The following is a 57,671-nucleotide window of genomic DNA, read 5'->3' as shown; positions in this document are numbered from 1 at the left end:
GACAGCCAAGAAATTCAATTACTAGCAGTCAGTAAAACCAAACCAATTGCACAAATCTTAGCGGCTTACGCTGCAGGACAAAGAAGCTTTGGCGAAAACTATGTGCAAGAAGGTCAAGAAAAGATCCAAGCACTGCAGCAATCATGCCCAGATATTCAATGGCACTTTATCGGCCCCTTACAGTCCAATAAAACACGCATTGTTGCCGAGCATTTTGACTGGATGCACACCGTAAGCCGCTTAAAAATTGCCCAACGGCTAGACGCCCAGCGACCTAATTCCAAAGCTCCCCTCAATGTGTGTATTCAGGTCAATATTAGTCAAGAAGACAGTAAGTCGGGTTGTTCGGCCACAGAAGCCATTACACTTGCCGACGAAATTCAGAAAATGCCCAACCTCAAACTTAGAGGCTTGATGGCCATACCTACGGCAACAGATGACATTCACGTTCAAAACCTCGAGTTTGCAGAATTACAAAAGCTTTATCAGGTTATCGCGGCAACATCGAATGATATTGATACCCTATCAATGGGGATGAGTAACGACTTAGAGCAGGCCATTGCACATGGTTCTACCCTAGTTCGAATCGGGAGCGCAATTTTTGGGGCTAGAGGTTAGTCCCACTTTGAGACTCTAGGGTTGTTTTTAATGGCATTGACCCAAATAATAAGCTCTATAGAACAATCCCTACACGTGATCGAATAAGGATCCAAATGGCTGTACAAACTCTTTGCTTTATCGGCGCTGGAAATATGACTCGCTCTATCGTCAGCGGTCTTGTCAAAAGTGGCTATCCTGCACAATCGATTGTGGCCACAAATCCAAGCGCACCGAAACTTGAAGCGATGAAAAAAGATTTCGCCATTCAAGTCAGTCATGACAACCTTGCAGCCGCACAAACCGCAGATGTGATTATTCTAAGTGTTAAACCACAACTGATGGAGCAAGTGTGCCAAGGGTTGCGCACTATCGATTTAAGTCAAAAGCTAATCATTACCATTGCTGCAGGCATTGAAGCTGGTCGTTATCAAGACTATTTTGCCCAGCCAATTACCTTAATCCGCACCATGCCAAATACCCCTACACAATTAGGCGTTGGTATGACAGGTATGTATGCAGGAGCTGATGTCAATCCTGCGCAACGCCAACTCTGCGAGCAATTAATGGCTACGGGTGGCGAAACCCTTTGGGTTGACCAAGAAAATGATCTCAATCAAGTGATCGCCCTTGCCGGTAGCTCTCCAGCTTATTTTTTCCTCTTCATGGAGTCGATGCTGCAATCTGCACAAGCCATGGGAATGGACGAAGACAAAGCAAGAGCGTTAGTTCAACAGGCCGCCATCGGGGCTGCACAAATGGTGAAGCAAAATCCGCACCTGTCATTAAGCGAGCTAAGACAAAATGTGACCTCCAAAGGCGGAACCACAGCGCAAGCAGTCGAGACATTTGAACACGGCGATCTGCGCGGGTTAGTCAATCAGGCGATGGAAAACTGCATTAAACGTGCAGAAGAAATGGCCAAACAGTTTTAGTAATGATTCCGAAAACAAACGGTGAGCACTCAAACTCACCACGAATAAAGGTAAGAATTTCCAATGAATGCACTGAGCTTCTTAGTTAGTACGATATTCGATCTCTATTTGATGGTCGTCATTTTAAGAATATGGCTGCAACTCGCACGTGCGGATTTTTATAATCCGTTTAGCCAATTCATCGTCAAAGCAACCCACCCGATTGTAAAACCGTTGCGTCGAATTTTCCCTGCAATGGGAGGTCTAGACACCGCATCACTGCTGCTGGCTTTTGTGGTCGTAATTTTGAAAGTTGTTATTTTAAGCCTAATGGCCGGTGCCGCGATTGACGTTGTTACAGTGTTACTTTTCTCTGTGGTTTCCGTCTTCAAAGAAGCTGGGATTTTGCTCTTCTGGATGTTGATCCTCAGAGCAATTCTAAGCTGGGTGAGCCAAGGACATAACCCGATTGAACTGGTGATCACTCAATTGACTGAACCCTTTTTGGCACCGATTCGTCGCTTTATCCCTGCCATGGGCGGCTTAGACTTATCATTTATTGTGTTGATGATTCTGCTTAATTTTATCAATATCCTACTCGCGCAATACGTGCCATTTTGGGCCATGATATAGATGCTTGCGATTCAAGAGCAGCAAGGAAACTTGCTGCTTAAGCTCTATATACAGCCGAAAGCGAGCCGCGATCAATTTATTGGTCTCCATGGTGATGAGCTCAAAGTGGCCATCACTGCGCCTCCGGTTGATGGCAAAGCTAATGCCTACCTCACCAAGTTTCTTGCAAAGCAATTTAAAGTCCCCAAAAGTCAGGTCCAGATTGTGAAAGGGCAACAAAGCCGCCATAAGCAAGTCCATATTGAAGCACCACAAGTGATCCCTAAGTCGCTACAACCAATGCTTAACATTGATACTTAACCGGCCAAAGTTTAAGCATCAAGTACATCCTTTAATTTTTGCTCAAGCGAATACTCGTCTATCGCCCCCTCTTTTCTCTTCCGTCATATAGTGGGATGATAGGTAGACTGCAATATAACAATGAAGAAATTCAACGCGCCCAACACCACTTTTCCACCGTATCGTGAGCAAGCGAGGAGTAAACCCATGATCCAGCGACTATTCTTGACCCTATTATGTGGCGCCATGCTATTGATGCCTTGGGGCAGTCAAGCCGAACAAAAGCAATCGGTCGGCAATTACGATATTCACTATATGGCGCTCGGAAGCACCTTTTTAACGCCAAATATTGCGCGTTCCTATGGTATTGAAAGAAGCCGATATACCGGTATTGTGAACGTGGTCGTGCTCGATGTTAGCCAAACAGGAAGCCCCGCGGTACCCGTTGAAATTAGTGGTATTGCCAATAATCTATTAGATGCAAGAATTAACCTGAACTTCAGAGAAATCCGCGAAGGCAAATCAATTTACTATATTGCAGAAGTCCCATACCGAGACGACCAAGAGATAAACTTTCACCTTGCAATCCGTCACTCAAACAAATTGAATACAAGCCTAAAATTCAAGCAAAAATTCTACGTTGATTAATACCACAACGAGGAACGACGAAGCCACTTAATTGCCATCGAATTCGATACAAAATCACTGCAATTGAGTGGCGACCATTGGTATTCAAGTCAAGCTTGGGTATGATTGCCGCCATTCTTGTTTCGTCAATCACAAAGGTTATCCCATGCAACAATTCGTACTCGCTTCTGGCAACAAAGGTAAGCTCAAAGAGTTCTCAGAGCTGTTCGCGACTCATCAAGTTGAAATGCTGCCACAAAGCCATTTTAACGTTATTGAAGTACCGGAAACAGGCACCACCTTTGTTGAAAACGCCATTATAAAAGCAAGACACGCTGCTAAAGTTACTGGACTACCGGCCATTGCCGATGACTCAGGCTTAGAAGTCGACTTTCTCAACGGTGCACCGGGTATATATTCAGCTCGCTACGCCGGCGAAAACGCCAAAGATACAGACAACTATGAAAAAGTACTCAGTGCACTCGCCAATGAATCCACACAGCGCAGCGCAAGATTCCAATGTGTACTCGTATTTATGCGTCATGCTGACGACCCAACCCCTATTATTTGCCAAGCCGCATGGGAAGGCACATTGGCGACGGAGCCTTCTGGCACCAATGGCCATGGTTATGACCCGATCTTTATTCCAGCAGAGCACACCTGCAGTGCAGCAGACTTATCCAGTGAAGAGAAAAATCGCCTCAGTCACCGCGGCAAAGCACTCCAGTTACTAACCGAAGCAATGAAGCAGCAAGGCGTTTTTAAAGCGCAAGGGTCGCGATAACATGCTAACCCTGCCACCACTTAGCCTGTACATCCATATACCATGGTGTGTACAAAAATGCCCTTATTGCGATTTTAACTCCCATGGTGTCCATGGCGAGATCCCGCAACAAGCATATATTGAAGCCTTACTTAAGGACTTAAACCAAGACTTGGTTTATGTGCAAAATCGTTCGCTTCACAGCATTTTTATCGGTGGTGGCACACCGTCTCTATTTTCCGCAGCAAATATCAAAAAATTACTCGATGGTGTACAAGAAAAAGTGCCATTTTCGGCAGATATTGAAATCACCATGGAAGCCAACCCCGGCACACTAGAGCACGATGATTTTGTTGCCTATCAGCAAGCTGGGATCACGCGCCTTTCGATTGGTGTGCAAAGTTTTGCTGCAGATAAACTCAACTTACTAGGTCGCATTCACAATCAACACGAAGCGAAAGTTGCAGCATCAAAAGCACTTACATCAGGCTACGATAGTTTTAACCTCGATCTCATGCATGGCTTACCCAACCAAAGCTTTGAAGAGGCTATGGCGGATATAGACCAAGCAGCAGAACTGGCGCCGCCACATTTATCTTGGTACCAGCTCACCATTGAGCCCAATACCCTTTTCCACTCTAAGCCTCCACAACTCCCCGATGATGAAGATTTATGGCAAATCTATCGCCAAGGGCAGCAAAAATTGGCACAACTGGGTTACCAACAATACGAAATCTCGGCCTATGCAAAGCCTGGCTACCAATGCAAACATAACCTCAATTACTGGCAGTTTGGAGATTACCTCGGCATTGGTTGCGGCGCCCACGGCAAGATCACTCAGACAGAAAGTGGCCGCATTGTCCGCACCATAAAAATAAAGCACCCCAAAGGCTATTTGGCAGCGCAAAACTATACGTTCGAAACTACAGAAGTGAGCGTTGAAGAGCGTCCCTTAGAATACTTGATGAACCGCTTACGCTTAATGCGCCCCATTGAAAAATCAGAATATGAACAGCGTACAGGGTTACACCGCGACACGCTGTCAGAGGGCATGGCCAAAGCAGAGCAAAAAGGATTAGTCACCACTTCAAGCGAACATTGGCAACTCACCGAGCGTGGCCATATGTTCGTCAACGAACTTCTCTCGCAATTCTGCTGATCTAAAGCGCTTTTAGAATGGTACGTTTGGAGCGCAGTAAGCACATCCCTGAATGCTTGGCACTGACAACCCCTGCCACCAGCACCCACTAGATATGGATACAGGATAACCTTGCCGCTTTGATTCAACATTAAAGCTCGGGCACGGGCGAAGTGCCACGACGTAAATAGAAGTGGGTGAAAAACCACGACTTTATTCAGGTTGAGAGAAACATCGCAGCAACATGACTTAATCGACTCAGTGTTGGCTGAGAAGCCACTCTCTCATTTTTAAAACAATCGGGAGGAAATAGGAAACGGAACCCAGCAAAGAGATAATTCAGTAATGCGACTGAGTCAAATTTTAGGCAAAAAATTACCCCGACAAAAAGACGGGGTAAACCAATATAGGATGATGGTTTCAAAGCCGGTGTTGTTTTAGTTCGTAAACGCGACCAGCGATGACTCAATTGCAACTATGCCTGATTTGAATGTACCAACCAAGAGGGGTCATTCTTGGCAACACCTAACTTCAAATCTTGAATCAACTGACTTCCATTGTATTCATATCAGAACAGAGTGCAAGTAGTGAACTTGAAAACTTCTCAAAAACTCAATTCCCCTCACGAACCATTGGCAAATAAACACATAGTAAACCAATGAATAAAAAGCAATAAAAATGCACACCCCCGAAAGGATGCGCATTATACAACTCACAAAACAATGTTTTTGAATTACATTCTTTCTTTGTATAGTTCTTGGTAAGGGCGATCCCAATATGGTGGCGTTTCAATATGGTTCTTAATGAACTCGATAAACGCACTCACTTTAGGCGCCAAATGCTTACGACGCGGGTAAACCGCTTGTAATGGCAAGTGGTTCGTGAGCTGCCAATCGCGCATCAAGGGTACCAAAGTACCTTTCTGAACTTCATCCTCGAACAAGTAGCTCGCCAGATAACCAATACCTAGCCCACTAATTGCCGCTGATTTCAGTGCTGGTGCATTATCGACTCTAAAGTTGCCGGAAACACCGATTTCACAGTAATCATCGCCCTTTTTAAATTGCCACATACTGTGTTCATGCCACTCACCTTTATACACAAGACAGTTATGTTCAACCAACTGTTCCGGTGTTTTGGGTTCTCCGTGACGTGCAATATACTCAGGCGATGCAACTAACATGAAGTTACAGGTCATCAGAGGTCGTGCAACCATCCCTAAGGGAAGCTGTTCAGACATCGTCAGTAGCAAATCTAAACCTTCACTGACAACATCAACTTTATGATCAAGCAAGCTGACCTGAAGCTCTAGTTCTGGGTGTTTAGCCATAAAGTCTGGCAGTGCCGGAATGATGTGCATAGTACCAAAGGACTCAGAGATACCCACCTTCAGTACACCGCGAGTGGCATCATTCAAGTTGTGGACACTCGCCACAGCTTGCTCTGCCCCACGCAGCAGCTCTTCACCCTGTACGTACAGCAAATGACCGGCTTCGGTCATACTCAAACTGCGTGTAGTACGCTGAATTAACTGGACACCCAACTTATGCTCTAAATCAGCCACCTGTGTGCTCACTTTAGACTTAGAGATCCCCAGCTTTCTTGCGGCAGCGCTGAAACTTCCAGCCCTCGCTACATGAGTAAAAATTGCAATTGGTTCTAACAGTTCTAACATGAAAGTCGCCTTAAGCTGTTTACGACACTGAATAAGATACTTTGTGGGTGTTGTATTGATTAAGCTATAAAAAACATCTTTTGTTTTTCAAAACAATCAATTACCCCATAAAGCTCACTTTAGTAGAGTGTATCTAACTCGGCAATTTACCAAGTTTTTTGTTATTTTTTAGAAGTATACCAAATATTTTACGATGAACTCCATTATTCATCAGTAAGTTTATTGAACCTTGAAATTAGAACAATCGACGGCGCTAACCTTGCCAGCAAGGTTGAGGGAGACACTAGGATTAGTTTTGTAAGTCAGATGACTACGAAAACTGAAATAGTAATCGCTTTTTTAGCAGTGTATGGAAGGGAGACCCGGTATAAAAAAGCCCCTGCACCAAGGGAAGTACAGGGGAAGGAACGTCCAGGGATTTCGAACCTAATAGAACTGGAACTGGGTAGAGAACTTACATCAATGATGAATAGCTATCTGAATCAGCCAGTGGAAATTTGTTTAACTCTGGAATTTCATCCCGCATTTGCGCTTCAATCACAAGCAAACGTTCAAAGTTCTCACATAGTTTGTCTGCTTTGTACTCAAGGTTTTGGCCTTGCAATTCAAACTGTTTTTCAATGTCGTCACCAATTGACTCCATTTTCTCACCAAATGCTTCCATTTTTTGCTCAAAGCTGTCGCCATCACTCGACAGCATTTGACCACCAAGCGCCATCATCATGCTGCCTAAAGAATTCTGAACTAGAGACTCAATTTCTTTTTCAAACTCTTCGTTAAACGCCTCTTCTACAGAATCTTCAGTCGCACCGAGATAGAACTTGTCTCCGTGTTGATAGGCAACACCTTCAATGCGTTCGCTAATGCCTTCCATTAAGCCTTCGAATTTTGCGCTGGTTTGTTCACCAAAGAGTGGGGTGAACGCCATAGTCACGGCTTCTGTTGCCAGAGAAACGGCTTCGTTTACCACTTCAATCACTTCCGGAACTTGCGTAGAAACTTCGTCAACATAGGTGTTGAGGATTTTTCGTTGTTTTGCATTGAGTTCAACTTGCTCACCATTCACAAATAATTTGCCATGGTCAACGCGATAGGCTTCTGTGTCACCTTGGTTTAATACTAGTTTTTGGGGCTCTATCACAACATCATAATTGAGCGAAACATCACAACCCTCATCATGGGACGAATGCGCAATAGCAGGTGCTATCACGGCACCAAAAATAAAGACTGAAGTCGCAATACCCGTTACTAGCTTATTCATGTTCATCGTTTAGATCCTTTCTTCTATTGATAACCTAGACATTGCACAAACGATGCCAACACTGCCAAATAAAATATAATCAATAACTTAGGTAAATTTATTATTTAAAAAAACAAGATGTCTGAGACAGTGAATAGTAAAAAGCACGATAAATTAGCCAGAATCACAGTTGAAAGTGGCACTTTCGACACGCACGTCAACAACCAGAGATAGCCCTATTGAAACTCTAGTTAAGCCCATACAGGCTAAAAGCATCGTTAGGAAGTTTTCTAGCACATTCTGGGAATCAAAAAGATTAAATGGGTAAGACAGTCGCAAGCACTCAAGCGATTATTGAACAGGCGAATTCGCAAAATTGATTCGTGTGCCCCTATTAAAAAGGCTTATCGCAATAAATCGCGATAAGCCTTTCATCTGCTTTAGCTACTTAATGGAGCCTTAACTGACTAACTCCACCAAATATCGTAAAGCTCTGTAACTTCCACGTTTGAAGCAGGTTGTTTGGCAAAGAAGTCTTGAACCGCTTTGCGGTCTTCTTCGGTACACTTGCCAATAGCTTGTGTGGCAATGATGCCTTCCCACTCTTTATGGCCACCACCATGGAAGCCCAGTGAACGCGGCTCAATCACTTGTGCAATAAATTGATCAACAATAGTGTCTATCGCATCTTCACTCACGTCATCATTAAACTTCCAGTTGACATCAAAGCCAAACTCTTGAAACTCATCGACGCGAAGCTTCTTGCGTAAACGGCGACTACGATTTGCTGCCATAGTTACATTCCTTAGATATGGGTAATTAATTAAATCTTTTCAAACATCAGATCCCAAACACCATGACCTAAGCGCTGCCCGCGGGCTTCAAACTTAGTTAATGGACGATGCTCAGGACGCTCAACAAAATCATTAGTTTTAGACTGGTTACGATACCCGTCTACAGCAGACATCACTTCAAGCATATGCTCGCTGTAATTTTCCCAGTCGGTTGCGAGATGGAAAACACCACCGACCTTGAGTTTGCGAAGAATAAGTTCGGCGAACTCGGTTTGTACAATTCGGCGTTTATGATGGCGCTTTTTATGCCAAGGATCAGGAAAGAATAATTGCACCCGAGCGAGGCTATTGTCTGCAATTGTATGCTCTAAAACCTCAACGGCATCATGATGAAAGACTTTTAAATTGGTCACTTCAGCGGCAGCTGCATCAGCTAAGCAAGCGCCAACACCCGGTTTATGCACTTCAATGCCAATGAAATTTTCTGATGGTGCAGCTTTAGCCATTTCAACCAACGAAGCACCCATACCAAAACCAATCTCAAGTACGGTATCTGCATCGCGACCAAAGACTTCATTCAGATCAATCGCTTGATCAGAATAATCAATTCCCATAACAGGCCATTGTTGCTCCATCGCTTGCGCCTGACCTTTGGTCAAACGACCTTCACGTAAAACAAAGCTTCTCACCTTACGCAGATATTTGCCGTCTTCATTAAATTCAGCTGTGGTAACTTCGCTCATCTGGCTCCTCGCCTAATTAATCTATCTAGAGTTCATCCATCCCCAAAGCTGGGTTTACATCAGTGGCTGTCACTCATAAAAAAGCACACTATTTTCTGGATTTTTGGGCTTTCAACGCGATTGAACTCAAGCAAACTGGCACTCACCAAATTCACCATTGCAGTCGAAAAGTAGGGCATTATCCAAAGTTAAGCCGTGAACGCAAGCCCTATAAGGCCGAAAGTATATCAAGGTTAGTCTGTTGTGCGAATCTTTGCTGAATGAAACTCAAATCTCACGCATTGGATTTATCAATCCACGACGCAAACAAATGGCTTTCACGGCATCAACCTTGTGCCTATATAGGCATACCGATACACTGCAACTGACATTGCGAGTCATCATCAATCACTGCATGTCAAAAGAGTTCACGCTTCTCATTCATTTCGCCGCAGCCATCTTTGTAAAAGGTTTATGTTCAAATGCCGCAGTCCACGCTATCACCGATACAATTTCAACAATTACTTCTGGATTGGCAAAAACAACAAGGCCGTCACGATCTCCCTTGGCAGGTCAACCCAACACCTTATCGCGTGCTTGTATCTGAGATTATGCTGCAACAAACTCAGGTTACTACGGTAATCCCCTATTTCTTGCGCTGGATGGAGCGCTTTCCCCATATTGAATCATTAGCTGTCGCAGCTGAAGACGAAGTGATGAGTCATTGGCAAGGGCTAGGTTATTACTCTCGTGCTCGAAATTTGAAAAAAGCCGCTCAATATATATTGAACGAATGCGCTGGCGAATTTCCAACCACTTTATCAGAGTTGATTAAAATTCCCGGTGTCGGCCGTTATACCGCAGGGGCTATTGCTTCATTTGCCTATGACAGTTATGGTCCGATTGTCGATGGCAATGTAAAACGCCTATTTTGTCGTTTTTTCGGTATCGAAGGCATTCCTGGCACCAGTAAGGTCGATAAAGCTCTTTGGCAAAAGGCCGAGCTGTATACTCCAAACCAAAATAACCGCCAATTCGCACAAGGGTTGCTGGATATGGGCGCGACCATTTGCCGCCCAAAGACCCCGAAGTGCGACGTTTGCCACTTCCAACCCCACTGCCTTGCTTATACAGAGCAGAGAGTTCTTCAGCTTCCAACGCCTAAACCGAAAAAAACAATTCCGCTTAAAACTGGCCACTTTCTTTGGCTACAGCAGGATGGCAAATTATTGCTAGAAAAACGCAATGAGTCTGGGATCTGGGGAGCCTTATGGTGCTTACCCCAGCTAAACAGTGAACCATTGCAAATTCAAGAGCGCACCACAAAGCAAAGCGTGTTGGAAAAAGGTCAATTTAAACATACTTTTACCCACTACAAATTAGAGGCAAAAGTATGGACACTTGATGCGGTTGATTCGACTCCTAACCCGCAACAATGGTTTACTGCTGAACAACTCACTGAGCTAGGGCTGCCTACCCCAATAAAAAAGTTCATTTTAAAGCACCTTTGAACGCCTCAAAGCAACGCCTAGTCATGGCACCGATTGAGAGTCTCTGGTATAAATAAGCCCATCCTTCAACAGTTGGGTTGCCCCAACTTTGAATTCGACCCCAATAAGGAGTAAACATGGCCCGCACCGTAAACTGCGTTTACCTAAAAAAAGAAGCAGATGGACTCGACTTCCAACTTTACCCTGGCGATCTCGGCAAGCGCATTTTCGACAGTATCAGTAAAGAAGCTTGGGCACTGTGGCAATCAAAACAGACCATGTTGATCAATGAGAAAAAGCTCAACATGATGAATGTTGATGATCGCAAATTACTAGAAGAGCAAATGACAAACTTTTTGTTTGAAGGTAAAGATGTTGAAATTGAAGGTTATGTGCCGCAAAAGGATGATTAAGTCCTGATATATGAGTTACTTTTACTTGTAACTGTTAAAAACACAATAAAAAAGAGCGCCTAATTCAGCGCTCTTTTTTGTTGGAGTCAAATGCCAGATTGAAGCTAGATTCATTTCAATGACACGAACGTCAGCTATTCACCAGTATTGCAACTAACTCTGCTTGCGACGCCAAGCGATTAGGATAGATGCAAACAAAAGCCCAAGTATCGATATTGAACCGCCACTGTGGGTCTCTTCAATAATTATCACTTCTTCGGTCACGGGTTCATAGGGTGTGTCATATTCAGTACTTTCAAGGGGCAAGGCATATAAGCCGTCGGTTTCATCTGAGCTGATGGTCGCGACGATATCGCTATAGCCCACTTCATACAGATCAATCAATACATCATAATGATCTGACCGGTAGCCAGCGTTAAGCGTAGTAACAACTTCATAGTTGTCGGTTTCCGAATCGCCCTGAATGGTAAACACATCTGTAGTGTAATAGTGCTCCCAAGGCCCACCATCTTGGCTCAAATATAAGTCGGCGTATACCAATGCAGTATCGTCTCCAATTGGGGCGTATACATCTGCATCAAAAATCACCCCAAACGTTTGGTAAAAGCCATCATAATCGTCATCTTGAAATAACCGACTACTCGCATCATAGATAGAAAACTCGTGGTATATGGCGTCTGAGTAATTCGGAGACTCAGCTTTTGTCGTCAAGCTACTTTGACGAGACTGGATCACTTGCTCGCGGGTCAGTGTACCGCCGGTTTCAGCGAGCACCACTGATTTTGATGGTGACGTCTGCTGAGGCGCCAAATGCTTATTGGGATGATTAAGCGCCATCGTCCCATCGAGCAGCGCTTTCTTCAAATTATCTTTATCTTCAAGGCTCAACTCAACACCTTGAACTGCAACCTGACGTTCAATTGAACTTTGCACGCGCTTGCCATCATTTTGGCTGGTGGCTGCGACGGCGCTATGCTTCATCAACAGTCCCGTAACCGTGGTAATTAACAGTGCCATTGCTAGCACGGAGACTAACGATGTCATGACTTTCATAACATCGTGCCCCATCGATACGCGTGTTGCATAAACATGGGAAATTGGTTGTGTTGGCTTTTGCATCTTAAACACTCCACTCACTTCAACAGTTGCAGCTATTAAAGTTCATCGCAGGTGAATGCAAGATGAATAAACACGCTCATAAAATCCAACAAATACCTTTATAGACATAAACTTAATGTGATTAACAAAGGTTTTCATTGTTAAGCTTGCGTTCATCGAAAGTCGCTATAGTGATTGCAGTATCAAATGCTCTGTTTGAAAAACAAACGTCACGATCTTTCGTGGTCCTTTGACAAAAGCTCTATATTATCGCAGTGATATGGTTTCGCGAGTTTCATTGAGTGCAGAGCGTAGTGCATATAAAAGTGCAGATAAATCAATAGGGGTGGGCAATTAAGAAAGGATATCTTACACTGGGCTCACTCATTGGCGCACTAGCGCTAGATCTTAGTTTATATGGTGTAAATATGAAGATTGCCAAAGCGATTTTACTTGGTTGTGTTTTATGTCTTATTGCTCCAGTTCAGGCGGCAATCTCCTATGGCAATCAATCTTTCATCGCCGTCACCATCGCCGGTGCGAGCATAAAAAATGAAGGAAAGAACAGCCGCTTGCGTGTGAAATCAGGCAAGCAAGCAGTGCAAATGGTCAAACAGCGTTATGCCGGAAAAGTGCTCAAGGTGTCTTCTGCCAATGTTGGCGGCAGCCCTGGCTACCGAGTCAAATTGTTGAGCAATGATGGACAAGTCTTTTATGTCGGCGTGAATGCGCAAACAGGCGCGATGTCTCGCTAACCGAGCACAGATGAACCACTCGAAAACGCCTCCCAAGCACGCAGGCTCAGGCAACTTTTAACCCAATAAGGAAATACTCATGCGACTCTTGTTAGTAGAAGATGATCTTGAGCTTCAAAGCAATTTAAAACAGCAGCTTTTGAACTCAAAATATAGTGTTGATGTCGCATCAGATGGAGAGGAAGGCCTATTCCAGGCGAATGAATACGATTATGACGCGGCAATTATTGATGTAGGCCTGCCCAAACTCGATGGCATTTCGCTAATTAAATCAGTCCGTAAACAGGACATTGGCTTTCCTATTTTGATTCTCACTGCTCGCGATAGCTGGCAAGATAAGGTTGAAGGACTCGATGCTGGCGCAGATGACTATCTAACTAAGCCATTTCACCCAGAAGAGCTGGTTGCCAGGATCAAAGCACTCATCCGCCGCTCTGCGGGAAAAGCGAGCCCAGTGATAGAAAATGGCCACATCAGTTTAAACACCAGTAGCCATGAAGTTTTTAAAGGTGAAGAGCTAGTGAAGCTAAGCGGTTCAGAATACAAACTGCTCGCTTTTTTCATGCTACATCTTGGCGAAGTGAAATCTAAAACTGAGTTGATTGAACACATTTATGATCAAGATTTTGATTTAGACTCGAATGTTATTGAAGTCTTTATTCGACGTTTACGTATCAAACTCGATCCTGATAACCAGTTTAATCTGATTGAAACCCTCCGTGGTCAAGGCTATCGACTCAACAATATTCAGTAAATATGGTGAAGAATACGCATTAATCATCATGAGTTATCAAGGCCGTTGAGATGACATCCCCATCAGCGAAAACAAAACCGCTCAACTCCCTGCGCTCTCGTTTATTCGTGAGCGCGGTGCTCATTATTGTTCTCATTCTTCCAATGATAGGCATCACATTGAGCGATGCGGTAGAACGCCAGGTGATGAGCGCGGTAAAAAACGAATTAAACGCCTATTTTTACTCTGTTCTTGCTGTTGCCGAAGTTGAAGAACAAACGCTAGTCATGCCAGAAGCTTTACTGGAAAACCAATTCAACCTCGTTCAATCCGGTCTCTATACTGTTATTACGCGCCCAAACCCAAGCTCAAACAAATTGAGTAAACCTAAGCTGCCTCATATTGCTTGGCAGTCGGCTTCCGTCATCGGCATAGAACTGCCACAAAACTGGCCGACCCCTTCGGTAGGTAAGAGCGCTTTTCAAGAAATTTGGTTCAATGGCGCAATGCATCACCTGTATAGTTTTAGTGTGAATTTTACCAGTGCCACAACTCAGGTCCCGCTCACCATCCATATTGTGCAGGATCAAATTACGTCCACCGAGCAAATTGACGCTTTTAGTAATAAGCTTTGGTTATGGTTAAGTTTTTTAATGGTTTTTCTCAGCATCATTCAGTTTAGCTGGCTTGCTTGGACTCTAAAACCATTAAAGAAATTTAAGCAGGAACTCGCTTGGGTAGAAACCGGTGAAGCCGAGCAGCTCAGTCAAGATTACCCGACGGAGTTACAAGACGTTGCGCGCCAATTAAACACTTTACTCACCACGGAACAAAACCAGCGCAAACGCTACCGAAATGCGCTCTCCGATCTGGCCCATAGTCTGAAAACACCACTAGCCGTTATCCAAAGTCAAGCCGATCTCAATCAGTCATCAATGGAACAAGTGGATAATATTAATCATATTATTGGACACCAGCTCAAGCGAGCTCAAACCGCTGCAGGTTCGGCATGGCATTTAGGCATTGGCGTTGAAAATATTGCTCAAAAACTGGCTCGCACCTTAGCCAAAATTTATCGAGAGCCTGCTATCCACATCGCCTTAGATGTTGAAAATGGAGCCGTTTTTAAAGGAGATGAAGCAGACTTAACCGAAATTCTCGGCAATCTGCTCGATAATGCCTGCAAGGCAGCAAAGGCGACGGTCAACCTAAAAGTCTACCAAGAGCAATCACTGCTTGTGTTTGAAATTGGAGATGACGGTCAAGGGGTGAGTCCTGAGCAACAAGACAAGATCATCCAACGCGGGATCCGAGCTGACAGTTATCAAAATGGTCATGGTATAGGCTTGGCTATCGTGAGTGATTTGGTCGACAGCTATCAAGGTCAACTCACGATTTCCCGCTCAACAGATCTAGGCGGTGCGCTGTTTCGCTGCCAGTTTCCACGCTAACGAACCATCTTAAACCTCCCTCGCCCCTCTTCTTCCCTCAGGCTAGCACTGGCAGTGCTTTCAAAAATGCCAGTAAAGCGCAAGGTTCTGTGAGTTCCTAAACAAATGAAACCCAATAAATCGCAGGAATAGACCTTAAGCTCTTGTTCATCTGTATTTGATTAATATCTCACTAAGCTCATCAAAAACCCTTGGAGATGATATGAAATCAGGACTCAATTGGCGCAATTTAACAATAGGCATTGCCCTTAGTGCAGTATCATTGTCATCAACCATGGCCGTCGCAGCTAGCGACAATAATGACCAAGCTCGGGCAACAAGTTATGGCGATGGTGGACAATATAGCGACAGCTATGACCAGCAAATATTTAACCGCGCACAACTCGAACAAATGCTTGCGCCTATCGCTTTATACCCAGATAGCTTGCTCACCCATATTCTTATTGCAGCAACCTATCCGCTCGAAATTGTGCAGGCCTATCGCTGGCAACAAGAATATCAATACCTCAATACTAAGCGCTTAATGCGTAAAGCCGAAAAGCAGAATTGGGATCCCAGCGTCAAAGCTCTGGTTGCGTTTCCAAGTGTCCTCAAACAACTAAATGAAGATTTAGACTGGACTCAAAATCTGGGTGATGCGTTTTTACAAAATGAAGCCAGAGTACTCGATAGCATTCAATCCCTGCGTCAACAAGCATACCAAGCCGACAACTTAGACAATATGGGGAACCTAGCGGTTCGGCATGTAGGCCAAAAAATCATTATTGAGCCCACTAGAACAGAAGTTATTTATGTGCCCTATTACGACACAAGAGTCGTATATGGTCACTGGAGATGGCACAAATACCCACCGGTTTATTGGCATATGCAGCCAAGCTATGTTGGAGTTAATATCGGCTATGGTCGCCACGCAAACTATAGACACAGCCACTTTTATTGGAACACGGGTGTGCAAATTAGTTTTAACTATTTTTTTAGCTCATTCCATTGGCATAAGCGTCATGTGGTTGTAACAAGCCATAGAAATAGCCACTATTACCGCCCACGCCAACGTATCGTGACGAGCCATGGCGCGAAACGCTGGCAACATAAGCCGGAGCATCGTCGTGGTGTTCATTATCGAAGTCAATCGGTTGAAAAGCGCTTTAGTAAATCTCGTCATACAAAACATCAGCTGACAAAAAGTGATAAACGTTCGAGCCATAATGTGAAGTCCACAGCACATAAAAGTCGTGAGCAACATAAAGCGGTACAACAGCGTTTAAATCAAACTCGAGTAAAGTCTTCGCATCAAACAAAACATGCACAAAAGACTTATTCAAAGCCACGCCTCAATAATGAAGCTCGGCATAAGCAACCCCGAGTCAAGGCGCAATACAACACACGTAACAGCAATACGCAATATAAGGACTCTTCCCGCAAGGCGTCTAAAACTCGTACCGAGCAACATCAATCTGTAAATAAGGTGCCGCAACGTAAACAAGCACAAGCAAGCCGCATAAGGAGCCAACAAAGCTCGCAAAAATCAAGGTCTTCGAACCAAAGTCGAAGCAAAAGTCACAAATCAAATAGCCATGCGCGAACAAAGTCTAGAGAAAAGTAGCCATGCAGCCCAAATGTAGACACAACATTTGGGCTTTTTCTTACCTCGAAAAACGACCCTCCAAATCCAAACGAATATCAGATGAACAAGCTTTAACTCGTTTTTCAGCACTGAGCCCTTACCATGTTGTTGTCACTTTTGGTTTCAGCCAGCACCAAAGTTTCAGTTACGTAGTCTCACCCAACTACCGCTGAAGGTGCTGGCTCCCCAGTGAACCATGGAAAAGGAGTCTCCAATGAATAACCAAAAATTTTTTATAATCTCTTGTTTCTTTCCTTTACTAGGATTAAGCCTTTACGTTCAAGCTGAGACAGAAACTCAACCCAAAGATATCGATGCTACGGGTCCAATCCCTTTTAGCCAATTTGATGCTAATCAAGATGGTTTTATTTCTGCAAAAGAATATAAACAAACGAGAACGGAGCGTTTACAAAAACAGCAAAAAGACGGTAAACCCAATCTTGGAGCTAAAACGTCGCCAAGTTTCGAGGAAATAGATAGTAATCACGATCAGAAAATTAGCCGGCAAGAGCTCGCAACCGTGCAACGAGAGCGGCAAATGGAAACCATGCTTCCTTTGGTACAACAAACTAAAAAGCCAATGATGAGAAGAAATAAACGGCCCGACTTTTCTGAATTCGATTTAAATCACGATGGCCAGCTAACTCAGCAAGAGTTAACCGAGGCACGACAATTGCGTCGACAAGCCAACCAGAAAAATGGCCAAGGTAGAAATCAAAAACAACCAAGAACTCGATTTGCAGAAATTGATATCGATAAAAATGGCACCGTGAGCCCAGAGGAATTTAAACAACACCAAATGAACACCAAGCGAAACTACGACTAGCAATTTTTTATGAAGATGATTGTAGGCATCGGTTAGTTTGCGGCACATTCGCCACAATACACGTTAACGCCTTCAGGGTTTCTCTCTTCAGCCTCGATGAGTATCTTTGCACTCGCAATGATGCGACAATTCGAGGCTTTTTTGTTCACATCGCCCCCGCTTACATGCTTCGTGCGGCTCTACAGCAGCACAGAATTGCTCTGTAAAACTTCATGTACAACAAAAAAACACCAGTTTGTGCATTAACTAGCCGAACGTGAATTTAAATTGAAAAAACCACTTGCAGGAAAAATTAGAGCGCTATATTATACGCGCACTCCAAACGAGACAGGTCATCGACCACGAGTTTGAAGTAGAAAACTAACGCTTAGTTTAGTTGCCCGAATAGCTCAGTTGGTAGAGCAGAGGATTGAAAATCCTCGTGTCCCTGGTTCGATTCCGGGTTCGGGCACCACAATTCGCCGGCATAGCTCAGTTGGTAGAGCAACTGACTTGTAATCAGTAGGTCCCGAGTTCGACTCTTGGTGCCGGCACCATATAAACAAAAAAGCCACTCAACTGAGTGGCTTTTTTGTTATCTATACCCTTTGGAAGTAACATAAAACCCAATAGCTGAACTTGTAATCTTCATCAAGAACAGTTCTCCTCTCCGAGTATGCTAGGGTGTACTAACCAACAACTCCGCACAATCAGGACACTATGAAGAAAGTCGCCATATTTGTTGATGTACAGAATGTATATTACACCTGCAGGCAAGCTTATCAGCGCCAATTCAATTATCGCAAACTATGGCAACAGTTAGATGAGCAATACGACATCGTCACAGCCAATGCTTACGCAATCGCAAGTCAGCAAGATGGTCAAATCAAGTTTCAAGACGCCCTGCGGCACATGGGTTTTGAAGTAAAATTGAAACCATTTATTCAACGTAGTGATGGTTCAGCTAAAGGTGATTGGGATGTTGGGATTACCATCGATATCTTAGAATCTGCAGCGATAGTGGACGAGATTATTTTGCTTTCTGGTGATGGGGATTTTGAAATTCTATTGCGTCACATCCAGACAAAACACGGTACACCCAGCCAAGTTTTTGGGGTACCAAGCCTCACAGCAAATGCCCTTATCCAAGCTGCCAACCAGTATCATGCTATTGATGAAGGGCTGCTCAAGTAATTACGCGAGCATCATCGTTCGAGGTGAGTAGAATCAATAATGGGACTCGCAAGCGATAAGGTACCCATGCCCTAGCCTAACTGGCTTCATCATACCAGCAGGTGCAACCTCGCATCTGCTGGTATAATTTGTGACACACAGGGCAATTTTATAAGTCGTTAAGCGACGTCGTGAGTCACCAGCGTGGGTGTCAGTAGGTTGTCATGAACCGGGCAGCGGTGGCAAACCGTATCTAAAAAGTCCTTTTTCTGCTCTTCCGTTAAATCAGCATCAATACTTGCTGTCATATCAATTTTCTTAAAGCCGACCGGATCATCGGTAGGCTGACCAAGTAGTCCCGCAGGATTCATCACCGCCTTCACTTGCACATCGAAACCACGCAATTCAACATTTTGATCTCTTGCAACCATCTTGGCGATTGCTGAAATACACCCCGCTAACGAGAACAAAAATGTTTCCAGTGGATTTGCACCTTCATTCCCTGCCGTAGGCTGATCAATAACCAACTGGTGTTCGCGCACTTGGGCCGTCACCTTCCAGCCCTCAGCCATATGAGTATTCACTTCTACAATTTTTTCAGCCATAACAATTCCTTGAATTAGTTTTATTTCAATGAGCTTATTCTAATGCGAGTAAATCAAAAAATCTGCAATCGGCTCACATTTTTAAATTTTACTTTGAATACAGCTTCATACTTAAGTTGCACTCCGAAGCTGGCTGCGTTTTGTTATGATTTTTAGTGACACCAACGCTTTGGTGAATTGCCTGTTGTTTGATAAAATCACAACCTTCACCGATATATCGACTCGATCAATAAAGGAATATATGACCCCTCCATGGCTTCGGCTCTTTCAATTCGTCCTTCTGTTTTTAAGCCTCGGGGTTGCGACGACGACTTTTGCCAACAATGAAACCACTGAGCTCCCACCAAACCATATTAGTATTGCCGCTGAAGATGGCTGGCCACCGTTTGCCGATCAATATGGTCGTGGGATCTCTCATCAGATCATTGAAACCGTATTTGAGCGACAAAATGTTGAAGTTCGCTCTGTCATCGTGCCCTATAATCGCGCGCTACTCATGGCAGAAAATGGTGATGTAGATGCGGTGTTTAATGTCAGTCGTCATAAATCAGCCTCGGACAAATATCTATTTGGCAAACACCCCTTATTTATTACAAATTCGGTCGTTTTCGAAAATACCAAACGGCCAATCGCCGCACGAACCATCAAACAGCTTGCAAACAAAACCCGTGTTGGCGTGATTAAAGGATTTGAATACGATGGGCAGATTTTGAGTCGTAACGATCTTGAATTTGTTGTGGTCGATAACCAATACCAACTTATTAACCTTTTGCTTGTCAATCGTATTGATGCAGCCGTGATGTATGAAAAAGTTGCTGAAAGTTATATTAAGCAAATGGGAGTCGCAACAGAGATAAGTAAAGCATTCGTGTTACACACGGGTGAAATCTATATTGGATTCTCTAAGCAGCGCCCATACGCGCAACAGCTAGTTCAGCTATTTGATCAAGGCCTTGAAGAGTTTTTACAAGAAGAGGTTTACCACAATCTTATTGCGGGATATGCCACAGCTCCGCAATTGTAAAAGACAGACATCTTCATAAAAGCTCAATTGCGATTCCCAATAAATGCGGCTAGACTGGCCGCCTTTCAGTCAAAACCACAGCCTAATTATGTCAACCAAGCCAAACCCAAAGAAAGCTCCGGAGCTCAGCAAACCTTTTAGCTTCCCCGTACAAATCTATTACGAAGATACGGATTTTTCTGGCGTGGTATATCACCCCAACTTCCTCAAATACTTTGAGCGAGCAAGAGAACACGTTATTGATGCACAGCGCTTAAATCAGCTTTGGGATGATTTGGGCTTAGGTTTCGCTGTTTATCGCAGTGATATGTATTGCCATGATGGTGTTGAGTTTGCCGAGATAGTCGATGTTCGCACCCGCTTTTATATCGAGAGCAAATATCGCACGGTATGGTTACAAGAAATTTGGCGCCCAAATGGAACCAAACCCGCAGTTACAGCTACCATTGAAATGGTATGCATGAACAAATCAAGACAGCTCGCACCAATGCCAATCGAACTCATTGATATTTTGGGGCAAACCTTTGATACACCACCTCAATTCTAGCGCGTAAGACTAAACAAAAAAGCCACGTCTTACATGGCTTTTTTGTAGGGTTTGGTGCCATTGACGTCCATCATTGCGCGCCTGATTGTCCACTCAAAATAAACTGCTGTATTTGCTCACCGCTTTGGGGGATACCATATAAATCACCTTGGAGCATATCCGCTCCCATAGAAATTAGAGCATCGGCAATGGGTTGCTCTTCTACACCTTCGACCGTGACTTTAAACCCTAAGTTACTAGCAAGCCGTATACTGGTTTGCATAATTTCGGCAGCATGCGCATCATCTAACAGGCCATCAACAAAGGCCTTATCAATTTTAATTTCATCCACTGGAAGATGCTTTAAATAAGCCAGAGACGAATGCCCCGTACCAAAATCATCGATGGCAATATTGACGCCGTGAACTCTCAACTTTTCAATCCCTTGAATCACGCTTTCAAAATCATCCATTAATGCACTTTCAGTTATTTCAATCACCACCAATCGATTGGCCACAGGTGCCGCATTGAGCTTTGCCAGCACTTGATCAATAAACTTTGTATTTGAAATATCTTTTGCCGAAAAGTTAATCGCGACCGCAAGCTCAAATCCAGCGGCTAACCAAGCCGCTTGCTGCTGCAGAACTTCTTCAAATACCCACATACTGACAATATCGATAATTCCCGCACCTTCAACCAAAGGAATAAACTCTGCAGGGGAAACTTCACCGTACTCAGGGTGTTGCCAACGAATAAGCGCTTCGGCCTGTGCCAATTGCATATTGTGTAAGTTGATCTTGGGTTGAAATAGCACACTCAACTGCCCAGCTTCTAATGCTTTTGGTAAATGGCTAACTAAGGAATGCTCCCGCAACTGAATTTGATCTTCTCCCTTTTGATAATGCGCAACTAAGCTTCCCAACGCATTAGGTTTACAGGATTTCGCCTTAATTCTGGCGAGATCAAGACGTTTTAATACCATACTCGTTGAACCATGGTGCAAACTTAAATCCAGCAAACCAAGTTGCAGAGTCAGATTAATTTGGGTGTTATCAATCAGAAGACTTTTCAGCAAAAATGTTTGGATATCATCTAGCGCTTCTTTCGCAAGAGGACTTTCAAAGTAAAAGAGAAATTCATCACCTTCCATTCTAGCCACGACAGTGGGAGAGCTCGGCAAATTTTTCACTCGTTTACCAAAAGCTTGCAGTACGCGATCACCGAACGTAAAACCAAATAGATCATTGATTTGTCTAAAGCGATACAGATCAACTAAGACCAGTGTCCCTTGATGCAGTGGTTGATGCAGATGTAAGGCTTGCTTGAGCCCGGCTCGATTAATAAGCCCGGTTAACTTATCGATATGCTTTTGTTTGGGAAGTTCTTCGATAAGCAAATCTAAAGTGCTGCAAAGCACATGCTGCTCCGCGGTTTGTGGCAATAACTGCAAACTTTGCGGTTTATTGATTCGTTGGCGAACTTGTTCAATTAAAGTCTGCTCAAACGCAGCTTGCTGTTGTTGCGATCGTTTCATCCGCTGAACAGCCTTACGGCTAGACCAAGTCGCAACAAACAGTAAAATCACCATCAAAACTAACCCGACAAATGCCAACTGCAACATGTGTCCTCCTGCTGTTTCGCTATTGACTCGGGTATTCAGGCAATCTAAAACGCGATAGCGTTACTCATAGCCCGCTTTCACAGAGTGGTAGATATCAATAAACTCATCACCAGCTAACTCATCAACCGACACCGGCAATCCACGTGCAACAAATACGTCGAGACGTTCATCTAGCTCGGTGCCTGAACGCAATTCACCGGTATAGAATGCAGCTGCGCGTATAAAGTCTAAGTAGGTCACTTCTTCGGGTAAGTAAGGCAAATCGGCCCAGCGTTCAACAACTTCCATCACCTCTGGCGCAAAATCCCAACTCTTCAATACGGCACGACCTATCGGCCCTTGCATTTTACGGACAAGTGCACGTAACTGGTCAATCCCCGTAAACATTTCAGGGTGATTTTCGGCTTCCGTTAATACAGGCAAGGCGCCAATATTATGAACGAGGCCGGCGAGAGTCAGTGTATCAATGTTCAAATGCGATTGCGGATGCTTCTTCTTATATAACGTCAGCATGGCACAAGCTGATGCGGTCACATCAATCGATGTCCCCCACACTTCATCCATCACCTGCCAAACCATTTCATTGGTTGAAATAAATAACTGCTCCATCGCAACGGACGTCGCAATAGACTTAATCTGAGTCAGACCAATACGGGTTACCGCGTTGTTGATATTATCTGCTGGTACGCCGCGACTATACATCACACTGTTAGCGACCTTAATAATACGAGCAGACATGGCTGCGTCTTGGCCAATAATATTTGCCACTTTCTTAAGGCTTGTATTTGGCTCACTCACCACACTCTGCACTCGCATTGCAACTTCAGGCAATGTTGGCAGTACCAGATCATCATTCTTTAACTTCTTCAATAACCCGACGAGTAATTGGTGCTCAGTAGACATGCGCTCTCCATTGAAAATATGAACTCTCTCAAAAACTTCTCGAGTATACCAGCAGATCAAGCTAGCTCGCAGTATCGACGCCAAAAATATTGAACGTTAACAATGCCAATATTGATTCTAGTGGATATTGGCAATTATCACCCCCATAGCGATCAAAAAAACTGGTCTAAACTTAAGCGATATTATCGGATATTTGCGGCATTAATTTGCATAAAGGCACTCCCATTGAGTAAAATGCCGCCCCCGCACCCGCTGCGATAATCAACTGATTGCCAACACTGAGAGTACTTATGTTTAAACCTGAGCTATTGTCTCCTGCAGGGACACTTAAAAACATGCGCTATGCATTCGCCTACGGCGCTGATGCAGTTTATGCAGGCCAGCCAAGATATAGCTTACGAGTGCGCAATAATGACTTCAAAATGGAAAATCTTGCAGCAGGTATTGAAGAAGCACACAGCCTAAACAAAAAGCTTTATGTGGTAAGTAACATTGCCCCGCACAATGCCAAGCTAAAAACTTATATCCGAGACATGGAACCGGTTGTCAACATGAAACCTGACGCCTTAATCATGTCCGATCCTGGATTGATTATGATGGTGCGTGAGGCTTTTCCAGATCAAACGGTTCATTTGTCGGTACAGGCAAATGCGATTAACTGGGCATCGGTGAAGTTCTGGCAGCAGCAAGGGATTAAGCGGGTGATTTTAAGCCGTGAATTATCTCTCGATGAAATAGAAGAAATCCGCCAGCGTTGCCCTGATATTGAATTAGAAGTATTTGTTCATGGCGCACTGTGCATGGCTTATTCTGGACGTTGTTTGCTTTCTGGCTACATCAATAAACGCGATCCAAACCAAGGGACATGCACCAATGCATGCCGCTGGAAATATGACGTACATGAGGCGACTCAGAACGAAACCGGTGACATTATCGCCGCGCAGCCAGAAGTTCAAATTCAGCAACCAACCTTAGGCGATGGTCCAACGACAGATAATATCTATCTGTTACAAGAGCCAGGACGTCCTGGAGAGTACATGCCTGCTTATGAAGATGAGCACGGCACCTACATTATGAACTCAAAAGATCTACGAGCAATTCAGCACGTAGAACGTTTAACAAAAATGGGCATTGACTCGCTCAAGATTGAAGGGCGTACAAAGTCATTCTACTACGTTGCAAGAACCGCTCAATTATATCGCCAAGCCATCAATGATGCAGCAGCCGGTAAAGCGTTTAATCGTGAGTTAATGACTCAGCTTGAAGGGCTCGCTCATCGAGGTTATACCGAAGGCTTCTTGCGTCGCCACGTTCACGATGAATACCAGAATTATGAATACGGATATTCAATTAGTGACACCCAACAATTTGTTGGTGAAATCACGGGCGTTAGAAATAGTGCGGGCATGGCTGAAATCGATGTGAAGAATAAATTCTCAGTGGGTGATAGCGTTGAGCTGATGACGCCACAAGGCAACATCAACCTAACCATTGAGCACTTAGAAAACCGTAAAGGTGAATCAGTGGAAGCAGGACTTGGCTCAGGGCATATCGTATACCTTCCGGTACCTGCTGAGGTTGACTTAAAGCAAGCGATTTTGATGCGTAACTTGCCTCAAGGGCAAAACACACGTAATCCACATGCAAGCGGAGCCTAAGATTACATCATGGCATTATTGATTGACGACAGCTGTATCAACTGTGACATGTGTGAGCCGGAGTGCCCCAATGAAGCAATCACCATGGGTGAAGAGATCTATGAAATCGATCCAAACCTTTGTACTGAATGTGTTGGGCATTATGATAAGCCAACGTGTATTTCGGTCTGCCCGATTGATTGTATTGATCCGGATCCAAACCATAAAGAAACAGAGGATGAGCTGTTAGAGAAGTTTTGCATTCTCACTGGCAAGGTCTAGTGTTAACAGCTCGCACAACGAAAAAAAACTCACAAAAAAACGGCGCTCTAGGCGCCGTTTTTTTAAGCTGCAACTACAATGAACACGGCGCGTACTCACGCCCAATAACATCGACCAATTTATACGGTTTGAGGCTCTGCTTGTTCTTGCAGTTTCACGATCAGCAGAGATAACTGGTTAACACCGTGACGAACCGGGCTTGGCATCGCTTCAAATTCAATGCTTAACAATAAGTTTTTAACTTCTAGCCCAAGCTCAGTATCACCTTCAATATTTAACTTTCTTTGGAAAAATAAGGTGTCAGGGTCTTCCTTAGCCGCAGCAATTAAAATGAGTTCTTTAGAATTGGCGGTAAAAGTCACCGCTGGTTTTGCCAACGGGCGAACATGCCATTGTTGTTGGTATGTCACTTCAAACTCTAGTCCTAAATCTTGAATGCAGATCCCAACCCAGTTGTCGCAAAGAAACGCTAACTCATCATCTTTAGCCTGTTCAGCCAAGATCAACGTTAATAACTGCTGCACTGCTTTCGCCTTTAGATTGAATGGGACCACACCAATTGGCGTTTTTGCGATCTTAGGCGCGATGTCTAGCAAACGTTTTGCGATTTGGGTTGTGTAAATATTTGCCATCAGAGCATTCTCCTACAACAGGCTTGTGAGAAAAGGAATAAGTGTATCCAAGTTTTATGATCGCAAAACTGTTTCACATCAAATCTTTGACATTCAATCCCTTTTAAAATCTTTAACCTTTCATTGACCGAAATTTTGCTTTATCACAACCTTCTTCAAGGAGAAGAATATGGAATTGCTGTGTCCAGCAGGCAATCTTGCATCCCTTAAAACAGCAATTAAAGCTGGGGCTGATGCCGTTTATTTAGGATTGAAGAATGACACCAATGCCCGATCGTTTGCAGGGCTTAATTTTACCCCTGCGAAGTTACAGCAGGCAGTGCAGTTTGCGCACACTAATCGCCGCAAAGTTTTTCTCACATTGAATACCTTTCCCAAGCCTGGAGAAGAGAAACGTTGGTACGAGGCTGTAGATATTGCTGCTGATCTCGGAATGGATGCATTGATTGTTGCCGATCTATCCTTACTGGATTATGCCCACACTCATCACCCTCAGTTACCACTTCACCTCTCGGTACAAGCCAGTGCGACCAACCTGGGAGCGCTTGAGCTGTATAAGCAAGAGTTCAATATTGAACGCGCTGTATTACCTCGGGTTCTATCGATGAAACAAGTCAGAGATCTTGCAAAAGTCACACCGGTGGATTTAGAAGTCTTTGCCTTTGGCAGCCTGTGCATTATGGCAGAAGGACGCTGTCATTTATCCTCTTATGTCACCGGGCAATCTCCCAATACAGGCGGTTCGTGTTCGCCTGCCAACCATGTTCGCTGGCAAGAGCAAGGGCAAGACCGATTGACTCGACTAAACGAAGTTCTCATCGATAAATCCGGCGTTGACGAACAAATGGGTTATCCCGTGGTATGCAAAGGGCGATACATTACCGAGGAATCCGCGGAACCAAGTTTTTTACTGGAATCCCCCACCAGCCTTAATACGCTAAGTTTGCTTCCAGAACTTGCGAAGGCCAACGTGACTTCACTTAAAATCGAAGGTCGCCAGCGCAGCCCTGCGTATGTTGAACAGGTGACGCGAGTATGGCGTCAGGCCATTGATACTTATCTCGCCAATCCTGATCAATACCAAGTACAAGGTGAATGGAATCGAGTATTAGATAAAGTATCAGAAGGACAAACGACAACCCTTGGGGCTTACGAGCGTACTTGGCAATAAAGGATAGTTTATGAATATTTCACTCGGCCCAATCCTCTATTGTTGGCCTAAAGATAAAGTGCTGGATTTTTATAATAAAGTCGCACAATCAAACGTTAACACCGTCTACTTAGGTGAAACGGTTTGTAGTCGTCGTCGCGAAGTCAAATTTAAAGAATACTTGGACATCGCACACCAATTACAAGATGCAGGCAAACAAGTCATTATCTCGACACTGGCTCTCGTCGAAGCCCCGTCTGAGTATACGGAATTAAAACGGCAAGTTGAAAATGGACACTTTCAAATAGAAGCCAATGATATGGCAGGCGTTCAAGTTGCCAAACAACTAGGCGTTGAGTTTGTTTGTGGTCCAACAATCAATAATTACAACTTAGCGAGCCTGAATAAACTGCAAAGCTGGGGCATGAAGCGCTTTGTCATGCCTGTAGAACTCAGTCGAAACTGGCTAGAGAAAGTAATCCAGCAAGAGCCAGCACTAGGATTTGAAATTGAAGTTTTTGGCCATGGTCATATGCCTTTGGCTCACTCTGCACGTTGCTTTACAGCACGGCATAAGAACTTGCAAAAAGATCAATGTGGCATCGTTTGTTTAAACCACCCGAAAGGCCTACTCGCTCAAACTCAAGAATCTCAACCGTTGTTGCGCTTGAACGGCATACAAACCCAATCAGCTGCCGCAATCGACTTATCAGATCAAATAAGTGATATGCAGGCTTTGGGAGTCGATTATTTTCGCGTATCTCCTTCCAGCCTGACCAGCGTCAATATTGCAGGAGCGTTACAACGAGGAGAGTCGGTGACGAGCCCATTTGAACGATGTGATGGCTATTGGTTTGATCAGGCTGGTTTTAATTTAACTCAACCAGAACAACCCGCTTAACATGAAAACGTTTCGCGAATGCTCCAAATACCGTTATGGGGCTCGCAAAAACATGTGTTGTCAAACTACCGAGTGCAAGGGTCTCTTTCACTCGGTTTAACATACCTCAGCATACAGCTGTTCCACCCCAAAAACAGACACAAACTCAACCACTCTAGCACTGCTGGCCACCAAATGGTTTGTCGAGGTAACTTGACCACTAATTCTTGATAAAACGGCCTTGAGATACTTTCTACCCCGAGTTCTAAGTGAGGGATAAATAGAAAACTGCTTAGAGACAAGAGGGTGAGCAAAGCCGGAATAATTAGCCAACGTGGGTAGCGGGTTTGCTCTCTTGCCGCAATGTAGATAATAAATAGCGCACTACTGACACACCCCCCATAGAAAAATCCGCTTAACGCAACAATATGTAAATGATAAACATTGAGTGGAAATAAACCTGTTGTCGCCAATGATACAAAAGTCACTGCAATCACAAAAAAAACTAGCTTTTCAAAATAGTCCTTCATGGCACTTAAACTGAGCAGACTCCACATCGCCATACTCAAGCCACCAAAAAATAGACCGCCATTCAGTACAACGGCAAGTGCAGAGTGTCCATAATTACCTAGCTCACTTATGGTGTGGTTCAATGGACTAAACGCCTCACTCTCGTAGCCTTGATAGCCCACTTGAGCGGCGAAAAAACCAAGTAGCAACCCAAAAAGACCCAGCACACCAAATTTAAAAGCTAAAGCAAAACGCTTATTCGATTTATGTGTCATTCACTCTCTAATGTGTTTATTTAGTTGTTAGGCAATCTCAACAAAGTCACCAATCACTCAAATTGCATCCTTTTTAAGAAGGAGTACTTTAAAAATGCAACAGAGATCCAACTTATGTAATTCATTGAAAAATATCTAGCATTTTTATTGTGTAAGCGAACTTCATCGCATTTTTTGTGCATTATTCAGACACACAAATCAATGGTTCTCTTTTGATTGAGATAAGTTACAATATATTTACTCAAGTTGAGGCAATAACTATGCTCTCACAACGAATGAACTGTAATTGTTCAAGGGGCAACATCAGAAGTATGGCTGCTTCATGTTCCTTAGCAAGGCGAATAGCAAACGGTTAAACCTAAGTACACCTTTCATGCATTCGGCGCGACACGACAACCGCAAACAAGGTTGTGGAAGCGGTTATGACACAATATAGCCGTTTTATTTAGATGCCGGAGTGTAAATATTGATTGGAAAACTCGCTAGATTTGAGCCTTTGATTTGGCTCGGCACCGTCAAGTTATTGAATGAACATGCAAACATGCAAGTTTACTCACTTACGGCTAGCATGAAACATAACGACAAGGCGCAATTAAAGTGGCTGAACAAAAACAACACCAACTCTCCACCATTCTCACTTTTATTATCCCATCCTTAATTGGATTATTACTCTTTATGCTTCCCATTCATTATGACGAAGCAATAACCATCCCTATCGCAATTATCTCAAAACAACTGCAAAGCATACTAGCCGATAGCATGGGATATATTCTCACCGGCATCGTCGTCGGTATGGCTTTGGCGACAACCTTGGTCAAGCTAATAAAACCTGATGCGATACTGAAGCATGCTTTTTTAAATAGCTTGCTTAATGTTTCTCCCTTATGGTTTGTCGTCCGGATCATTGGCGCGATTTTTATTGTATTAACCTTCAATCAGATTGGCTTTGAGGCCATCTACTCAGGGAATACTGGCGGCTTAGTGTTTAATGACTTGCTCCCTGTACTATTCTCAGTATTTATCTTTGCAGGTATGCTTTTGCCACTGCTGCTGAACTTTGGACTGCTCGAACTATTTGGCACTATTCTCACAAAAATCATGCGACCAATTTTTAACTTACCCGGTCGCAGCGCGATTGATTGTATGGCTTCTTGGTTAGGAGATGGCAGTGTTGGTATTTTAATGACGAGCAAACAATATGAAGCTCGATTTTATACGCAACGCGAAGCAGCGGTTATTGGCACGACCTTTTCAGCAGTTTCAATTACCTTTAGTCTGGTTGTCATCTCCCAGGTGAAACTTGAACATCTGTTTATTCCGTTCTATTTAACCGTGTGCCTTGCCGGTATTGTGGCCGCAATTGTCGTCCCTAAATTACCGCCGTTACGCTGGAAAAAAGACACATATATCGATGACACACCGCGTCACGCCGATGACGAGGTCATTCCCCAAGGCTATAATGTCTTTTCTTGGGGACTGCATAATGCACTCAACAAAGCAGAGCAAGCTGGCGGTATCAAGCAGGTTTTTATTGAAGGCATCAAAAACGTTGTCGACATGGTTTTAGGTATTATTCCTGTCGTTATGGCTATCGGTACAACTGCATTAATGATTGCCGAATATACGCCCATTTTTGAATATCTTGGGATGCCATTTATTCCACTGCTAGAGTTGTTACAAGTCCCTGATGCCACTAAAGCTTCTAGTACCATCGTGGTAGGTTTTGCTGATATGTTTATCCCAGCCATCCTTGCCAGTACAATTGATAGCGAAATGACCCGTTTCATAATCGCAGCGATGTCAGTAACTCAGTTGATTTATATGAGTGAAGTTGGCGCATTACTCATTGGGAGTAAAATCCCAGTCAATTTTGTTGAGCTGTTTGTCATCTTTATATTGCGCACACTAACGACACTGCCAGTTATTGCCGGTATAGCCCACTTAATATTCTAGTTTCCATCGACATCAAATGAATAAGAGGAGCGATAGGATCCTCTTTTTATATCTAAAGTTCCACGTCATTGACTCGCAATTGCATTCGGTATTTCATTTCGCCTTAGGTTATGATTACAACTGCCGATAATGAATGCATACACTAAAAACTAGGTATGCTTTCACCACTAGCTCAGGATACGCTATGTTAAAAATTGCCGATATCATGACCACCAGAATCGTGACAATAGATATGGATGATCGCCTGACCATAGCTAAAGAAATCTTTGATAATGCGCCTTTTCATCACCTTCTTGTCACCGAAGAAAACGAACTAAAAGGCATGCTCTCAGAACGAGATTTATTGCGCGCCATAAGTCCAAATGTAGACGCTAACCCCACGACCAAAGAACTTGAAACCCTGCAAAAACGGGTGCATCAAGTCATGACACGAGATCCATTAACCGTTGCCCCACATATCAGCGTCATACAAGCGTCTCAGCTTATTCTAGAGCGACAAATTGGCAGTTTACCGGTATTAGACAATGGTGAACTTGTTGGCATTGTGACTTGGAAAGATCTTCTCGCAGCAATGATTGAAGCGAATTAATTGCTATCCAGTGCAGCCTCCAACGCTCAAGGGCATATATTGACGTTGAGAGGCGCGAGGTCTTAGGGCTCGTCAGCAATTTAGCAAGTTCAAAGGGCTGAATTTGAGAGCGTAAGGAATTGCCGAAGTTGCTGACAAGAATTTTGCCACATCCGCTCTAAGCGATTTTGGTCCGCCGAATTTATCGCTTTCCCTTCAAGAGATTTACATAGCCGCGATAACGCGAGCATCCCAACATTCGCACTACTCCCTTTTAAAGCGTGTAAAGCGCCCTTTGCTTGCTTGGGAGACTCATTGACTGAGCGAAGATGTGAGGCACTCGTTTTGTAAAATAGGGCTGCTATTTCTTCGACTGCAGGTAATCCAAGTACATTAATATCCTGTTGCAGCTGCCACTCATCCAATAAATCAAAGGATTGTAAATGCCCACTCACATCGACTTCGTCGGCTTCGATTTGGCTTTCAGGGCTCATTAACTGGTTTGCCCCTGCGAGCTCACGCCCAGCCTGTCTAGGCGCTCCCCCTTCGCTATCATGACATTCACGCTCAAAATTCGCATGAGTAGACCCCAGCCACAAAGCTAACGAATTCAGGCTCAAGGGCTTGCCTAACACCTCATCAAACCCTCTCGCTTGATAGACTTCGACATCTTCGTCTTGTAATTGCGCAGTAAATGCGGCGATAACGGGCTGATAATCGATCGCTTGATTAATTCTCTGTATGGATTGGAGCAGCTGCAACCCAGTTCCATCTCCCAACTGAATATCCAGCATTAATGCATCATATTGAGATGCCGTATCAGCTCGATAAACAGCTAAAGCAGCCTCACAGCTATTTACTAGTTCTGAACTGTGGCCTAAATGTGCTAAAAAGCCCTGAGCCACCATGGCATTCACTTTGTTGTCTTCGACCACCAGCACATGCTTGGCTGTCACTTGAGCAATCGGTACTTTGGCTGACACGACAGGAAGCTGACATTCTAATCGCGGCAAACTAAAACCGAAGGCACTGCCTTTCCCTTCTTCACTCTCAACCCACAAGCTTTCACCAGAATTGTCATTCATCAATTCCACCAGTTCTTTACTGATAGTAAGTCCTAACCCAGTGCCTCGGGCTTTGGAGTGGCACTGACTGGAATGATTCAGACTACTATAGGCAGTGAATAGATGAGCTTTCGCTTCTTGTGCAATCCCAACACCACTATCTTTCACAACAAAGTTCAATCGGTCGTTGTGCCCCTCGACATACAACTCTACTTTTCCTTTCGGAGTAAATTTGATGGCATTCCCAATTAAGTTAAATAAAACCTGACGTAATTTGGGACCATCGAGGCTTACACAGTCTGGCAGACGATGTTTATCCAGTACCAAGCTAATCCCCGCAAGACTCGCCCCAGCCAGCATAATTGCCATCACTTCATCCAATAACTCATGTAAATCAACCGATCGTGGTTCATGGGTTAACGACCCTTGCTCTAATCGAGAAAAATCGAGAATATCACTCAAAACTGTTTGCAACAGTGTCCCGCTATATTGCGCCAACGCTAAAAGCTGTTGCTCTGCCACAGGTAGCTTTGCTTGCCCTAACAAAGATAAGGTCCCGAGAACGCCATTCAACGGCGTACGGATTTCATGACTCATGGTTGCTAAAAAGACCGACTTGGCACGGTTAGCCTGCTCAGCGATATCGCGCGCGAGTTCATGCCCCTTCGATTCGGCATCCAGTCTTTGATTCGCTTCCGCAAGCTCTTGCGTTCGTTCAGCGACTTTAATTTCGAGTGCAAGCTTGTGTTCAGTCAACTCCGCAGCACTGCGTCTTAACTCTAACTGCAACTTTTGATTGTGAGCAGTCTTTCTCTTGAATGCTTCCACTGCACTCGCCATCGCTGTCAATTCGTCATCGCCGTGGGGGTTCAAACTAACCCGAGTATCCCCATGGCTTAAGCGAGCAAGCGCATCGGTTGCCTCATTTAGACGTAGCGCGATACCACGATAAATAACTCGATGAACGACAAAACCAATAATAATTAACATCAAGCAACCCGTGAGCCACAAGCCTAATTTCGCCCAAGTCAATTGGCGCAAATAGTCTTGCCGAGCCAGCTCAGCTTGTTGCTGTTGAATATCTAATGCATTGTCTACCGCAGCATTCAATCGGTTTAATTTGCCGGTAACCTGCTCAAGCATGACATTTTGCCCCAGCAAGTGCTCGGTATAGTCCCGTTGTAGGAAAATACTAATTTCAATTTGTTTTAGGATTTTGATTTGTTGGCGCAGTGCCTGCGCCCGCTGGGGATCTCGTATTAAATCAGGTAAATACTCAAGCATACTTAAATCAATGGTATTTCCGGTTCGCCCAAGCACTTTAACCGCGGAGACATCAATAAGCGTCTGCAGTAGCTCTTGTTGCTCTTGCGACAAAAAAAGTTGACTGATCAACGCCACCCGATGCACGAGCTTCACTGCATCATTCAGTTGCTCCTGAACATCCAGTTCATGTTCAATGACATCATCCAGTAACTGTGCGTTTCGTCGTTCTCCGACCTGTTGTGCATATGAAAGACTTAACTTCGCAAGAATAGCCGAATCAACAACGGCCAGTTCTGCCTGCAAAAACTCGGCACTTTGAGTTGCGGCTTTCGATAGGACTTGTGCTTGTTGGTGGAGTAAATTTGCGAAAGTTATGCGCTGCTTTACTCGTGTGCTTATCAGCGCCAATTCATTCAGAATATCGTCCACTTCACTGCGCAGACTAACATTGGTATCGACTTTAAGGTCTTTAAGTTGATTGATCGCTTCTTGTAGCAATGTTGCGTTATATGAAAGCCGATTATCTAAAGCTAGGCGTTCTGATTCTTTATTCACTTGCCCAAGTTGCATGGCAATATCAGATAAAGTATTTGATGCACGGGAAAGCTGCCGTGCAGCTTGGGATGCAGGCAAAGATTGTTCATATAAAAAATCATCAGCTAGCTTAACCCAGTGCAAGCTTAAATTGCCCTGTGCCACCAGCAACATGAGTAAAAGCCCGAGTAAACTAAAGGCCAGCATTAACCGACCTACTAAACTTTTACGCGACCAAGTCAGGCCTCTCACAAATCACCTTTTCGTCATATACATTCAAACTTTGTCTACGTAACTCCCAGAATATTGAAACCAACTCGCGCTGAAGCGGCGAAGTGGTACAATTCTTTGCAAACGTTCAATGGCCATCAACGCAGTTGGCCACGTTAAGAATTCAATCTTTGGAGCAGTAAGATGAAATTATTGCATCTGTTGGCCCTCATCGCTGTGACGACGATAGGTTTTAGCACAAATTCGTACGCAACAGATGAGCACTGGGCATTGGAAGTACGCAAACCCTACAACGCCATGATCCAATCCTCTCAGACGCTCAATTTCAAGCCTCTCCAACAAGCCAGTAAACCTTGGAAAATCTGTGCCCTCGTCCCTCACCTCAAAGATGCCTACTGGATAGGGATTGATTATGGGTTGATGACACACGCTAAAGCGCTGAATGTGACCGTCGACTTGTTTGAAGCAAATAGTTACTACGGTCGCAAACGTCAACTTGAACAGCTCGATCATTGTGTCAACTCTGACTATGATGCAATTTTGCTCGGTGCGGTGGGTCCTAATATCCTTGAACACTACGGCCACCCCATTCATAAAAAAGTGATCGCACTGGTCAATATGATCAATGCGCCCGAGGTCTACACTCGCGTTGGCGTCAATTGGTATTCATTGGGCGTTATCATTGGTGAGCACCTCAAAAATGAATATCCTGAACCGGGAAATCTCGCCTTACTCATGGGGCCCTATAAAGTGGGAGGCTCAGCCCGAATTGAGCAAGGCATACACAAAGCCTTAAAAAACAGCCAATATCGAATATCATCGATTCGTCATGCCGATAACAATCGAAATCTCCATCGCAAACAACTCTTGCAGCTATTAGAGCAGCAAACACCGGATTATATTATTGGTGGCGCGGTCGCCATTGAAGCGGCAGTGAGTGTTCTGCGACAAAAAGGTCTCTCTGATGAAGTTAAGCTATTAAGTAGCTACTTTTCCCCAGCGCTTTGGCGCGCTCTGTATCGAAATAAAGTGATTTATAGCAATGACGATCGCGTGGTGCTACAAGGAAAGCTGGCCATCGATATTACGGTTCGTGAACTCGAAGGTGAACCGGCCTTTGGCGATATCGGTCCGATAATCAATCGACTGACAAACAATCCACCAGCTCAAGATCAGCTAAAAGATAGTTTAGCGCCCGCAGAGTTTTATCCGGTTTATTCGGTTTTGGCGGAAAACAAATAGCCTTCACCATGAATGGTGACAAACAGTTCAGCCGATAGCTTATTTCTAAGACGTCGAATTAAAACGTCAATGGTGCGGTCATTGACGTCATCACTTCGGTGATTCGATTCCTGCATCAAAAATTCTCGGGAGAGCACTTTTTGTGGCTGTTTCGCAAAGGCAACTAATAACTCGAACTCAGCTTTAGTCAATTTAATCAATTGATCTTGTTGTAAAAGTTTTCGAGCATTAATTTCGAGTTGATAGTCTTCAAATCGAAGCACATCTTCATCTTTTTTTAGATCGGCGAGCTCTGCCACCGCATATTGCGTCAAGCGAATACGCCAAAGCAGATTTTTAACTCTGACCAATAACTCTCGTAACTCAAAAGGCTTAGTAACATAGTCATCAGCGCCCATCTCAAGTCCAACAATCTTATCAATCGCTTCGTCTCGCCCCGTCACCAAAATGATACCTACGTTGGAGCGGCTTCTGAGTTCACGGGTTAAGCTGAGTCCATCAACTCGAGGAAGGTTTATATCTAACATCACCAAATCGATATGATAACGTTCAAAAGCCAACCACATCTGTTCGCCATCACAAGCTTCGACGACACGATAGCCCTCTTTCTCAAAATAGCCTTTCAGGCGCGTACGAACGACGGCCTCATCATCAACAACAAGTACTGTGTAGTTCATTGTTACTCCGGCATCTTCTTTAGGGAAAGGTTGAACTCTGGTTATTATTCATAATTTTTCACATTTAACTAATGGTAAGCAAAAATAATGGGATCAACCCACAATATTTGTATGGATAAATAGGGATGAGTTCGAAATGTCACTGCGAATTTTTACTCTTCTAACAAGATAGCTTATGCTTAACGTAAGAAGAGTCAGTGTATTTACCAAGGATTAGATATGGATGAAAGACGCCAGTTTTCTCGTATTTTGTTTGCTGCGACAGCGCACTTGTCAGTAGCAAGCGAGCGCTGGGAAACCAAAATTCTCGATTTGAGCTTAAACGGCGCTCTTGTTGAAAAGCCCACGCAATTTCCTACGACGGCTAAACAAGTCAACCTGACTTTCTTTTTACCGGAATCCGATGTCGAACTGAAAATGGAAGCGGAGCTGGTTCATGATGAAGGCGACCAACTGGGTTTAAGGTGCCTTAACATCGATGTAGATAGTATCAGCCATTTGCGTCGTATTATCGAACTTAATCTTGGCGATGCGTCACTGCTTAATCGTGAATTAGAGCTATTTATTGCAGACCACGACGCTAGTCAACTTTAAAGCGCATCTAGCGCCTCACTCAACTTACTGACGCCAATAACCTCCATCCCAAGTGGAGGTTTTTTAGGCATATTTGCTTTCGGAACAATTGCCCGCTTAAAGCCATGTTTCGCGGCTTCAACAAGACGCTCCTGACCATTCGGCACGGGCCGAATTTCTCCTGAAAGTCCGACCTCACCGAAGGCCACTAAGTCCCTTGCTAACGGGGCTTCTCTAAAGCTCGATACCATCGCTAATAATACGGTTAAGTCAGCGCTGGTTTCCGTCACTTTTACCCCACCAACCACATTGACAAAGACATCCTGATCAGACATTAGCAATCCTGCATGTTTATGCATCACAGCAAGCAACATAGCTAAGCGATTAGCATCCATCCCCACCGCAACGCGCCGTGGATTTGCCATCGCAGAGCTATCAACCAACACTTGCAGCTCAACGAGCAATGGGCGTGTGCCTTCCCATATTACCATTACCAAGGAGCCAGCTCCGGCATCCTCCCCCCGTGACAGAAATATTGCAGATGGATTCGCCACCTCTTTGAGTCCCTTTTCCGTCATGGCGAAGACACCCAGCTCATTAATAGCGCCAAAACGATTTTTGTGGGACCGCAGCGTTCGATAGCGACTATCGCTATCGCCTTCGAACATAATCGAGCAATCAATGCAGTGCTCTAAAACCTTTGGTCCAGCAAGACTGCCATCTTTGGTGACATGCCCAACCATAATCACAGCAATCCCGTTTTGTTTCGCAAAACGCGTTAAAAACGATGCTGATTCGCGTACTTGCGACACACTCCCCGGCGACGATTGCACATCACTCATGTGCATCACTTGAATGGAGTCCACTACAATTACTTTGGGCTTTTCTTTGTCAGCGATATTACAAATTTGTTCTACGCTGGTTTCAGATAGCATGCGTAATTTACCCGTGGGTAAACCTAAACGATGCGCCCGCATTGCAACCTGTTGCAATGATTCCTCTCCCGTGACATACAGCGCTGACATCGATTCTGCCAATAAACACAAGGTTTGCAGCAAGAGCGTACTTTTTCCCGCGCCGGGATGCCCACCAATCAGAATGGCCGACCCAGGGACAATTCCACCACCGAGGACACGGTCAAGCTCACTAAATGCACTCGCGATTCGAGGCAACTCATTTAAGTCTATTTGATCTAATGTTTGAACTTGATTATCAACAGCCCCAGCGTAGCCGGAAAAGCTAGCGCTACGGGTATTCTTTGCAAGTCCCAACCGAACTTCTGTGATGGTATTCCACTCATGACAAGCATTACATTGTCCTTGCCAACGCGGAAATTCTTGGCCGCATTCATTACACACAAAAGCTGTTTTTGTTTTCGCCATAAGAAACCATTAACTCTCTATTTACCAAACAAACATTAAAAGATATATACTTTCACTATTGCTAAAATTCAGTGAACTTGAAACACAAATACGAGCGAGTATTGCCAAGATTGCTCACAAAGCTCAATCTCAATGAAAACTTGTCATAAAACTTGCATTATGAATGACTAAGCGTCAAAAATACGCACAGTACGCCATCTAGTAAATAAAATGATGTGCTTCACTGTAAAACAGCCGATAAGATTATCAGGCTAATTTGGGTTAAGCATTATTAAAAGAATAAAAAATGAGTTTAGAAAACCATAGCGGACTAATCGAACAACTGAAACCTCTACTCATGGAGCCCAACTTCCATGATGTATTCGAGCGCCTCACCGACGGTGAGAGTAATTCAACACGCTTCTTACTAAAGATGGAACTCAATCGCCTCTCCACTCCTTGCACGCGAATTATCGACTTACGCAACCGCTCAGACTTGCATTGCATCGAATTTAGCTATGGTAAACAGTTACACTTTCTTGATGAACCCTCGATTATCGTCTTTAAAGAAGCGATCGCGTTATACAGCAAAAACTATACCCTTGGTGTCTATGAACAGGTCATTGACGCCTTCAAAAAACGCAGAGCCCGTATTCAAGAAGGCGGCGATAAACCACAGCAACAAGATACAACGTTCATCTTTCCAGGCACGGTTTTAGGTAGCTATATCAGCCGTGCAGAAGAGCGGATGAATTACAGCATTAAAATTGCTGTCTCTCAGCCTGGAATTTCGGAACAATCAGGAATTACCGTCGATTTATCAGTCGGCGGAGCGCGCATTCGCATCGACAATCGCCACCCTTTCAACATTGATAAACCCATTAATGTAAAGTTGCTAGAAATCGGTGAAGATTATTACTACAAAGATCTGCAGCAAGGCGTTAATTATCAAGTCATGGATAGTGAGTCAAACCATGAATACACTTGGCTGCGCCTCAAACGAATTGAGGGTAGTGAAGAGCTTGTTGAAATGCTGGGCAAGCTGATCGAAAGCTATAAGTTTCGATACAAAGTCGATATCAATGATGTGCATGTTTCAGCAACAGGTCTGGGATTGGAAAGGCATTACTTGCCACATATGCCCCATCTCGCATTGTTTATTCAGCAGGAAAATGAGATCCCAGTGGTCAGCCATCAGCTGATGAGTAAAGAAAATACCAAAATACTTAATTACTTTCTTGATGAAAAAGACGTCAGCCAATTACCGGGCATGCTGACGACCAACCGTTTACAACTGATACTCGGTCAACCTGAAGTCGCTGATCACAGTCTATTCTTTTGCTTTACGTATAGTATTCAGGGAGCGACGTACTTTTATTCCGCTACATTAACGGAATTGAAGCGAAAAAAAGCCGTTAATCTATTTCTAGGCTTTGGCGCAAGTAAAGCAAGCTGGCGGGTCTTTCAGATCACTCAAAAAGAGATTGACCATGGTGCCAATTACAAAGCATCCATCCTTCCGGGTGATAACAAAAAATACAGCCAACAAACCGAGCAAGAGCTTGCAAAAATCACTCACTCCTTGAAGTTGATTGATCTCACCAACATAGAACAAGCAGCGCTTTACCAAGCATGGTACGACAACGGCAATGCCAATGAACTGAAGCCTTTTGGGCAAAACAAAATAAATGACAATCCCATTAAATTAATTGCTCTGCAATTTAACGAGAAACGTAGAGAAGCCCGATATTCATTTAAAACACCTGTGGTGATCAGCCAAGGTTCAAGCAAATACATGTCTACAACACAAGATATCTCAAGCCGTGGCATGCAAATCAACCTGACTAAATCAACCAAGCTGGATATGAATGAAGTTGTAAGTCTTTCATTCCCTAAGCTCCAAGAGCTATCAAGCAAAACTAAACTAGAGCGTTTGCCTTATGAAGTCGTCCGTCATAGAAGAAATGGCAGAACACTGCATCTTGCGGCAATTATGGGTCACACGCCCCACCATGGCGTTGAGTTTCTTCACCGACTGATTGAACACAACAAACACAAACTCAATCAATTAACCGAAAATAACCAAGAAGCAAAAGAGATCGCTGACGGGCTTAAAAATCTTGTCATGAGACAGCTAGACACTGTGCCATATTTCATTGAAAAAACGGTTAAATCTGCTCGCCTTAGTGAGTTAGGCATTGCTTTAGAGCACAATTCAATTACTGATATTTTGGCCGCAGGTGCTGAAAAAACTCACCAGTTCAACCTTGAGCCGCTCCTCAGAGACGGCCGCCTGAAAAAAAGCATAATTGACCCAATACGGGCAATGAAGCCACACCACTACATGACTTATTTTGAGCTATTTATTCAGGTTTCACGCCAGTCACGCGGCCAAGTTCAATTAAAATGTTTAAAACCGAGTGATATCGGCGATGTTGATGCACAGATACACTTTATTAAACAAAGCCAAAATCTAGGCAAGTTTATGGCCATTCGAGTCTACAGAGGTGCGACTGGAAAACCTGATATTAACTATATTCGACGCGAGTTGAACTATATCCATATCCACGCCCCCCACAAAGCAAAACAGCTCGAAGAAAAACTTTGGCATATTATCGGTGTAGGTGAGTTTTTAGATGTCACTCAAGAAGTAATGCTGAGATATCCTGCGCTCCATGGTTCAAAAACAAGCTAAGCTAGTTGCTCGATGCGGCAACTGAACCCGAGCAATCCTAGGCTCGCTCGGTCTCTTGATACCATTCGAGCACTTGCGGGAAATGATCGGTCACCGCATCAATATGCGTCAGCATATCGGCATGACCATAGTCATGCCGGAAACCATTTTCACGGGATAATAACGTATATTTTGCTCCGAATAACTGACACTCATGCAACATATCTTGGACATCTTTCGGATTCCCAAGCACTCTATCGTTTGCTCCCGCGATAAACCATGACGCTGGCCATTTGACGTGCTGCGCGGCCTTGGCATAATCAAATCCATCATCATGATCAATCCAGTCCCCGTTGACCCAGTCGATACTCTGCGCTAATGATGCGCGACTTTCATTGTCCATACCCATTTTCAAACGATCAGCCGGAAGATAACCTTTGCCCTTGGCGATACGCGGCGCAATTCGATTCCACACTAAATCTACCATTAACCATTTTTTAAACGATAAGGTGTTGATTGCTCGCTTGGTACCAAACGTAAGAAACGATGCCACATTTTGTTGTAGTTCAGCATAACGCGCAATGGCACTTGCCATGAGCACCCCACCCCATGAATGCGCACACCAGTGCACCTGTTGAATATCGGTTTCTACCGACAAAATATAGGACTGTATGAGCGGCAACTGCTCTTTGATAACTTCCCCTTGCCCAACATCTACGCCCCGTTGTAACTTGGGAGTGCTTAAGCCTCGCCCGCTCGCGTCGAGAACGTAAACACGATACCCCTGATTGGCTAAAAAACAGGCCAAGCCACGCCCAGATTGACTGTAAAAAACTCGACCATTCGACATGGCTCCATGAAGCATTAATATCGGCTTTTTTGTTGCGTCATATACATCTGCCGCAATTTTTCTAATATGTAACTCGCCATTTCGATAGGGAATAAAAATTGACGATTGACTGAATGACATTGGTAAAAAGCCTTAAACAGAAAGAGGAAAGTATTCGATAAACAACGGTGAACTTTTCTTTGGTTTTTGCCACAACAAATACGGAAAACACTCCTAAGCTAAATTGCTTTCAACGGAAAAACAAGAGTGAATACTCTACTGACACAATTAATTGTTTTGCTGACTCGCTGCTGCCGTTTTCTAAACTCGCCACAAGAAAAGGCCTGCGATATGAAACAAAATGGGAATTGAAGAAAATGTATGTGCTTTGATATGACTAAATCGAAAACAGCAAAAATATCGATTATCGAAAAACAAGCGGCTAGGCCAATGGGGCCTAGCCTCGGGGTTATTTCTATTTCATCTGTAACAAGAATGGCAGCGCATGTAAATCGAGCTGAGCAATACTAACATCAGCAGCGGCCTCTAGTTTGGGCTTCGCATGATACGCAATACCGTAATCAGCCGCTTCAACCATCGGAATATCATTTGCACCGTCGCCAATCGCCACCCGTTGACCCTGACCAATATTCCACTCAGCCGCGCAACGATTGACGACATCAGCTTTGTACTGGGCATCAACAACGTCGCCCGTCACCTCTCCCATCAAGCATCCATCTGCGATAACCAGTTCGTTCGCAAAGGCTGCATCTAATGACAAGCTCTGTTTAAGGTAATTCACAAATGGGGTAAACCCACCCGATGCAACGACCAAACGCCATTGATTTTGTTGTAACAATTGAACGGTTTCGCGAAGCCCCACACTGAATGGTAGCTTTGCGCATAAAGCTTCAATAATACCTGCATCTGCATATTTCAATTTCGCAACTCGCTGACGCAAACTTTGTTCGAAGTCGAGTTCACCTTGCATCGCCAGCTCAGTCACCTCTGCTACGGCTTCACCAACTCCGGCCATTGCTGCCAACTCATCAATACACTCAATTTCAATTGCCGTAGAATCCATATCCATAACGAGAAGACCCGGCTGATTCAGCTGTGGAATTGAATCCGGCATCAAGAAAAAATCAATATCTTTTAGCCCTTGAACTTGAGCCATACAATTAGCAGACAAAGGCGCATCGACGCTGATTTCAATTCCCAAAAGCGCTCCAGGACGCTCCAAAAGGGCCAAACGCAACACACCTTGGATAGAAGCAATAAAGTTTTCAATAACGGACCGATCTGCCTGTGGTCGAAAGACAAGACGATAGCGGTTAAGCTTGGCGTTAAAGTCCGCCTCTGCGTAACGTGTTACGTTTCGGCCTTGCCAATCATAAGACGTTTCTTTTGACTCAATCAGCCATGCCAAAAGTGGGGTGGTATTTGAACATTCCATCTATCAGTATTCTCCGGCTATCGTGTTGAAGCATAATCAATTATGATTAGGGCACAACGGCAGTTCTTTCTAGGTACAAAGTGCTATTTTTTACAGGGCTCAAAAAAACTCACAAAATTAGCCGCCTGCTTCAAATTCTTGTTGCGGGTGTTTTGCTTATTGGATTGATCCAGTTATGGCAAACAAGCCTACTACAAGGTCAGCAGCTTCTAAAGTCTCAAACCCAAAAGATGGCTCGTTTACTGGTACAGCAAACCGCCTATGGCGCTGCTCCGGCACTGCAACTACAAGACAATAAGCAGTTGCAATGGCTTGCTAGCGCACTCGTACAAGACCCGAAAGTCATGTCTGCCAGTATCTACAGCGCACAAGGTAAAAGGCTGGCCTTTGCCCAAAGCGTGACTGAACAGACATTTGATATCAACTCTGAAGAAATGACAGGGTTACTTGAACAATATTCACCATTCGTTGAGCCAGTATTACAGGACGACAAAAATTTAGGCTACGTTGAAGTCAGGCTCGATAAAAGCCGCTTTTTCGACCACATCAAAGAAGCCCATCAATTAAATATGCAACAGCAGCAGTTGATGCTGGTGATAGCAGGTCTTATTGGCTTGCTACTCTCCCGATCGATGTCATTTAAACGCGCTGATTTTGATCGACGCAAAACCAGAGCGAAGCTTCGACGCAAAAACAAGAAGCTACTCGATAAGCCCACTGTTACTGACAATGAAACCAACGATAAAACCACGAAAACTCACGAAGCACATTCCTCTATATCACAAAGCATACTGAATAAATCTGAAGCAAGAGCGTCCAGCGAAGTAAAATCCCCCAAATTACAAACAAAAGTAGATAAATCTGGTTCTGTAGGTTCGAGTTCTACACCAAAAGAAAAACCAGCAGATAGCAAAATATCCACTCTTCAGGAAGAGCCTGAAAAGTCTGAAAAGTCTGGTATTGACAAAAAGCCAACATAGAACCAAAACCAATATCTAAAAACAAAAAACGGACCCGTGGCCCGTTTTTTAGTCTACAAGAAGTTTTAACTTAGAAAGTTAGAGCAGCTTCAAGAGTCATGACGATCATGTCGTTAAAGGTGTTTTGACGCTCGTCTGAAGTCGTTTGCTCACCAGTACGGATATGATCTGATACAGTCACAACACAAAGTGCTTTAGCGCCATATTCTTTGGCGACACCGTAAAGGCCAGCGGCTTCCATCTCTACACCCAGCACGTCCATCTTTTCCATCACGTCAAACATTTCAGGATCAGGCGTATAGAATAGGTCTGCAGAGAAAACGTTACCAACACGAACTTTAATGTCTTGTGCTTTTGCAGCATCAACAACGGCACTTAATAGGTCATAATCTGCAATCGCTGCAAAATCTTGACCTTTAAAACGTAAACGGTTCACTTGTGAATCAGTACAAGCACCCATACCAATAATAACATCACGAACTTTGACGTCTGTGCTTACTGCACCACAGCTACCCACGCGAACTAGGTTTTTCACGCCGTAGTCTTTAATGAGCTCTGTTGCGTAAATTGAGCAAGATGGGATACCCATACCAGAGCCCATTACAGAAATACGTGTACCTTTATAAGTACCAGTAAAACCAAGCATGTTACGTACGTCAGTGACTTGCTCAACATTCTCTAAAAATGTTTCTGCAATGTATTTAGCACGTAAAGGATCGCCTGGAAACAAAACTGTTTCTGCAAATGCGCCATCTGCTGCATTAATATGTGGTGTAGCCATTGATTTAACCCCTATTTATATTTAAGCCTTAAGACTTTTCTTGCAAAGGTTGAACTAAACCTTTGCACAGTTGAGCGCCACTTACATTTATAGTGTCTACCAACCCTCACTATCTCCATGGTTGAGATAAAATCGGGGGCGCACCTTCTGCAAAACCTGAGTGACCCTGTAAAATTCTATTTAATAAACGACTCGCCATATTCCATTGGTTCAAGCTTAAAGTAGCTTGCAATGGATTGACCAATATCAGCAAAACTGTTGCGAAGTCCTAGGGAGCCTGCTTCTAAACCAGCCCCGTAGGCTAACACAGGAACGCGCTCGCGTGTGTGATCTGTGCCATGCCAAGTCGGATCGCAACCATGATCTGCCGTCAAAATAAGCAAGTCGTCTTCGTTCAGCAAAGCGAGCATTTCCGGTAGTCTTGCATCAAAATATTCTAGGCCTTTCGCATAGCCTGCAACATCGCGACGATGACCATAATGAGAGTCAAAATCAACAAAGTTAGTAAATACAATTGTATTGTCACCGGCTTGCTTCACTTGCTCTAACGTGGCATCAAATAACGCATCCAAGCCTGACGCTTTCACTTTTTTAGTGATACCGCAATGCGCGTAAATGTCTGAAATCTTACCGACACTCACGACCTCACCACCGGTATCAGCAAGTTTATCTAGTACTGTTTTCGCTGGCGGCTCAACAGCATAATCACGGCGATTTCCTGTTCGTGCAAAGTCCTCTGGGCCAGAACCAATAAATGGACGAGCGATAACTCGACCAATATTATAGGGTTCAAGCTCTTCACGAGCTATTTCACAGAGGCGATACAGGTTTTCAAGACCGAAACTTTCTTCATGACAAGCGACTTGAAAAACCGAGTCCGCAGAGGTGTAAAAGATAGGCATGCCAGATTGCATGTGTTCAACACCAAGTTCTTCTAGAATTGCGGTGCCTGAAGCATGGCAATTTCCTAGGAAGTCGCTCAATCCTGCTCTTTGCAAAATTTTGTCTGTCAATGCTTTGGGGAATGAGTTTTTCAGATCACTAAAATAGCCCCACTCATACAAAACCGGTACGCCGGCCATTTCCCAATGCCCACTCGGTGTATCTTTACCAGAACTGAGCTCATCGGCATGGCCAAACGCACCAATCAACTCAACGTTTTCATCAAAGCCAGGAGCAAATTCACCCGTACTTTCTTTGCCTGCGTGGCCTAAACCTAAACGAGCTAGGTTAGGTAGCTTTAATGGGCCTTGTCGACCAATATCCGCTTTGCCTTCAGCACAAGCTTTGGCGATATGACCAAAGGTATCAGAGCCTACGTCACCGAACTTTTCGGCGTCGCTTGCAGCACCAACGCCAAACGAGTCCATCATCATGATTATTGTACGTTTCATAAACTTACTCTCTTAAAGATCTTCAGCGCGAATGTAGCGGTAGATCTCGGGTGTTTTCTCTGGCTTCGATTCAGCAATCTTAACTGCAGCTTTTACTGCAGCAGCGGCTTCTTCAAATGCATTTTCAGATTGTGCATGAACCATCGCAAGCGGTTTGTTCGTGTCGATGACCTCTCCGAGCGCACAAACATCTGTCAAGCCAACGCTATAATCCAATGCATCACCTGGCTTACGACGCCCACCACCAAGTGTTACGACGGCTAATCCAAGCTCACGTGTATTCATACTATAGGCATAGCCAGACGTATCTGCATAGACAGGCCTAACGATTGACGCGCTCGGCAAATAATTATCGTAATGCTCGATAAAATCTGCTGGGCCGCCAAGGCCTGCAATCATACGACCAAATGTTTCGGCCGCTTTACCATTATCAAGCACCGTATTTAATTTTGCTCTTGCTTCTTGCTCTGTACTCGCAATGCCGCCAAGCTGCAGCATTTCAGCACATAACCCCATGGTGACTTCGTATAGTCGTGGATTGCGATACGTTCCAGTTAAAAAGTTCACGGCTTCTCGAACTTCAACCGCGTTCCCGGCGCAAGAGGCAAGAACTTGATTCATATCTGTCAGTAATGCTGTCGTTTTCGTTCCGGCGCCATTGGCGACAGCTGTAATGCTGCGAGCCAATTCTTCAGATGCTTCGTAGGTCGGCATAAATGCGCCGCTTCCTACTTTGACGTCCATCGCTAGAGCATCAAGTCCCGCGGCGAGTTTTTTCGACAAAATCGAAGCTGTAATCAATCCAATAGATTCGACCGTTGCAGTATTGTCTCGAATTGAATAGAAACGTTTATCAGCAGGAACCAAATCACCCGTTTGACCAATAATGGCAACACCGGCTTCCTTCACGACCTTTCGAAACAGTTCGCTACTTGGCTCAGTTTGGTAACCTGGAATCGCATCAAACTTATCGAGTGTTCCACCAGTATGGCCAAGACCTCGACCAGAAATCATGGGGACATAACCACCACAAGCCGCTGCCATAGGGCCGAGCATCAAACTGATAACATCACCTACACCACCCGTACTATGTTTATCAATAATCGGGCCTTGCAGATCAAGTGCCTTCCAATCGAGTACAGTGCCAGAATCACGCATTGCTGTCGTAATCGCGACGCGCTCATCCATATTCATATCTTGGAAATATACCGCCATGCCAAAGGCCGCAATTTGCCCTTCGGAAACCGTTTGGTTGGTAATACCTTGAACAAAAAACTGGATCTCAGCGTTAGTTAACGCCTCGCCATTGCGCTTTTTGCGAATAATCTCTTGTGCTAAAAACATATTTTCACCCTCTAAACGTAATTAATTGTCGAGACATTCATCACGCTCAGCTATAAAGGCAGCAAATTATCGTAATATTATTACAAAACATATTAGCCAAGATCCGCTGCTTCCAAATAGAGTTGGATCACATTTGGTAGTCTAAAGAGTACCAGTCTGTTCGATTAATAGCCTTGATTTGCTTTTGGCGCTTCAGCAAGTTCAAGTGTATGTAACAAGCTGTTCAACAAACTAGACGCACCAAAGCGGAAAGTTTTAGGGGTTGCCCAATCCGCACCTAGAATACGCTCAGCCGTACCAAGGAATTCAGCTGCTGCTGCTGCATCACGAACCCCGCCAGCAGGCTTAAAGCCAACCTTGGTATTCTTCTCGGCAATGACAGTCATCATAATTTCAGCCGCTTCTAATGTTGCATTTACCGCAACTTTACCGGTTGAAGTTTTGATAAAATCTGCGCCCGCATCAATAGACAGCTCAGATGCCTTACGGATCAAGGCAGGGTCTTTTAATTCACCAGACTCAATGATGACCTTTAGCAGGACTTCACCACATGCTTCCTTACAAGCTTTTACAAGCTCATAGCCGACGGTTTCATTACCAGCAATAAGCGCTCGATATGGGAAAACAACATCAACTTCATCAGCGCCATATGCAACAGCTGCGCGAGTCTCTAAAACTGCGATGGCGATGTCATCATTGCCGTGAGGGAAGTTCGTCACAGTTGCAATTTGGATCTCTTCAGCGCCAATCTCATCAAGGGTTTTGCGCGCGATAGGAATAAAACGAGGATAAATGCATATCGCAGCTGTATTACCTGCCGGTGTCTTTGCCTTATGACATAACTCAATCACTTTCTGATCAGTGTCATCATCATTCAAGGTCGTCAGATCCATCAGTTCGATGGCGCGTTGTGCTGCTTTGTTTAGGTCGCTCATAATAGCTCTCCGAGACGTAATTTAAATTATGAAAATCTGTCTTGGCAAAACTGAGGGCGGTTTAATGGAAGATCTTATATCGTACAAGGATGCAAAATCAGAGGGCATATCGCCCCAATACAACGGTACAAAATCTAACGGTGGCCGGGCCTTCAGGCAGTGCCTATGCAAACTTATGTGTTTGCTTCATTAATACATATAGGTATTCAAATTTGATAACGAGTACCACGACTTGAATCCTTGAAGACCGGGAAGGGGGAACGGGACGAACAAAAAAGCTCCTACCTTTCCGCGAAAAATCCATTTTAGCGCGTTAAAAATAATAGTAATTTCTTATATAAATACTGTTGTTCTAGCGTGTGGACCAAAAGTACTTATATAAAAAATTGAAATAAAGAGCCGCGCAAAGCGCGGCTCAGCAAGCTCGATTAGAACTTGTATGTCGCAGCGAAGAAGTGTGAGAAACCAGTGGTTTCACCAACAATACCGCCATCAGCAAGAGCATATACGTCTTTGTATGCTTTTAAGCCGTAACCTAAAGAGTAACGGTCTGAGTGCCAGTAGATACCATTGAACATGGTGCCACCTTTATCAGTTTTAAGCTGACCAGCTTCACCTGGGAAGAATGAAACTTCATCAACGCCCCATTGGTAATCAATGTAACCTTGGTACGAAATGAAAGAACCATTTTCTAGGAAGTAGAAAGGCTTGAACCAGTTCATAGAGAATTGGTAACCATCCCATTTCTTAGCATTTAGGTCATATAGACCATAAACGTTCATGCCTGTTTTGCCTAACCAAGGTAGCTCAACATCAGCACCGATACCCCAGAAAGAGTTGTTTACGTCATTTGGAATTGCACCGCCACCCCAGTTAAATAGAGTAGAGAAGTAAACTTCTTTAATTGCACCGTAAGAAAGGTCTTTACCTGTAATCGCATCTAGAGAGAAGCGTGGAGCAAGCTTCATGAACATCTTAGAGCTGCCATCTTTCTTATCTTGGCTGCTGCCATCACGGTTAGATAGGTTGAATACATCAACGTAACCGTAGTAATCAAGGATGCCAGCGCGACCGCCAAATTCTAGCTCTAAATAATCATGCGTATCTGCATCATCATTTGCCTGTGGCTTTTCACCAACAGAAAGCATTAGGTTTGCTTGCATCCACTTGTAGTTACCAGCGTGAACGTCGTCACCGCGGTCAGCAGCAGAAGCAGTGAAAGCAGTACCCGCAAGAGCAACAGTACCTGCTAAAGCAAAAGTCTTTAAGTTTTTCATCATCAACCCCATTTATATTATGGTTTTGCTGTTATTTTTTAACAGCGTTCTTTTTGTGGCGTTCGCATTTTACTCTGTTTGAGTGAAATCACAACATCAAACCCATAAAATCACGAACACTAAATTTTTTACTGTGAACAAAGTCGCATCTTTTACACACAAAACTGGCGTTTTAGCGCACGATACTCACTAAAAAACTGGCCTAGCTCTCACAATCTATGTAGGAATCAGGCTTTACACATTCGGAAAACGGCTGGTTGTTTGGGACCAATTTGCAACCTATTATCCCAAACGAAGATGCACCTCTTAACGAGGTGCACTTAAATTATTTACAACGCTAAGAATAAACCAGCAAGTGTTGCGCTCATTAGGTTTGCTAACGAAGCAGCAATCACAGCGCGAACACCTAGTTTCGCAAGATCATGGCGACGGTTTGGAGCCATAGCACCAAGACCACCCAGTAGAATTGCGATAGAAGATAAGTTAGCGAAACCACACAATGCGAACGAAATAATTGCTTTCGTACGGTCTGTCATCGCTTGACCTGTTGCTTCAACAAGCATACCGCCATCAGCAACATCTTTTAGATAAGGAGCAAAGTTCAGGTAAGCAACGAACTCGTTTACAACAATCTTTTGACCAATGAAAGAACCCGCAACCATTGCTTCGTTCCAAGGTACACCAATCAAGAATGCAAGTGGCATAAAGATATAGCCAAGGATAAGTTCTAAAGACAGAGCTTCATATCCGAACCAACCACCAATACCACCAAGGATACCGTTGATCATCGCAATCAAACCAACGAATGCTAAAAGCATTGCACCAACGTTTAATGCAAGGTGCATACCTGAAGACGCACCTGCTGCTGCTGCGTCAATGACGTTCGCTGGCTTATCAGTGTCTTCTGGAAGATCATCCATGTCATTTTTGGTTTCTTCTGATTCAGGGTGAAACAGCTTCGCCATCAAAAGACCACCAGGAGCAGCCATAAATGAAGCGGCAACTAGGTATTCAATTTTTACACCCATACCCGCATAACCAGCCAGTACCGCACCCGCAATAGACGCTAGACCACCGACCATAATGGCGAATAGTTCAGAGTTCGTCATTGTTGGAATAAATGGACGAACAACTAAAGGTGCTTCCGTTTGACCAACGAAAATGTTCGCAGTTGCAGACATTGACTCAGTGCGGCTAGTACCAAGGGCTTTTTGTAGACCACCACCGATGAAACGGATCACGACCTGCATAATGCCTAGGTAATAAAGAACTGCAATCAAAGAAGAGAAGAAAATGATGACTGGAAGTACGCGAATTGCAAATACAAAACCAACACCATTGGCAAACATTGCATCAGTACCCAGACCACCGAAAAGGAAATCGATACCTGCCTTTGAGTAGCCAATCACATCAGCAACACCTTGTGAAACTCCACCAAGTACTTGCTGACCGACCGGCACATATAATACAAAACAAGCAAAGAATGCTTGAATAGCTAACGCGCCACCCACTGCGCGAACGCTAATTGCTTTTTTATTGTTGGATAGTAGAAAACCTATCCCTAGTAGGACGACCACACCTACCAAGCTCATAATAATATCCATTAACCATCACCCTATCGTTAATATTTTCAATTTTTGTAGTTAAACAACCTATTTCCGTGGTCGATTATACCCCTACAACGCTTCAAAAGTGTCGTATTGATCATGTTTTTGGATTTTTATTTCAGACGCGATATCACACAGACGAAGCTTTACAGCTTCTTTTTAAGAAAAAATGTTCTATATATCAAACAGCTGAATTGAATTACAAAACAATTGTTCTTTAATTGAAACGGTCGTTTTTTTTCTCAAACGAGAGATTTCTTCGATATATTGTTCAATAAATAACGGAGAATGACGAAAAACCGGACGATTTTTAGGAGGCATAAAGGGGGAGTCTGTCTCTGCAACCATTGATTCTATAGGTAATAGTGAAACTGCACGTCTTAATTTCTTGCTGCGTTCATTGATCACTGCACTACCAATTCCTAGCTTAAAACCCAACCGAACATACTGCATTCCAAGCTCATAACTACCGTTAAAGGCATGGATGACGCCACCACGATCAAGTTCAAACTCTTTTAATAGGGTTAATATTTGATCATGTGCTTTTACTACATGCAAAATGACAGGAAGTTTCATTTTTTGAGCAATGAGCAACTGAAATCTTAAATTTTCATGTTGTAAGTGCCATGTATCTTTGCGGTAAGCGTCTAAACCACACTCACCTATGGCAACTAACCTCGGATGATGTTGCAAACACTCAAGCTCATTTTTAAGAGCAAGCATTTGTTCTGGCCCCTCGCTGCAAAACCAAGGGTGGATCCCTATCGCAAATGGCATATCGAACACTTGAGAAATCGTCTGTTGACGTTGCCAATGGGAAGCAGAGATCCCCGGTAACACCACTTGATGGATCCCCCGCAGTTTCATTCGCTCAATCATCTGCTCTCGGTCTTGGTCGAACAAGGGATCATCAAGGTGGGCGTGGGTGTCTACTATGGGCTGCATTTATAAATTCACTCTGAAATCAACAAGGACTTTATTTTTTGTCATGTTTTTTTGATTGCTTCTCAGCAGAAGTGACTTCAGGCTCTGATAATTTGGGTGCACAACAACGCTGATTCTCGGGCGTTAAGCCCATACGATCGCACCAATTGATGTAAGACTGCCATAATGCCTTCAACCATTTCATCGCTTGCTCCTTAGGCTCTCAAGTAGATCTAGGCTACTATTGATATATAAGCCTACATTTTATGCTGCACTAAAAAGTATGCCCTAGATACTAAACCTTATCACGTAATTGACCTCACCCATTTTAGATCACACTTTCTAAAGACAACATGCCTTTTGTTGAACACCTAAAAGCATAAAAAAAGGAAAGCGCATGCTTTCCTTTTAATCCCGTCGCTAACAAGAAGCTGCTAGCTATCGAAACCAACTTAGTGCTCTCGTGTTTTTGCGAACTCAATATCTGGGTATCGCTCTGTCGCAAGATTCAGGTTAACCATCGTTGGCGCGATATAAGTAAGATTATCTCCACCATCAAGGGCTAAGTTAGTGCTTGCTTTACGGCGGAACTCATCAAGTTTCCGCTCATCATCACAATACACCCAACGTGCAGTCGCGACACTGATAGCTTCATAAATCGCTTCAACGTTATACTCTGATTTCAGACGGCCGACGACGACTTCAAATTGCAAAACACCAACAGCACCAACGATTAAATCGTTGCTATCTAAGGGGCGAAACACCTGAACCGCACCTTCTTCCGCCAACTGTACCAGACCTTTGAGCAGCTGTTTCTGCTTAAGTGGATCTTTTAGGCGAATACGGCGGAACATTTCTGGTGCAAAGTTTGGCACGCCTGTAAAGCGCATCATTTCACCTTGGGTAAACGTATCACCAATTTTAATGGTGCCGTGGTTATGCAAACCAATAATGTCACCAGGATAGGCCTCTGGTGCTCTCGCACGATCCCCCGCCATGAAGGTCAACGCATCACTTATATTGATATCTTTGCCCATTCGTACATGGCGCATTTTCATGCCTTGCTCATAGCGACCAGAGCAGATACGCATAAAGGCAACACGGTCTCTATGTTTTGGATCCATATTGGCTTGGATTTTAAACACAAAGCCTGAGAACTTTGGCTCATAAGGAAGCACTTCACGGGCTTCTGTACTGCGAGGTTGCGGTGTAGGCGCCCATTCAACAATGCCATCGAGAATATGATCAACACCAAAGTTACCCAATGCCGTTCCAAAGAACACAGGCGTCAATTCGCCTTTAAGGAACATTTCATGGTCAAACTCATTCGACGCACCAAGGACGAGTTCCATTTCATCTCGTACATCCGCAGCAAGATGGCCAATCGCTTCATCAAGCTCTGGATTATCTAATCCTTTGATGATTTGAGAGTCTTGAATCGTATGACCTTGACCACTTTGATACAAAATGACTTCATCTCTCAATAAATGATATACGCCTTTAAATTCCTTACCAGCGCCAATAGGCCAAGTAATTGGAGCACATGAGATGTTGAGTACATTCTCAACTTCATCCATTAACTCAATTGGATCACGAATGTCGCGGTCAAGTTTGTTCATGAACGTGACAATGGGCGTGTCACGCAGACGCGTTACTTCCATTAATTTAATGGTTCTTTCTTCGACACCTTTCGCGGAATCGATCACCATTAAACAAGAATCAACGGCAGTTAGCGTTCTATATGTGTCCTCAGAGAAGTCTTCGTGACCCGGAGTATCCAGAAGATTAACTAGCGCATTATTGTAAGGAAACTGCATCACAGATGTGGTAATTGAGATACCCCGATCTTTTTCCATTTCCATCCAATCAGATTTAGCATGCTGACCCGACTTTTTGCCTTTAACTGTTCCGGCCTTTTGCAAAGCATTACCAAACAGCAGAACCTTCTCTGTAATTGTGGTTTTACCTGCATCGGGATGCGAAATAATTGCGAAAGTCCGACGCTTGTCGACTTCAACTTTATAACCTGACATGACTACCTGTGTGCTGGGATACTAAAAAAGGCGCAAATTATACCAGTCTATTGCCCTGTTTGGCTACACAGATACCCGCGTCACTATATAGGTCTGCTCCTTTACTGAAAGCAACAAAAAAAGCCACAAACCTAGGCTTGTGACTTAATGAGGGGGCGCGTTTGAATCGATTATTTTCCAAGAGACTTTATCAGCATAATTTCGCAAGCTGGCATCTCTAACTCGATGTGTCTATCCGATGAGACAGATATGCACTTTTTATATCAAGCGCATTAAGCCAATCCTTGGAATATACATCCGCTATGGTGCCTCATTCGCTGAAGCTTCTGCCGCTAAACGCTTAAGTTCAACACGGGCATATCGATGTTCAACAAAGTCAAAAATATTGGTGGCTAAAGTGAGTCTCAGTAACTGAGCCGCTTCTTCAAACTGTTGGTTGTTAATTTTTCTCTTGGCTATATAAAAGTAGGCTTCACACATTCTTTCAGCATACTCATTCGGTCCGGTTATATTTTCTTTCGCTCGGTCAAAGACTTGCTGTTGAGTGAGCAGGCCCAAATAGTAATCGACTAACACACTAGACCACGCATTATCAGACAAGGTTGAGCGACTGTTTTTCAACACAGCTTGCGCCTCTTTCTCATCTAGCTCTAGCTGGGAAATATAAAGCCATAACGCGCGATAACCATCTGCTTTATCTCGATTGTAGAATGCCTGCATATCTTCTTCGGCGAGACGCTCTCGTCCACCATAATACAAAGCAATACCGCGATTTAAGTAGGCATAGTCATATTCAGGAGATAACTCAAGCACACCATCAAATGACTCGTAAGCGCTTTCGTATTCGCCTTCTTGGGTATAGTAGATCCCAAGGAAGTTATATGCATCAACCAAATTAGGCTGAATTTTGAGTGCTTGATGAAAATCTATTCTTGCTAGTACTTTCAGGCCCACGCTATCGTAACGAACACCACGATCGTAATGAAACCGAGCCCGCTGCTCTTCGGTTAATTCGGCATTCGCCAGAATTTCATTAAGCCTAGCCAGCGTGACTTCCAATTTATAATCGGGCACCTTGGGCGCAACAACGACGTCATAGTCTCCGCCATTATTACCTGTCGCAGCACAGCCTGTTAAAACGAGGCTCATTCCTAATACTGCACTCATCATCAAGGTTCGCATCATCTACCCTTCCATTTACAACCGTAACAACCAATTTTGGTTCAAAGAAACTTTATCATAGCAACCTTCACTCAATTGAGCTATTAGCAAATGGCTCAATATGTTACAGGCACAAAAAAGGAGACCCACAGGTCTCCTTTTTGACAAGCAAGTTAGCGATTACTCCGCTGGCGTAGCTTTTTCTTGTGCTTCTTTAATAGAAAGTCTAACGCGTCCTTGACGGTCAACTTCCATCACTTTCACTGTCACATCTTGATTCAGCTCTAAGTGGTCAGAAACATTTGCGACGCGCTCTTCACTGATCTGTGAAATATGAACGAGTCCATCTTTACCAGGAAGGATGTTCACGAATGCACCAAAATCAACAATTCGCATGACTTTACCGGTGTAGATCTTACCCACTTCAACTTCAGCAGTAATCTCTTCAATACGGCGAATGGCTTCTTTAGTTGCTTCGCCATTTGCTGAAGCAATTTTAACTGTGCCATCATCGTCTAATTCGATGGTAGTTCCTGTTTCTTCAGTCAGTGCACGAATTGTTGCGCCACCCTTACCAATCACATCACGGATCTTCTCCGGGTTGATTTTCATCGTTGTGATACGTGGTGCGTGGTCAGAGATATCGTCACGATGCGAACCAATTGCTTGATCCATAACATTCAGGATATGTACACGAGCGCCATAGGCTTGGCGAAGTGCAATTTCCATGATCTCTTTGGTAATCCCTTCGATTTTAATGTCCATTTGCAGGGCAGTAATACCGTCACGAGTACCTGCAACTTTAAAGTCCATATCACCAAGATGGTCTTCATCACCCAAGATATCAGAAAGAACAACGAAGTCGTCACCTTCTTTTACTAGGCCCATTGCGATACCAGCAACCGATGCTTTAATTGGTACACCAGCATCCATTAGTGCTAGAGAAGTACCACAAACAGAAGCCATTGAGCTTGAACCATTTGATTCAGTAATCTCAGAAACAACGCGAACGCTGTATGGGAATTCTTCAGCAGTTGGCAGAACGGCATTGATACCACGCCATGCTAGTTTACCGTGACCGATTTCGCGACGCTTCGGAGAACCAACCATACCGGTTTCACCAACACAGTATGGAGGGAAGTTATAGTGAAGCATAAAGCGGTTCGTGCGCTCGCCCATGATGCTATCAACTTTCTGTGCATCACGTTCAGTACCCAGTGTACAAGTCACTAAAGCCTGAGTCTCACCACGAGTAAACAAAGAACTACCGTGTGTGCGTGGTAGAACACCAGCAAGTACGCTTAACGCACGGATCATATCTGGCTCGCGACCATCGATACGTGGGTTACCACCAATAATACGTCCACGAACAACTTTCTTCTCTAGGCTGCCAAGTAGGCCATCGACTTCACGACCATTAAAGTCATCACCTAATTCTTCTGAAAGTGCTTCAACAGCTGCTTTCTTCACTGCGATAACAGCATCACGACGCTCGTGCTTAGCTGTAATCATGTATGCGTCAGCAAAACCTTGCTCTGCAATTGCTTTCACTTTACTTGCTAAGTCAACGTCTACAGCTGGCGCAGACCAATCCCAAATAGGCTTGCCTGCTTCAGCTTTAAATTCTTCAATTGCTTTTACAACAACTTGTTGCTGCTCATGACCATAAACAACTGCGCCTAGCATCACTTCTTCAGGTAACGAAGCCGCTTCAGACTCAACCATTAATACTGCACTAGATGTACCAGCAACCGATAACTCAAGCTCGCTTTCTTCAAGTTGGCTAATTGTTGGGTTTAATAGGTACTCACCATTGACGTAACCTACACAAGCGGCAC

Annotated in this window: 53 protein-coding genes and 2 tRNA genes (2 of these 55 running past the window's edge); 29 read left to right on the top strand and 26 right to left on the bottom strand. The window is 44.0% G+C overall.

All coding sequences use genetic code 11. From position 1 onward, the window contains the following. From IEY18_RS04355 to hemW, 7 genes are all read left to right on the top strand, one after another. Positions 1–618 carry the 3' portion of a YggS family pyridoxal phosphate-dependent enzyme gene (locus IEY18_RS04355; RefSeq protein WP_188918200.1) on the top strand. The gene continues 72 nt to the left of window position 1, outside the view, so only the last 618 of its 690 coding nucleotides appear in the window; its start codon lies beyond the left edge, outside the window; it ends in the stop codon at positions 616–618. 95 nt (positions 619–713) lie between these two features. Continuing rightward, a complete protein-coding gene (gene proC, locus IEY18_RS04350; protein WP_188918198.1) occupies positions 714–1,532 on the top strand; it encodes a pyrroline-5-carboxylate reductase in 819 nt (272 codons plus the stop codon). Positions 1,533–1,595: 63 nt separating this feature from the next. Beyond that, positions 1,596–2,144 (top strand): YggT family protein, encoded by a 549-nt coding sequence (locus IEY18_RS04345; protein ID WP_188918196.1) that lies wholly within the window; start codon positions 1,596–1,598, stop codon positions 2,142–2,144. After that, positions 2,145–2,444 carry a DUF167 family protein YggU gene (gene yggU / locus IEY18_RS04340; RefSeq protein WP_188918194.1) on the top strand — a complete coding sequence of 100 codons (300 nt, stop codon included), beginning with the start codon at positions 2,145–2,147 and terminating at the stop codon, positions 2,442–2,444. Positions 2,445–2,669: 225 nt separating this feature from the next. Next, positions 2,670–3,071, top strand: coding sequence for a DUF4426 domain-containing protein (locus IEY18_RS04335; protein WP_229779764.1), 402 nt, complete (start codon positions 2,670–2,672; stop codon positions 3,069–3,071). Between the two features lie 145 nt (positions 3,072–3,216). Continuing rightward, positions 3,217–3,834: an RdgB/HAM1 family non-canonical purine NTP pyrophosphatase gene (rdgB, locus tag IEY18_RS04330; RefSeq protein ID WP_188918190.1), complete on the top strand. Its 618-nt coding sequence runs from the start codon at positions 3,217–3,219 to the stop codon at positions 3,832–3,834. Between the two features lies 1 nt (position 3,835). Next, a complete protein-coding gene (gene hemW / locus IEY18_RS04325) occupies positions 3,836–4,972 on the top strand; it encodes a radical SAM family heme chaperone HemW (RefSeq protein ID WP_188918188.1) in 1,137 nt (378 codons plus the stop codon). Between the two features lie 712 nt (positions 4,973–5,684). On the opposite strand, the gene IEY18_RS04320 is transcribed toward hemW, so the two are convergent. The 4 genes from IEY18_RS04320 to trmB form a co-directional block, all read right to left on the bottom strand. Next, entirely contained in the window at positions 5,685–6,626 is a 942-nt protein-coding gene (locus IEY18_RS04320) for a LysR family transcriptional regulator (RefSeq protein ID WP_188918186.1), read from the bottom strand. A gap of 454 nt (positions 6,627–7,080) precedes the next feature. Then, a complete protein-coding gene (locus tag IEY18_RS04315) occupies positions 7,081–7,893 on the bottom strand; it encodes a YggN family protein (RefSeq protein WP_188918184.1) in 813 nt (270 codons plus the stop codon). 440 nt (positions 7,894–8,333) lie between these two features. Continuing rightward, complete coding sequence (locus IEY18_RS04310) at positions 8,334–8,660, bottom strand: 50S ribosome-binding protein YggL (protein ID WP_188918182.1); 327 nt, start codon at positions 8,658–8,660, stop codon at positions 8,334–8,336. Positions 8,661–8,689: 29 nt separating this feature from the next. Next, positions 8,690–9,403, bottom strand: coding sequence for a tRNA (guanosine(46)-N7)-methyltransferase TrmB (trmB, locus tag IEY18_RS04305; protein WP_188918180.1), 714 nt, complete (start codon positions 9,401–9,403; stop codon positions 8,690–8,692). Positions 9,404–9,864: 461 nt separating this feature from the next. On the opposite strand from trmB, the gene mutY reads away from it, so the two are divergent. Further along, positions 9,865–10,893, top strand: a complete 1,029-nt coding sequence (mutY, locus tag IEY18_RS04300) for an A/G-specific adenine glycosylase (RefSeq protein WP_188918178.1) — start codon at positions 9,865–9,867, stop codon at positions 10,891–10,893. Between the two features lie 116 nt (positions 10,894–11,009). Then, positions 11,010–11,285, top strand: a complete 276-nt coding sequence (locus IEY18_RS04295) for an oxidative damage protection protein (protein ID WP_188918176.1) — start codon at positions 11,010–11,012, stop codon at positions 11,283–11,285. 153 nt (positions 11,286–11,438) lie between these two features. Here IEY18_RS04295 and IEY18_RS04290 read toward each other — a convergent pair whose 3' ends face one another. Beyond that, a complete protein-coding gene (locus tag IEY18_RS04290) occupies positions 11,439–12,404 on the bottom strand; it encodes a choice-of-anchor H family protein (RefSeq protein WP_229779732.1) in 966 nt (321 codons plus the stop codon). A gap of 407 nt (positions 12,405–12,811) precedes the next feature. Between IEY18_RS04290 and IEY18_RS04285 the strand changes: the two genes are divergently transcribed. From IEY18_RS04285 to IEY18_RS04250, 8 genes are all read left to right on the top strand, one after another. Beyond that, complete coding sequence (locus tag IEY18_RS04285; RefSeq protein WP_229779731.1) at positions 12,812–13,138, top strand: PepSY domain-containing protein; 327 nt, start codon at positions 12,812–12,814, stop codon at positions 13,136–13,138. Between the two features lie 79 nt (positions 13,139–13,217). Further along, entirely contained in the window at positions 13,218–13,892 is a 675-nt protein-coding gene (locus IEY18_RS04280; RefSeq protein WP_188918173.1) for a response regulator transcription factor, read from the top strand. Between the two features lie 50 nt (positions 13,893–13,942). Further along, positions 13,943–15,322, top strand: coding sequence for an ATP-binding protein (locus IEY18_RS04275; protein WP_188918171.1), 1,380 nt, complete (start codon positions 13,943–13,945; stop codon positions 15,320–15,322). Positions 15,323–15,524: 202 nt separating this feature from the next. Continuing rightward, on the top strand, positions 15,525–16,925 hold the full coding sequence (locus tag IEY18_RS04270) for a DUF3300 domain-containing protein (protein WP_229779730.1): 1,401 nt from the start codon (positions 15,525–15,527) through the stop codon (positions 16,923–16,925). A gap of 235 nt (positions 16,926–17,160) precedes the next feature. Continuing rightward, positions 17,161–17,772 carry an EF-hand domain-containing protein gene (locus IEY18_RS04265; protein ID WP_188918169.1) on the top strand — a complete coding sequence of 204 codons (612 nt, stop codon included), beginning with the start codon at positions 17,161–17,163 and terminating at the stop codon, positions 17,770–17,772. 378 nt (positions 17,773–18,150) lie between these two features. Beyond that, positions 18,151–18,226: transfer RNA gene (locus IEY18_RS04260), tRNA-Phe, on the top strand. Between the two features lie 6 nt (positions 18,227–18,232). Beyond that, positions 18,233–18,308, top strand: a tRNA-Thr gene (locus IEY18_RS04255). Positions 18,309–18,471: 163 nt separating this feature from the next. Next, on the top strand, positions 18,472–18,945 hold the full coding sequence (locus IEY18_RS04250; RefSeq protein ID WP_188918167.1) for a LabA-like NYN domain-containing protein: 474 nt from the start codon (positions 18,472–18,474) through the stop codon (positions 18,943–18,945). A gap of 158 nt (positions 18,946–19,103) precedes the next feature. Here IEY18_RS04250 and IEY18_RS04245 read toward each other — a convergent pair whose 3' ends face one another. Then, positions 19,104–19,529: an OsmC family protein gene (locus IEY18_RS04245; protein ID WP_188918165.1), complete on the bottom strand. Its 426-nt coding sequence runs from the start codon at positions 19,527–19,529 to the stop codon at positions 19,104–19,106. A 241-nt stretch (positions 19,530–19,770) separates the two neighbouring features. On the opposite strand from IEY18_RS04245, the gene IEY18_RS04240 reads away from it, so the two are divergent. Both IEY18_RS04240 and IEY18_RS04235 read left to right on the top strand, forming a co-directional pair. Continuing rightward, positions 19,771–20,553, top strand: a complete 783-nt coding sequence (locus tag IEY18_RS04240) for a substrate-binding periplasmic protein (protein ID WP_188918163.1) — start codon at positions 19,771–19,773, stop codon at positions 20,551–20,553. A gap of 88 nt (positions 20,554–20,641) precedes the next feature. Continuing rightward, a complete protein-coding gene (locus IEY18_RS04235) occupies positions 20,642–21,100 on the top strand; it encodes an acyl-CoA thioesterase (RefSeq protein ID WP_188918161.1) in 459 nt (152 codons plus the stop codon). Positions 21,101–21,170: 70 nt separating this feature from the next. Here IEY18_RS04235 and IEY18_RS04230 read toward each other — a convergent pair whose 3' ends face one another. Together IEY18_RS04230 and IEY18_RS04225 are read right to left on the bottom strand one after the other, a co-directional pair. Then, complete coding sequence (locus IEY18_RS04230; RefSeq protein WP_188918160.1) at positions 21,171–22,700, bottom strand: putative bifunctional diguanylate cyclase/phosphodiesterase; 1,530 nt, start codon at positions 22,698–22,700, stop codon at positions 21,171–21,173. A gap of 60 nt (positions 22,701–22,760) precedes the next feature. Continuing rightward, positions 22,761–23,603, bottom strand: coding sequence for an HDOD domain-containing protein (locus tag IEY18_RS04225; protein WP_188918158.1), 843 nt, complete (start codon positions 23,601–23,603; stop codon positions 22,761–22,763). A gap of 290 nt (positions 23,604–23,893) precedes the next feature. On the opposite strand from IEY18_RS04225, the gene trhP reads away from it, so the two are divergent. After that, positions 23,894–25,261, top strand: a complete 1,368-nt coding sequence (gene trhP / locus IEY18_RS04220) for a prephenate-dependent tRNA uridine(34) hydroxylase TrhP (RefSeq protein ID WP_188918155.1) — start codon at positions 23,894–23,896, stop codon at positions 25,259–25,261. A gap of 9 nt (positions 25,262–25,270) precedes the next feature. Continuing rightward, entirely contained in the window at positions 25,271–25,522 is a 252-nt protein-coding gene (locus tag IEY18_RS04215) for a YfhL family 4Fe-4S dicluster ferredoxin (RefSeq protein ID WP_188918154.1), read from the top strand. Between the two features lie 119 nt (positions 25,523–25,641). Here the strand turns inward: IEY18_RS04215 and ubiT are convergent, their stop codons facing one another. Further along, positions 25,642–26,154: a ubiquinone anaerobic biosynthesis accessory factor UbiT gene (gene ubiT, locus IEY18_RS04210; protein ID WP_188918152.1), complete on the bottom strand. Its 513-nt coding sequence runs from the start codon at positions 26,152–26,154 to the stop codon at positions 25,642–25,644. A gap of 169 nt (positions 26,155–26,323) precedes the next feature. Here ubiT and ubiU point away from each other — a divergent pair, with 169 nt between their 5' ends. Beyond that, complete coding sequence (ubiU, locus tag IEY18_RS04205; protein WP_188918149.1) at positions 26,324–27,325, top strand: ubiquinone anaerobic biosynthesis protein UbiU; 1,002 nt, start codon at positions 26,324–26,326, stop codon at positions 27,323–27,325. Between the two features lie 10 nt (positions 27,326–27,335). Beyond that, positions 27,336–28,205: a U32 family peptidase gene (locus tag IEY18_RS04200; RefSeq protein ID WP_188918147.1), complete on the top strand. Its 870-nt coding sequence runs from the start codon at positions 27,336–27,338 to the stop codon at positions 28,203–28,205. A gap of 65 nt (positions 28,206–28,270) precedes the next feature. On the opposite strand, the gene IEY18_RS04195 is transcribed toward IEY18_RS04200, so the two are convergent. Next, positions 28,271–28,969 carry a DUF998 domain-containing protein gene (locus tag IEY18_RS04195; protein ID WP_188918145.1) on the bottom strand — a complete coding sequence of 233 codons (699 nt, stop codon included), beginning with the start codon at positions 28,967–28,969 and terminating at the stop codon, positions 28,271–28,273. Positions 28,970–29,644: 675 nt separating this feature from the next. Between IEY18_RS04195 and IEY18_RS04190 the strand changes: the two genes are divergently transcribed. Continuing rightward, positions 29,645–30,922 carry a YjiH family protein gene (locus IEY18_RS04190; RefSeq protein ID WP_188919142.1) on the top strand — a complete coding sequence of 426 codons (1,278 nt, stop codon included), beginning with the start codon at positions 29,645–29,647 and terminating at the stop codon, positions 30,920–30,922. Positions 30,923–31,106: 184 nt separating this feature from the next. After that, positions 31,107–31,511 carry a CBS domain-containing protein gene (locus IEY18_RS04185; protein WP_188918143.1) on the top strand — a complete coding sequence of 135 codons (405 nt, stop codon included), beginning with the start codon at positions 31,107–31,109 and terminating at the stop codon, positions 31,509–31,511. An 89-nt stretch (positions 31,512–31,600) separates the two neighbouring features. On the opposite strand, the gene torS is transcribed toward IEY18_RS04185, so the two are convergent. Further along, a complete protein-coding gene (torS, locus tag IEY18_RS04180; protein ID WP_188918141.1) occupies positions 31,601–34,606 on the bottom strand; it encodes a TMAO reductase system sensor histidine kinase/response regulator TorS in 3,006 nt (1,001 codons plus the stop codon). 162 nt (positions 34,607–34,768) lie between these two features. Here torS and torT point away from each other — a divergent pair, with 162 nt between their 5' ends. Continuing rightward, on the top strand, positions 34,769–35,827 hold the full coding sequence (gene torT / locus IEY18_RS04175; protein WP_188918139.1) for a TMAO reductase system periplasmic protein TorT: 1,059 nt from the start codon (positions 34,769–34,771) through the stop codon (positions 35,825–35,827). On the opposite strand, the gene torR is transcribed toward torT, so the two are convergent. Continuing rightward, complete coding sequence (torR, locus tag IEY18_RS04170; protein ID WP_188918137.1) at positions 35,800–36,504, bottom strand: two-component system response regulator TorR; 705 nt, start codon at positions 36,502–36,504, stop codon at positions 35,800–35,802. The genes torT and torR overlap by 28 nt on opposite strands. A gap of 219 nt (positions 36,505–36,723) precedes the next feature. On the opposite strand from torR, the gene IEY18_RS04165 reads away from it, so the two are divergent. Then, positions 36,724–37,098 carry a PilZ domain-containing protein gene (locus IEY18_RS04165; protein WP_188918135.1) on the top strand — a complete coding sequence of 125 codons (375 nt, stop codon included), beginning with the start codon at positions 36,724–36,726 and terminating at the stop codon, positions 37,096–37,098. On the opposite strand, the gene radA is transcribed toward IEY18_RS04165, so the two are convergent. Then, positions 37,095–38,459 carry a DNA repair protein RadA gene (radA, locus tag IEY18_RS04160; RefSeq protein WP_188918134.1) on the bottom strand — a complete coding sequence of 455 codons (1,365 nt, stop codon included), beginning with the start codon at positions 38,457–38,459 and terminating at the stop codon, positions 37,095–37,097. The two genes, IEY18_RS04165 and radA, sit on opposite strands and share 4 nt — an antisense overlap. Before the next feature lie 286 nt (positions 38,460–38,745). On the opposite strand from radA, the gene IEY18_RS04155 reads away from it, so the two are divergent. Beyond that, positions 38,746–41,133, top strand: coding sequence for a PilZ domain-containing protein (locus IEY18_RS04155; RefSeq protein ID WP_188918131.1), 2,388 nt, complete (start codon positions 38,746–38,748; stop codon positions 41,131–41,133). Between the two features lie 37 nt (positions 41,134–41,170). On the opposite strand, the gene IEY18_RS04150 is transcribed toward IEY18_RS04155, so the two are convergent. Both IEY18_RS04150 and serB read right to left on the bottom strand, forming a co-directional pair. Beyond that, positions 41,171–42,082: an alpha/beta fold hydrolase gene (locus IEY18_RS04150; protein WP_188918129.1), complete on the bottom strand. Its 912-nt coding sequence runs from the start codon at positions 42,080–42,082 to the stop codon at positions 41,171–41,173. A gap of 334 nt (positions 42,083–42,416) precedes the next feature. Beyond that, positions 42,417–43,397, bottom strand: a complete 981-nt coding sequence (gene serB, locus IEY18_RS04145) for a phosphoserine phosphatase SerB (protein ID WP_188918127.1) — start codon at positions 43,395–43,397, stop codon at positions 42,417–42,419. An 80-nt stretch (positions 43,398–43,477) separates the two neighbouring features. Here serB and IEY18_RS04140 point away from each other — a divergent pair, with 80 nt between their 5' ends. Then, positions 43,478–44,377 (top strand): AhpA/YtjB family protein, encoded by a 900-nt coding sequence (locus tag IEY18_RS04140; protein ID WP_188918126.1) that lies wholly within the window; start codon positions 43,478–43,480, stop codon positions 44,375–44,377. Positions 44,378–44,447: 70 nt separating this feature from the next. On the opposite strand, the gene deoD is transcribed toward IEY18_RS04140, so the two are convergent. The 11 genes from deoD to pnp all read right to left on the bottom strand — a co-directional run. Beyond that, entirely contained in the window at positions 44,448–45,158 is a 711-nt protein-coding gene (gene deoD, locus IEY18_RS04135) for a purine-nucleoside phosphorylase (RefSeq protein WP_188918124.1), read from the bottom strand. Between the two features lie 176 nt (positions 45,159–45,334). After that, positions 45,335–46,552, bottom strand: coding sequence for a phosphopentomutase (locus IEY18_RS04130; RefSeq protein WP_188918122.1), 1,218 nt, complete (start codon positions 46,550–46,552; stop codon positions 45,335–45,337). Between the two features lie 12 nt (positions 46,553–46,564). Next, the gene (gene deoA / locus IEY18_RS04125; RefSeq protein ID WP_188918120.1) at positions 46,565–47,896 is read right to left on the bottom strand and encodes a thymidine phosphorylase; all 1,332 of its coding nucleotides are present in this window, start codon (positions 47,894–47,896) and stop codon (positions 46,565–46,567) included. A gap of 164 nt (positions 47,897–48,060) precedes the next feature. Further along, positions 48,061–48,831 (bottom strand): deoxyribose-phosphate aldolase, encoded by a 771-nt coding sequence (gene deoC, locus IEY18_RS04120; protein ID WP_188918118.1) that lies wholly within the window; start codon positions 48,829–48,831, stop codon positions 48,061–48,063. A gap of 428 nt (positions 48,832–49,259) precedes the next feature. After that, entirely contained in the window at positions 49,260–50,108 is an 849-nt protein-coding gene (locus IEY18_RS04115) for a nucleoside-specific channel-forming Tsx family protein (RefSeq protein ID WP_188918116.1), read from the bottom strand. A 329-nt stretch (positions 50,109–50,437) separates the two neighbouring features. Continuing rightward, positions 50,438–51,712, bottom strand: coding sequence for a NupC/NupG family nucleoside CNT transporter (locus tag IEY18_RS04110; protein WP_188918113.1), 1,275 nt, complete (start codon positions 51,710–51,712; stop codon positions 50,438–50,440). A gap of 177 nt (positions 51,713–51,889) precedes the next feature. Beyond that, complete coding sequence (locus tag IEY18_RS04105; protein WP_188918111.1) at positions 51,890–52,660, bottom strand: TatD family hydrolase; 771 nt, start codon at positions 52,658–52,660, stop codon at positions 51,890–51,892. Positions 52,661–52,691: 31 nt separating this feature from the next. Continuing rightward, a complete protein-coding gene (locus IEY18_RS04100; protein ID WP_188918109.1) occupies positions 52,692–52,844 on the bottom strand; it encodes a DUF5363 family protein in 153 nt (50 codons plus the stop codon). A 247-nt stretch (positions 52,845–53,091) separates the two neighbouring features. Beyond that, positions 53,092–54,672, bottom strand: coding sequence for a peptide chain release factor 3 (gene prfC / locus IEY18_RS04095; RefSeq protein ID WP_188918107.1), 1,581 nt, complete (start codon positions 54,670–54,672; stop codon positions 53,092–53,094). A 300-nt stretch (positions 54,673–54,972) separates the two neighbouring features. After that, a complete protein-coding gene (gene nlpI / locus IEY18_RS04090; RefSeq protein ID WP_188918105.1) occupies positions 54,973–55,857 on the bottom strand; it encodes a lipoprotein NlpI in 885 nt (294 codons plus the stop codon). Positions 55,858–56,013: 156 nt separating this feature from the next. Further along, a protein-coding gene (pnp, locus tag IEY18_RS04085; RefSeq protein WP_188918103.1) for a polyribonucleotide nucleotidyltransferase crosses the window boundary here: on the bottom strand, positions 56,014–57,671 show its 3' portion. The gene runs 445 nt beyond the window's last position; 1,658 of the gene's 2,103 nt are visible here — the last part of the coding sequence; its start codon lies off the right edge, out of view — the gene reads right to left on this strand; it ends in the stop codon at positions 56,014–56,016.

The sequence above is a fragment of the Shewanella gelidii genome (assembly GCF_014647855.1).
GTDB lineage: Bacteria > Pseudomonadota > Gammaproteobacteria > Enterobacterales > Shewanellaceae > Shewanella > Shewanella gelidii.
The sequence above is the reverse complement of the archived record's forward strand: the minus strand, read 5'-3'. Positions and strand labels throughout refer to the sequence as shown.

Bases quoted from the DNA above. Each gene is read 5' to 3' on its own strand.
- IEY18_RS04270 (WP_229779730.1), top strand. From the start codon at position 15,525: ATGAAATCAGGACTCAATTGGCGCAATTTAACAATAGGCATTGCCCTT.
- IEY18_RS04150 (WP_188918129.1), bottom strand. From the start codon at position 42,082: ATGTCATTCAGTCAATCGTCAATTTTTATTCCCTATCGAAATGGCGAG.
- IEY18_RS04310 (WP_188918182.1), bottom strand. From the start codon at position 8,660: ATGGCAGCAAATCGTAGTCGCCGTTTACGCAAGAAGCTTCGCGTCGAT.
- IEY18_RS04320 (WP_188918186.1), bottom strand. From the start codon at position 6,626: ATGTTAGAACTGTTAGAACCAATTGCAATTTTTACTCATGTAGCGAGG.
- IEY18_RS04295 (WP_188918176.1), top strand. From the start codon at position 11,010: ATGGCCCGCACCGTAAACTGCGTTTACCTAAAAAAAGAAGCAGATGGA.
- hemW (WP_188918188.1), top strand. From the start codon at position 3,836: ATGCTAACCCTGCCACCACTTAGCCTGTACATCCATATACCATGGTGT.
- deoD (WP_188918124.1), bottom strand. From the start codon at position 45,158: ATGGCTACACCACATATTAATGCAGCAGATGGCGCATTTGCAGAAACA.
- IEY18_RS04185 (WP_188918143.1), top strand. From the start codon at position 31,107: ATGTTAAAAATTGCCGATATCATGACCACCAGAATCGTGACAATAGAT.
- IEY18_RS04265 (WP_188918169.1), top strand. From the start codon at position 17,161: ATGAATAACCAAAAATTTTTTATAATCTCTTGTTTCTTTCCTTTACTA.
- IEY18_RS04105 (WP_188918111.1), bottom strand. From the start codon at position 52,660: ATGCAGCCCATAGTAGACACCCACGCCCACCTTGATGATCCCTTGTTC.
- trmB (WP_188918180.1), bottom strand. From the start codon at position 9,403: ATGAGCGAAGTTACCACAGCTGAATTTAATGAAGACGGCAAATATCTG.
- deoC (WP_188918118.1), bottom strand. From the start codon at position 48,831: ATGAGCGACCTAAACAAAGCAGCACAACGCGCCATCGAACTGATGGAT.
- IEY18_RS04225 (WP_188918158.1), bottom strand. From the start codon at position 23,603: ATGTCTACTGAGCACCAATTACTCGTCGGGTTATTGAAGAAGTTAAAG.
- IEY18_RS04110 (WP_188918113.1), bottom strand. From the start codon at position 51,712: ATGGATATTATTATGAGCTTGGTAGGTGTGGTCGTCCTACTAGGGATA.
- ubiU (WP_188918149.1), top strand. From the start codon at position 26,324: ATGGAATTGCTGTGTCCAGCAGGCAATCTTGCATCCCTTAAAACAGCA.
- nlpI (WP_188918105.1), bottom strand. From the start codon at position 55,857: ATGATGCGAACCTTGATGATGAGTGCAGTATTAGGAATGAGCCTCGTT.
- IEY18_RS04100 (WP_188918109.1), bottom strand. From the start codon at position 52,844: ATGAAATGGTTGAAGGCATTATGGCAGTCTTACATCAATTGGTGCGAT.
- radA (WP_188918134.1), bottom strand. From the start codon at position 38,459: ATGGCGAAAACAAAAACAGCTTTTGTGTGTAATGAATGCGGCCAAGAA.
- IEY18_RS04285 (WP_229779731.1), top strand. From the start codon at position 12,812: ATGAAGATTGCCAAAGCGATTTTACTTGGTTGTGTTTTATGTCTTATT.
- IEY18_RS04115 (WP_188918116.1), bottom strand. From the start codon at position 50,108: ATGAAAAACTTAAAGACTTTTGCTTTAGCAGGTACTGTTGCTCTTGCG.
- deoA (WP_188918120.1), bottom strand. From the start codon at position 47,896: ATGTTTTTAGCACAAGAGATTATTCGCAAAAAGCGCAATGGCGAGGCG.
- IEY18_RS04215 (WP_188918154.1), top strand. From the start codon at position 25,271: ATGGCATTATTGATTGACGACAGCTGTATCAACTGTGACATGTGTGAG.
- mutY (WP_188918178.1), top strand. From the start codon at position 9,865: ATGCCGCAGTCCACGCTATCACCGATACAATTTCAACAATTACTTCTG.
- IEY18_RS04165 (WP_188918135.1), top strand. From the start codon at position 36,724: ATGGATGAAAGACGCCAGTTTTCTCGTATTTTGTTTGCTGCGACAGCG.
- rdgB (WP_188918190.1), top strand. From the start codon at position 3,217: ATGCAACAATTCGTACTCGCTTCTGGCAACAAAGGTAAGCTCAAAGAG.
- IEY18_RS04345 (WP_188918196.1), top strand. From the start codon at position 1,596: ATGAATGCACTGAGCTTCTTAGTTAGTACGATATTCGATCTCTATTTG.
- IEY18_RS04290 (WP_229779732.1), bottom strand. From the start codon at position 12,404: ATGCAAAAGCCAACACAACCAATTTCCCATGTTTATGCAACACGCGTA.
- IEY18_RS04335 (WP_229779764.1), top strand. From the start codon at position 2,670: ATGCTATTGATGCCTTGGGGCAGTCAAGCCGAACAAAAGCAATCGGTC.
- IEY18_RS04235 (WP_188918161.1), top strand. From the start codon at position 20,642: ATGTCAACCAAGCCAAACCCAAAGAAAGCTCCGGAGCTCAGCAAACCT.
- IEY18_RS04200 (WP_188918147.1), top strand. From the start codon at position 27,336: ATGAATATTTCACTCGGCCCAATCCTCTATTGTTGGCCTAAAGATAAA.
- IEY18_RS04195 (WP_188918145.1), bottom strand. From the start codon at position 28,969: ATGACACATAAATCGAATAAGCGTTTTGCTTTAGCTTTTAAATTTGGT.
- IEY18_RS04155 (WP_188918131.1), top strand. From the start codon at position 38,746: ATGAGTTTAGAAAACCATAGCGGACTAATCGAACAACTGAAACCTCTA.
- yggU (WP_188918194.1), top strand. From the start codon at position 2,145: ATGCTTGCGATTCAAGAGCAGCAAGGAAACTTGCTGCTTAAGCTCTAT.
- IEY18_RS04240 (WP_188918163.1), top strand. From the start codon at position 19,771: ATGACCCCTCCATGGCTTCGGCTCTTTCAATTCGTCCTTCTGTTTTTA.
- ubiT (WP_188918152.1), bottom strand. From the start codon at position 26,154: ATGGCAAATATTTACACAACCCAAATCGCAAAACGTTTGCTAGACATC.
- torR (WP_188918137.1), bottom strand. From the start codon at position 36,504: ATGAACTACACAGTACTTGTTGTTGATGATGAGGCCGTCGTTCGTACG.
- IEY18_RS04230 (WP_188918160.1), bottom strand. From the start codon at position 22,700: ATGTTGCAGTTGGCATTTGTCGGGTTAGTTTTGATGGTGATTTTACTG.
- IEY18_RS04130 (WP_188918122.1), bottom strand. From the start codon at position 46,552: ATGAAACGTACAATAATCATGATGATGGACTCGTTTGGCGTTGGTGCT.
- IEY18_RS04250 (WP_188918167.1), top strand. From the start codon at position 18,472: ATGAAGAAAGTCGCCATATTTGTTGATGTACAGAATGTATATTACACC.
- proC (WP_188918198.1), top strand. From the start codon at position 714: ATGGCTGTACAAACTCTTTGCTTTATCGGCGCTGGAAATATGACTCGC.
- IEY18_RS04245 (WP_188918165.1), bottom strand. From the start codon at position 19,529: ATGGCTGAAAAAATTGTAGAAGTGAATACTCATATGGCTGAGGGCTGG.
- IEY18_RS04280 (WP_188918173.1), top strand. From the start codon at position 13,218: ATGCGACTCTTGTTAGTAGAAGATGATCTTGAGCTTCAAAGCAATTTA.
- IEY18_RS04275 (WP_188918171.1), top strand. From the start codon at position 13,943: ATGACATCCCCATCAGCGAAAACAAAACCGCTCAACTCCCTGCGCTCT.
- trhP (WP_188918155.1), top strand. From the start codon at position 23,894: ATGTTTAAACCTGAGCTATTGTCTCCTGCAGGGACACTTAAAAACATG.
- IEY18_RS04190 (WP_188919142.1), top strand. From the start codon at position 29,645: ATGCTTCCCATTCATTATGACGAAGCAATAACCATCCCTATCGCAATT.
- IEY18_RS04315 (WP_188918184.1), bottom strand. From the start codon at position 7,893: ATGAACATGAATAAGCTAGTAACGGGTATTGCGACTTCAGTCTTTATT.
- prfC (WP_188918107.1), bottom strand. From the start codon at position 54,672: ATGTCAGGTTATAAAGTTGAAGTCGACAAGCGTCGGACTTTCGCAATT.
- torT (WP_188918139.1), top strand. From the start codon at position 34,769: ATGAAATTATTGCATCTGTTGGCCCTCATCGCTGTGACGACGATAGGT.
- serB (WP_188918127.1), bottom strand. From the start codon at position 43,397: ATGGAATGTTCAAATACCACCCCACTTTTGGCATGGCTGATTGAGTCA.